Annotated in this window: 53 protein-coding genes and 1 pseudogene; 30 read left to right on the top strand and 24 right to left on the bottom strand. The window is 30.3% G+C overall.

Annotation, left to right across the window (positions count from 1 at the left end; translation table 11 throughout):
• Positions 1 to 52 precede the first annotated feature (52 nt).
• Both ACR0P1_RS00995 and ACR0P1_RS00990 read right to left on the bottom strand, forming a co-directional pair.
• Positions 53 to 1,939, bottom strand: a complete 1,887-nt coding sequence (locus ACR0P1_RS00995; RefSeq protein ID WP_432644546.1) for an MJ1255/VC2487 family glycosyltransferase — start codon at positions 1,937 to 1,939, stop codon at positions 53 to 55.
• 204 nt (positions 1,940 to 2,143) lie between these two features.
• Positions 2,144 to 3,031: a DMT family transporter gene (locus ACR0P1_RS00990; RefSeq protein WP_432644545.1), complete on the bottom strand. Its 888-nt coding sequence runs from the start codon at positions 3,029 to 3,031 to the stop codon at positions 2,144 to 2,146.
• A 100-nt stretch (positions 3,032 to 3,131) separates the two neighbouring features.
• Here ACR0P1_RS00990 and ACR0P1_RS00985 point away from each other — a divergent pair, with 100 nt between their 5' ends.
• Positions 3,132 to 4,163, top strand: coding sequence for a YeiH family protein (locus ACR0P1_RS00985; protein WP_432644544.1), 1,032 nt, complete (start codon positions 3,132 to 3,134; stop codon positions 4,161 to 4,163).
• 1 nt (position 4,164) lies between these two features.
• On the opposite strand, the gene ACR0P1_RS00980 is transcribed toward ACR0P1_RS00985, so the two are convergent.
• Complete coding sequence (locus ACR0P1_RS00980; RefSeq protein ID WP_432644543.1) at positions 4,165 to 5,223, bottom strand: hypothetical protein; 1,059 nt, start codon at positions 5,221 to 5,223, stop codon at positions 4,165 to 4,167.
• Between the two features lie 40 nt (positions 5,224 to 5,263).
• Here ACR0P1_RS00980 and ACR0P1_RS00975 point away from each other — a divergent pair, with 40 nt between their 5' ends.
• Together ACR0P1_RS00975 and ACR0P1_RS00970 are read left to right on the top strand one after the other, a co-directional pair.
• The gene (locus ACR0P1_RS00975; RefSeq protein WP_432644542.1) at positions 5,264 to 6,073 is read left to right on the top strand and encodes a sulfite exporter TauE/SafE family protein; all 810 of its coding nucleotides are present in this window, start codon (positions 5,264 to 5,266) and stop codon (positions 6,071 to 6,073) included.
• A 9-nt stretch (positions 6,074 to 6,082) separates the two neighbouring features.
• A complete protein-coding gene (locus ACR0P1_RS00970; protein WP_432644541.1) occupies positions 6,083 to 6,442 on the top strand; it encodes a tetratricopeptide repeat protein in 360 nt (119 codons plus the stop codon).
• Positions 6,443 to 6,462: 20 nt separating this feature from the next.
• On the opposite strand, the gene ACR0P1_RS00965 is transcribed toward ACR0P1_RS00970, so the two are convergent.
• The 6 genes from ACR0P1_RS00965 to pyrH all read right to left on the bottom strand — a co-directional run bounded on the left by ACR0P1_RS00965 (position 6,463) and on the right by pyrH (position 9,540).
• Positions 6,463 to 6,666, bottom strand: a complete 204-nt coding sequence (locus ACR0P1_RS00965; protein WP_432644540.1) for a DUF4870 domain-containing protein — start codon at positions 6,664 to 6,666, stop codon at positions 6,463 to 6,465.
• 11 nt (positions 6,667 to 6,677) lie between these two features.
• Complete coding sequence (locus ACR0P1_RS00960) at positions 6,678 to 7,352, bottom strand: hypothetical protein (protein ID WP_432644539.1); 675 nt, start codon at positions 7,350 to 7,352, stop codon at positions 6,678 to 6,680.
• 178 nt (positions 7,353 to 7,530) lie between these two features.
• Positions 7,531 to 7,854 (bottom strand): heavy metal-binding domain-containing protein, encoded by a 324-nt coding sequence (locus ACR0P1_RS00955; protein ID WP_432644538.1) that lies wholly within the window; start codon positions 7,852 to 7,854, stop codon positions 7,531 to 7,533.
• Between the two features lie 7 nt (positions 7,855 to 7,861).
• A complete protein-coding gene (locus tag ACR0P1_RS00950; protein WP_432644537.1) occupies positions 7,862 to 8,053 on the bottom strand; it encodes a DUF2116 family Zn-ribbon domain-containing protein in 192 nt (63 codons plus the stop codon).
• A 12-nt stretch (positions 8,054 to 8,065) separates the two neighbouring features.
• A complete protein-coding gene (locus ACR0P1_RS00945) occupies positions 8,066 to 8,854 on the bottom strand; it encodes a TatD family hydrolase (RefSeq protein ID WP_432644536.1) in 789 nt (262 codons plus the stop codon).
• 8 nt (positions 8,855 to 8,862) lie between these two features.
• A complete protein-coding gene (pyrH, locus tag ACR0P1_RS00940) occupies positions 8,863 to 9,540 on the bottom strand; it encodes a UMP kinase (RefSeq protein ID WP_432644535.1) in 678 nt (225 codons plus the stop codon).
• A 76-nt stretch (positions 9,541 to 9,616) separates the two neighbouring features.
• Between pyrH and ACR0P1_RS00935 the strand changes: the two genes are divergently transcribed.
• Positions 9,617 to 10,309, top strand: a complete 693-nt coding sequence (locus ACR0P1_RS00935) for a nitroreductase family protein (protein WP_432644534.1) — start codon at positions 9,617 to 9,619, stop codon at positions 10,307 to 10,309.
• 23 nt (positions 10,310 to 10,332) lie between these two features.
• Here the strand turns inward: ACR0P1_RS00935 and ACR0P1_RS00930 are convergent, their stop codons facing one another.
• Positions 10,333 to 11,016 (bottom strand): MIP family channel protein, encoded by a 684-nt coding sequence (locus ACR0P1_RS00930; RefSeq protein ID WP_432644533.1) that lies wholly within the window; start codon positions 11,014 to 11,016, stop codon positions 10,333 to 10,335.
• A gap of 19 nt (positions 11,017 to 11,035) precedes the next feature.
• Positions 11,036 to 12,181, bottom strand: coding sequence for an adhesin (locus tag ACR0P1_RS00925; protein WP_432644532.1), 1,146 nt, complete (start codon positions 12,179 to 12,181; stop codon positions 11,036 to 11,038).
• A gap of 461 nt (positions 12,182 to 12,642) precedes the next feature.
• On the opposite strand from ACR0P1_RS00925, the gene ACR0P1_RS00920 reads away from it, so the two are divergent.
• Together ACR0P1_RS00920 and ACR0P1_RS00915 are read left to right on the top strand one after the other, a co-directional pair.
• Positions 12,643 to 16,893, top strand: a complete 4,251-nt coding sequence (locus ACR0P1_RS00920) for a DUF11 domain-containing protein (RefSeq protein WP_432644531.1) — start codon at positions 12,643 to 12,645, stop codon at positions 16,891 to 16,893.
• 270 nt (positions 16,894 to 17,163) lie between these two features.
• The gene (locus ACR0P1_RS00915) at positions 17,164 to 17,601 is read left to right on the top strand and encodes a hypothetical protein (protein ID WP_432644530.1); all 438 of its coding nucleotides are present in this window, start codon (positions 17,164 to 17,166) and stop codon (positions 17,599 to 17,601) included.
• An 11-nt stretch (positions 17,602 to 17,612) separates the two neighbouring features.
• Here ACR0P1_RS00915 and ACR0P1_RS00910 read toward each other — a convergent pair whose 3' ends face one another.
• Together ACR0P1_RS00910 and ACR0P1_RS00905 are read right to left on the bottom strand one after the other, a co-directional pair.
• Positions 17,613 to 18,191, bottom strand: coding sequence for a ZPR1 zinc finger domain-containing protein (locus ACR0P1_RS00910; RefSeq protein ID WP_432644529.1), 579 nt, complete (start codon positions 18,189 to 18,191; stop codon positions 17,613 to 17,615).
• Complete coding sequence (locus tag ACR0P1_RS00905) at positions 18,184 to 19,128, bottom strand: 3H domain-containing protein (RefSeq protein WP_432644528.1); 945 nt, start codon at positions 19,126 to 19,128, stop codon at positions 18,184 to 18,186. Before ACR0P1_RS00905 ends, ACR0P1_RS00910 begins: the two co-directional genes overlap by 8 nt.
• A 203-nt stretch (positions 19,129 to 19,331) precedes the next feature.
• Here ACR0P1_RS00905 and ACR0P1_RS00900 point away from each other — a divergent pair, with 203 nt between their 5' ends.
• Together ACR0P1_RS00900 and ACR0P1_RS00895 are read left to right on the top strand one after the other, a co-directional pair.
• Positions 19,332 to 20,384: a DUF1611 domain-containing protein gene (locus ACR0P1_RS00900; protein ID WP_432644527.1), complete on the top strand. Its 1,053-nt coding sequence runs from the start codon at positions 19,332 to 19,334 to the stop codon at positions 20,382 to 20,384.
• A 5-nt stretch (positions 20,385 to 20,389) separates the two neighbouring features.
• Positions 20,390 to 20,914 (top strand): cell division protein SepF, encoded by a 525-nt coding sequence (locus tag ACR0P1_RS00895; RefSeq protein WP_432644526.1) that lies wholly within the window; start codon positions 20,390 to 20,392, stop codon positions 20,912 to 20,914.
• Between the two features lie 45 nt (positions 20,915 to 20,959).
• Here ACR0P1_RS00895 and ACR0P1_RS00890 read toward each other — a convergent pair whose 3' ends face one another.
• Positions 20,960 to 21,754 (bottom strand): TDT family transporter, encoded by a 795-nt coding sequence (locus ACR0P1_RS00890; RefSeq protein ID WP_432644549.1) that lies wholly within the window; start codon positions 21,752 to 21,754, stop codon positions 20,960 to 20,962.
• Here ACR0P1_RS00890 and ACR0P1_RS00885 point away from each other — a divergent pair.
• Positions 21,735 to 21,875, top strand: a complete 141-nt coding sequence (locus ACR0P1_RS00885; protein WP_432644550.1) for a hypothetical protein — start codon at positions 21,735 to 21,737, stop codon at positions 21,873 to 21,875. The genes ACR0P1_RS00890 and ACR0P1_RS00885 overlap by 20 nt on opposite strands.
• Here ACR0P1_RS00885 and ACR0P1_RS00880 read toward each other — a convergent pair.
• The gene (locus tag ACR0P1_RS00880; protein ID WP_432644525.1) at positions 21,865 to 22,620 is read right to left on the bottom strand and encodes a TatD family hydrolase; all 756 of its coding nucleotides are present in this window, start codon (positions 22,618 to 22,620) and stop codon (positions 21,865 to 21,867) included. The two genes, ACR0P1_RS00885 and ACR0P1_RS00880, sit on opposite strands and share 11 nt — an antisense overlap.
• Before the next feature lie 271 nt (positions 22,621 to 22,891).
• Here ACR0P1_RS00880 and ACR0P1_RS00875 point away from each other — a divergent pair, with 271 nt between their 5' ends.
• A complete protein-coding gene (locus ACR0P1_RS00875; protein WP_432644548.1) occupies positions 22,892 to 23,677 on the top strand; it encodes a transcriptional regulator FilR1 domain-containing protein in 786 nt (261 codons plus the stop codon).
• Between the two features lie 9 nt (positions 23,678 to 23,686).
• Here ACR0P1_RS00875 and glyS read toward each other — a convergent pair whose 3' ends face one another.
• The 6 genes from glyS to ACR0P1_RS00845 form a co-directional block, all read right to left on the bottom strand.
• Entirely contained in the window at positions 23,687 to 25,381 is a 1,695-nt protein-coding gene (glyS, locus tag ACR0P1_RS00870; protein ID WP_432644524.1) for a glycine--tRNA ligase, read from the bottom strand.
• Between the two features lie 16 nt (positions 25,382 to 25,397).
• A complete protein-coding gene (gene dcd / locus ACR0P1_RS00865; protein ID WP_432644523.1) occupies positions 25,398 to 25,982 on the bottom strand; it encodes a dCTP deaminase in 585 nt (194 codons plus the stop codon).
• 20 nt (positions 25,983 to 26,002) lie between these two features.
• On the bottom strand, positions 26,003 to 26,833 hold the full coding sequence (locus ACR0P1_RS00860) for a 4Fe-4S binding protein (protein ID WP_432644522.1): 831 nt from the start codon (positions 26,831 to 26,833) through the stop codon (positions 26,003 to 26,005).
• Positions 26,830 to 27,732: a TrmJ/YjtD family RNA methyltransferase gene (locus tag ACR0P1_RS00855; RefSeq protein WP_432644521.1), complete on the bottom strand. Its 903-nt coding sequence runs from the start codon at positions 27,730 to 27,732 to the stop codon at positions 26,830 to 26,832. Before ACR0P1_RS00855 ends, ACR0P1_RS00860 begins: the two co-directional genes overlap by 4 nt.
• Before the next feature lie 11 nt (positions 27,733 to 27,743).
• Entirely contained in the window at positions 27,744 to 29,219 is a 1,476-nt protein-coding gene (gene tfrB, locus ACR0P1_RS00850; protein WP_432644520.1) for a fumarate reductase (CoM/CoB) subunit TfrB, read from the bottom strand.
• A 128-nt stretch (positions 29,220 to 29,347) separates the two neighbouring features.
• Positions 29,348 to 30,685 carry a restriction endonuclease subunit S gene (locus ACR0P1_RS00845; protein ID WP_432644519.1) on the bottom strand — a complete coding sequence of 446 codons (1,338 nt, stop codon included), beginning with the start codon at positions 30,683 to 30,685 and terminating at the stop codon, positions 29,348 to 29,350.
• 102 nt (positions 30,686 to 30,787) lie between these two features.
• On the opposite strand from ACR0P1_RS00845, the gene ACR0P1_RS00840 reads away from it, so the two are divergent.
• The 5 genes from ACR0P1_RS00840 (at position 30,788) to ACR0P1_RS00820 (ending at position 37,317) form a co-directional block, all read left to right on the top strand.
• A complete protein-coding gene (locus ACR0P1_RS00840) occupies positions 30,788 to 32,092 on the top strand; it encodes a restriction endonuclease subunit S (protein ID WP_432644518.1) in 1,305 nt (434 codons plus the stop codon).
• A gap of 153 nt (positions 32,093 to 32,245) precedes the next feature.
• A complete protein-coding gene (locus ACR0P1_RS00835; RefSeq protein WP_432644517.1) occupies positions 32,246 to 34,330 on the top strand; it encodes a GmrSD restriction endonuclease domain-containing protein in 2,085 nt (694 codons plus the stop codon).
• Positions 34,331 to 34,503: 173 nt separating this feature from the next.
• Positions 34,504 to 36,393, top strand: a complete 1,890-nt coding sequence (gene iorA / locus ACR0P1_RS00830; RefSeq protein ID WP_432644516.1) for an indolepyruvate ferredoxin oxidoreductase subunit alpha — start codon at positions 34,504 to 34,506, stop codon at positions 36,391 to 36,393.
• Between the two features lie 4 nt (positions 36,394 to 36,397).
• The gene (locus tag ACR0P1_RS00825) at positions 36,398 to 36,982 is read left to right on the top strand and encodes an indolepyruvate oxidoreductase subunit beta (protein ID WP_432644547.1); all 585 of its coding nucleotides are present in this window, start codon (positions 36,398 to 36,400) and stop codon (positions 36,980 to 36,982) included.
• 56 nt (positions 36,983 to 37,038) lie between these two features.
• Entirely contained in the window at positions 37,039 to 37,317 is a 279-nt protein-coding gene (locus ACR0P1_RS00820; RefSeq protein WP_432644515.1) for a hypothetical protein, read from the top strand.
• Between the two features lie 99 nt (positions 37,318 to 37,416).
• Here the strand turns inward: ACR0P1_RS00820 and ACR0P1_RS00815 are convergent, their stop codons facing one another.
• Positions 37,417 to 37,869, bottom strand: coding sequence for an amino acid-binding protein (locus tag ACR0P1_RS00815; protein ID WP_432644514.1), 453 nt, complete (start codon positions 37,867 to 37,869; stop codon positions 37,417 to 37,419).
• Positions 37,870 to 37,878: 9 nt separating this feature from the next.
• Positions 37,879 to 39,183, bottom strand: a complete 1,305-nt coding sequence (locus ACR0P1_RS00810; RefSeq protein WP_432644513.1) for a phenylacetate--CoA ligase family protein — start codon at positions 39,181 to 39,183, stop codon at positions 37,879 to 37,881.
• 201 nt (positions 39,184 to 39,384) lie between these two features.
• Here ACR0P1_RS00810 and ACR0P1_RS00805 point away from each other — a divergent pair, with 201 nt between their 5' ends.
• The 8 genes and pseudogenes from ACR0P1_RS00805 to ACR0P1_RS00770 all read left to right on the top strand — a co-directional run bounded on the left by ACR0P1_RS00805 (position 39,385) and on the right by ACR0P1_RS00770 (position 47,675).
• Positions 39,385 to 40,185, top strand: a complete 801-nt coding sequence (locus ACR0P1_RS00805; RefSeq protein WP_432644512.1) for a tetratricopeptide repeat protein — start codon at positions 39,385 to 39,387, stop codon at positions 40,183 to 40,185.
• A gap of 102 nt (positions 40,186 to 40,287) precedes the next feature.
• Positions 40,288 to 41,901, top strand: coding sequence for a sodium:solute symporter family protein (locus ACR0P1_RS00800; protein ID WP_432644511.1), 1,614 nt, complete (start codon positions 40,288 to 40,290; stop codon positions 41,899 to 41,901).
• Positions 41,898 to 42,011: a symporter small accessory protein gene (locus tag ACR0P1_RS00795; RefSeq protein ID WP_432644510.1), complete on the top strand. Its 114-nt coding sequence runs from the start codon at positions 41,898 to 41,900 to the stop codon at positions 42,009 to 42,011. Before ACR0P1_RS00800 ends, ACR0P1_RS00795 begins: the two co-directional genes overlap by 4 nt.
• A gap of 204 nt (positions 42,012 to 42,215) precedes the next feature.
• Positions 42,216 to 43,121 (top strand): PHP domain-containing protein, encoded by a 906-nt coding sequence (locus ACR0P1_RS00790; RefSeq protein WP_432644509.1) that lies wholly within the window; start codon positions 42,216 to 42,218, stop codon positions 43,119 to 43,121.
• A gap of 3 nt (positions 43,122 to 43,124) precedes the next feature.
• Positions 43,125 to 45,527 carry a DNA polymerase III subunit alpha gene (gene dnaE, locus ACR0P1_RS00785; protein WP_432644508.1) on the top strand — a complete coding sequence of 801 codons (2,403 nt, stop codon included), beginning with the start codon at positions 43,125 to 43,127 and terminating at the stop codon, positions 45,525 to 45,527.
• Between the two features lie 457 nt (positions 45,528 to 45,984).
• Positions 45,985 to 46,296 (top strand): annotated as a pseudogene (locus ACR0P1_RS00780) (FecCD family ABC transporter permease); the annotation flags it as partial.
• Complete coding sequence (locus tag ACR0P1_RS00775; RefSeq protein ID WP_432644507.1) at positions 46,287 to 47,090, top strand: ABC transporter ATP-binding protein; 804 nt, start codon at positions 46,287 to 46,289, stop codon at positions 47,088 to 47,090. The pseudogene ACR0P1_RS00780 and the gene ACR0P1_RS00775, both read left to right, overlap by 10 nt.
• 9 nt (positions 47,091 to 47,099) lie before the next feature.
• Positions 47,100 to 47,675, top strand: coding sequence for an FmdE family protein (locus ACR0P1_RS00770; RefSeq protein ID WP_432644506.1), 576 nt, complete (start codon positions 47,100 to 47,102; stop codon positions 47,673 to 47,675).
• Between the two features lie 75 nt (positions 47,676 to 47,750).
• On the opposite strand, the gene ACR0P1_RS00765 is transcribed toward ACR0P1_RS00770, so the two are convergent.
• Positions 47,751 to 48,293 carry a DNA-3-methyladenine glycosylase I gene (locus tag ACR0P1_RS00765; protein ID WP_432644505.1) on the bottom strand — a complete coding sequence of 181 codons (543 nt, stop codon included), beginning with the start codon at positions 48,291 to 48,293 and terminating at the stop codon, positions 47,751 to 47,753.
• 215 nt (positions 48,294 to 48,508) lie between these two features.
• Between ACR0P1_RS00765 and ACR0P1_RS00760 the strand changes: the two genes are divergently transcribed.
• From ACR0P1_RS00760 to argJ, 7 genes are all read left to right on the top strand, one after another.
• Positions 48,509 to 49,651 (top strand): aldo/keto reductase, encoded by a 1,143-nt coding sequence (locus ACR0P1_RS00760; protein WP_432644504.1) that lies wholly within the window; start codon positions 48,509 to 48,511, stop codon positions 49,649 to 49,651.
• A 104-nt stretch (positions 49,652 to 49,755) separates the two neighbouring features.
• Positions 49,756 to 50,106 carry a nascent polypeptide-associated complex protein gene (locus ACR0P1_RS00755; RefSeq protein ID WP_432644503.1) on the top strand — a complete coding sequence of 117 codons (351 nt, stop codon included), beginning with the start codon at positions 49,756 to 49,758 and terminating at the stop codon, positions 50,104 to 50,106.
• 5 nt (positions 50,107 to 50,111) lie between these two features.
• Positions 50,112 to 50,855 (top strand): metallophosphoesterase family protein, encoded by a 744-nt coding sequence (locus tag ACR0P1_RS00750; protein WP_432644502.1) that lies wholly within the window; start codon positions 50,112 to 50,114, stop codon positions 50,853 to 50,855.
• A 64-nt stretch (positions 50,856 to 50,919) separates the two neighbouring features.
• Entirely contained in the window at positions 50,920 to 51,945 is a 1,026-nt protein-coding gene (locus tag ACR0P1_RS00745; RefSeq protein ID WP_432644501.1) for an NYN domain-containing protein, read from the top strand.
• The gene (locus ACR0P1_RS00740; RefSeq protein WP_432644500.1) at positions 51,938 to 53,140 is read left to right on the top strand and encodes a hypothetical protein; all 1,203 of its coding nucleotides are present in this window, start codon (positions 51,938 to 51,940) and stop codon (positions 53,138 to 53,140) included. The genes ACR0P1_RS00745 and ACR0P1_RS00740 overlap by 8 nt, the downstream gene beginning before the upstream one ends.
• Positions 53,141 to 53,161: 21 nt before the next feature.
• Positions 53,162 to 53,530 carry a hypothetical protein gene (locus tag ACR0P1_RS00735; RefSeq protein WP_432644499.1) on the top strand — a complete coding sequence of 123 codons (369 nt, stop codon included), beginning with the start codon at positions 53,162 to 53,164 and terminating at the stop codon, positions 53,528 to 53,530.
• An 18-nt stretch (positions 53,531 to 53,548) separates the two neighbouring features.
• Entirely contained in the window at positions 53,549 to 54,772 is a 1,224-nt protein-coding gene (gene argJ, locus ACR0P1_RS00730; protein WP_432644498.1) for a bifunctional ornithine acetyltransferase/N-acetylglutamate synthase, read from the top strand.
• Positions 54,773 to 54,819: the final 47 nt, after the last annotated feature.

The raw sequence follows: 54,819 nt of genomic DNA, 5'->3' as shown, positions 1-54,819 counted from the left end.
TATCTGTATTGATGGGTTAGAATTATCTCTTTTACTATTAGTATCGGGATGATTATTTTGAATATTTTTCAATTCTATATTTTAATTCACGTATAATTCCATCATTGTTTGTCTTTTTGACATTTTTTAGTTTTTCTTGATATTTTGGAAGTCTTGATAAGAATTTTTGAACTTTTGGAGCATTCATGATTTCATGATATTCTCCATAGCCTAATTTTTGAACGTAAAATCCATTTAATGTTTGTTCAAAGTTTCCAATTGCTGGAACTGAATAAATTGGTTTTTTGAGATATATTGCTTCTGAAATAAATGTAAATCCACCATTACAAATAACTGCTTTAGATGATGCTAAATCATCGTAGAAAACATCTTCATTAAACTCTTTATATGTTAAGTTACCGTCTGTCTCATTTTTATTAAATCCATAAACAATAAATTTTTCATTATTAAGAGATTTTAATTTACGAACGAGTTTTCCACTTTCTTTACTTGTTTGATAAACGATTACATGATCTCCTTGGGTAGGAGTTAATTTTAAAATATCTTCACGTATAATTGGAGGATAAATTATAGCATTCTTTTTAGGTCTTATTTTAGGATAAAAGAAGCTTGTAAGAATATGTACTTTTGGTTTCACAACATATGTTTTAATTACTCCTTTTGCTTTAACCATTTCAACATATTTGTCTTTTGGGTAATCAATTTTAGTTTGAGTAATCATGTGAATGTTGTCTAAACTAATTAAAGGAATATTAAGGAGTTTAGAAACCATTGTTGCATATATTTCAAAATCAGTTACAATAATATCTGGCTTAAGTTCTCTTGCTTTTTTATATAAATTGTCATACCCTGTTTTTATATTACTTGGATTTCTTTTTAAAGCATTTGCAAGGGTTTTCATATTATTTACTTTATTGTTAATGTAGACTGTGTTAAAACCACCGATTTTATAAACATTGTCAAATTTAGATTTTAAGTATTCGTAAGCTCGGTCACTTGAGAATAAATAAACATCATATTCATCTTTAATCCTATCAACGATTACTCCAGTTCTTATTGCATGACCCATTCCTTCACCGCAAACACAATAAAATACTCTTTTTTTATTTCTTTTAGGTTTTAACTGGGATTTAATTTTATTAACTTTTTCTTTTGATTCTTCATAAGTTTCTTTAATGTCGTTAATAGTTTCTATTCTTTTTTCAAGATTTGGCATTTTAGATTCACTAATTTTAGCATGGCCATGATCGAATGTATAATTTAGCTCATTAATATCAGTTCTTTTACCTAAAAAATCATTAACAGTACTTCTACCATATTGTTTAATTAATGTAGTAATTCCTTCTTCTTCAAGTCTTCTTGTTGAAACGCCAATTTTTGCTTTTCTTAAAACTTTGAATTTTTCTTTTTTAGCTAATTTTTCAATATAATCAGTATCTTCACCAAATGTTAGTGATTCATCAAATCCATTGCATTCTTCGTGTAATTTTTTTTTTGCAATGATTCCGTAACATCCAGCACCGTGGGGTTTGATGTTTTCAACACTAATCATAAAGAAATTTGCAAAATCATGGTACAATTTATCTTCAACTTTATTTGAAAGGGGTTCCATACGGGTTATAGCTATTCCAAGTCTTTCCATTTTAAATTCATAAATAACATCTCTTAGATAATCATCTGTTAATTTTAAGTCTGAATCGAGAAAGAGTAGAATATCTCCTTTTGCAACATTAGCACCACTATTTCTTCCCACACCTGGCATTCCTCCATCTACTATTGTACAACCATATTCTTCAGCTATTTCTCTTGTTCTATCAGTTGAATTTGCATCAGCTACAATAATCTCATAATCATCAAAATTTTGTTTTTTTATACTGTCTAAGAGAATTGGGAGGTACTCTTCTTCATTGTAAGTGGGTATAATAATGCTTAAAATCATATGTTAAGGTTTATTTTTTAAATTAATAAAGTTTTATTAAAAAATAAGATTTTAACTTTTAGTAAATAAATTTCATTCATTGAATGTTTGTTTCTTTTAAAGATTTTAAAAGTTATTTAATGCTTTTAAAAAGGACTACTTCACTATTTTTGAGTTTTCAATATATTAATAGGATTACAATGGGAATTATTATATTGATGAGCTTTATTCATTCTCTTCTTTTCTACTTAACATCATCATTGAAATGATGTTTAATATGAATCCACAAGACATTAAAAGTGTTGGAATTTCAGAGTAAAATATTAATCCGAATATTAGTGCGGCAATTGGTTCTACTCCAGATAACAATATTGAGACTATTCCTGAATCTACATAATCTAAACTTAGAGTTGAGAAAATGTAAGGAAGAGCAAATGATAATGTTGAGTGCATTATTAAGAATATTATAACTAAAATTGGATTTATTGAAATGAAATTTGTAATTTGTTCAAAATTTGTAAATGGGAGCAATCCTATTGAAATAAATGTAATTGAGTAAAGGAGAATTGTAAAAGTATGATTTCCTTTTTTCATTGATTTTTTGGAAGCTATTAAGTAAATTGCCCAAAAGATTCCTGAACCAATACCTGCGATGATTCCATAAACTGGAAGATTATTTAAATTTATTTCTAAAACTCCAGTCATTAATATACATCCAAAAATAGCTAATGTCATACAAATTAATTTTTTACTTGTTATTTTTTCGTTAAATGCAAAATATGCAATTATAATAACATAAATTGGAGCAAGTGATAATAATACTGCAGCTAATGAAAGTGGAATACTTCCCATAGATTCATTGTAACATAAATTAAGTCCTGCAATGCATATTCCACAAACTAAAAATAGGGGTATGTCTCTTAAATCTATTTTAAACAAATTCTTATCAGTTAACAAAATAGCTATGGTTATTGGAAGAATTGCTATTGAAAACCTTAAAAAAAGAAGTGTTGTTGAATTAATTCCATTTGCCATTAATGTTCGAACAAATACTCCACCAGATCCAAACATTATTCCAGCAAGAATTGGTAAAATAAAATAGATTTTTTTCATAAATCTTAATTGGATTTATACATATAAAACTTTATCTAAACTAAACTTTTTTATAAGATGATTTAAATAAAATTAAATATAATTAATTTTTGGTGTATTTATGTTTAATTCGATTTCTAAATATTCTTCAGGTATAGTAGTTTGTTTAATTATTGCTATTCCTTCATTATTATTGGGGAATTTATTCCCGGTTATTGGAGGTCCAATTATTGCGATTGTACTGGGAATGCTAATCGCCCTTGTATGGCATGATAAAGAAAAATTTGACGATGGAATAAGCTTCACATCGAAATATGTCTTGCAGGCAGCTGTTGTTCTTTTAGGATTTGGTTTGAACTTAAATGTAATTCTATTAACTGGAATTCAATCCCTTCCAATTATCATTGCGACAATATCTGTTGCTTTAATTGTTGCTTTCATTATGCAAAAGATTTTGGATATTGAGGAGAAATCAGCAATATTGATTGGTGTTGGTTCATCAATTTGTGGTGGATCAGCAATTGCTGCAACTGCTCCTGTAATTAATGCGAATGAAGAGGAAGTTGCACAGTCAATTTCTGTAATATTTTTCTTCAATGTTCTTGCAGCAATTATTTTTCCATTTTTAGGAAAGATTATTGGGTTTTCAACAGTTGATGCAGGGCCTTTTGCACTGTTTGCAGGAACCGCAATTAACGATACATCCTCTGTAACCGCAGCTGCTGCTACTTGGGATAATATGTGGGGGCTTGGAAGTCAAACTCTTGATAAGGCAAGTACAGTTAAATTAACACGTACATTAGCAATTATTCCAATCACTTTAGCATTATCTGTTTTAACTTCAAAAAAAGAGGAGTATAAAGGTGGAGAATTTTCATTAAAAAGAGCATTTCCAATGTTCATTTTATATTTTGTAATAGCATCAATTATTACAACAGTTGCAATAAGTTTTGGTGTAGATGCAAATGTATTTTTGCCGTTTAAAGAGTTAAGTAAATTCTTCATTATATTAGCTATGGCAGCTATTGGTTTACACACTGATATTGTTAAACTAATTAAATCTGGAACAAAACCAATAATTCTCGGTGCTACCTGTTGGATTGCAATTATTATTGTAAGTATTGTACTTCAATTTGCTTTAGGAATAATTTAAGTTATAAATAGGAATATATGTTCCATGAAACCGTGTAATACTTGCAGGAATTATTTAATGGTACTTTTAAATCATTGAGTAATTCCATTTCATTATAACTGGAATCTACATGGTATGTTTCATTGTTTATTTTTTTAATTGGAATGTTTCCAAAATCAACATTATCTGATATGTCTACTATTTCTATAGTATAATAATCCGGTTCTGCACCTGCAAAAGCCACACTAAATCTTAAAGCCACCACAATAAGGATTATCAGGAGAGGTAATAGTCTATTGAATATGTATCTTTTCTCACTTAATCCAATATTTCGATATGGAGGTTGGATTGCTTCATTTTCTTTCAATAATTTTTTGTCTTTCATGATGGTTCCTACATGTAAATTTAGGTAGTAACCGTTTCTATAAACGAGCCATAATCCTAAAATTCCTACGAGTGATGGTGTTGCCCAAAGTCCTCCATCAAATGATCCAATAATTAGGCTACTTGAAAATAGAGCAACCAAAAAGTTTGTAACCCAAGGTCTTTTTTGATTTGCTAAAACTAGGGTAATGAACAATATTGGAATTATTAAAACTATCAAAAAACTAATGCTTGGAACATATGCATATAGACCAACGCCAGTGTTAATATCACTTTGAATAAAAGGTCCAATAATTTTAGTTAAAGCTTCGCCTAAAATGGATTTTAACAAGTGAGTATGTAGGATGCTTGTGGAAGTCATTGTGTTAGACATAGAACAGAATACACTGTTAAGTTTGATTCCCATTTGTAATCTAAAAATAACTTCCAGGAGATTACCTAAAATGAGTAATATAGATCCTAGAACTATTGATATTTTTAGATATTTTGTCACATCAACTTTTTTAGGTATTATCTGTGATAAAATTAAAAATAATCCTAAAAGACCAAAGAACATAATGTCTTTTCCTTTTGATGATCCCATTAAAAATATATGAGTTATTGGTCTTATGATTGGATTTAATATATCGGATACAAATATGAATCCTCCAAGCAGTATAAATAGAAATCCAATTATGATAGTTTTATTAAGTTTCATTACCAATAATTTAATATTAATACTTTAAATAAGTGATGTTATGTTTACATTCGAATATTTCATAGGTCTAATTTTGATTGGTATATGTGCAGGTTTTGCATCAGGACTTTTGGGAGTGGGTGGTGGATTTTTAATAACTCCACTCCAATATTTCTTGTTAAAATATATTGGTGTTGCACCCGATTTAGCTATTCTCATTTCTTTTGGAACAAGCCTTGCAATCATTATTCCAACATCAATCAGTGGTGCATATAGACACACTCAATCAATGGATAATATTCTAAAGCCAGGTATCCAATTAGGTATCTTTGGAATAGTTGGTGGTTTTATAGGTGGATTTGTAGCAGCTGCACTTCCAGTAAAAGTATTAGAAATAATATTCGGTATTTTATTGTTGTTCATTACTTTTAACAATATTGTAAATATTAATAAAGAAAGACAAAACGCTAAAATTTCATTTAACTGGGTGAATATAGGTATTATTGGATTACTTGTTGGATTTTCATCTGGACTTTTAGGAGTTGGTGGAGGAATATTTTTAATAGCTATCCTAACAGCATTCCTTGGATTTTCAATGATTGAAGCAATAGGAACCTCTTCAATATTTATTAGTCTAACCGCAATTGGAGGATTCTTGTCCTACATGATTTCTGGTTGGGGAGTAAGTACATTTCCATATTCAATAGGTTATATAAGCATTATTAATTTAGTTTTAATTGGATGTTTTTCAGTACCTATGGCATCAGTCGGAGCCAAACTAGCACACAATGTTCCTCAAAAAAAGTTAAAAATAATATTTTCAGTAGTAATCTTATATATGGCATTAAAGATGTTAGGAGTCTTACCTTAGGGCGATATTATGTCAGATAAAAGAAAAGTCGGTGAAAATTTCGATGCAGGTAAAGCGGAGGATATTTTCGATAAACTGAGAAACATAGAAGGCAAGACAAGACCTAAAAAGCCGAGTAAATTTAAAAATATCTTTTATATCATGAATGAAGCTCAATATTTAGAAAACAGAGGAGAATTTGAGGAAGCTATTGGATTATATAAACAGGTTATTTTCACTTTACCTGATTCTATAAAAGTATATGAAGCAATAATCAACATTTATCAAAAGCAAGGGGATGCTGATAGCGAAAAAGAAATCTTAAAAAAAGCTATTGTTAATTGTAAAAAGAATGATAAATTTAAAAAAAGATTAAATGAAATAATTTAAAATTTATTTCATTTAACTAACTAAAATCCGCCCATTAATAAACGAACGATTAAAGTTACAACAAAAATCAAGATTGAGAAATAAATAATTAATTTACCTTGTTTTCGGTATGTTGGATTGTCCTTTTTAAAGTAAAACAAAATTGCTCCGTATACTAAACCAGCGATTGGAAGTATTAGAGCTACAATGTATCCAATAACTGATACGATCATTTCATTATCCATATTTTCACCTTTTATTTAATGTACACTCCCATTCCCATTGCACTTATTTGGTAACTGTCACCACCAAGCCCAATTAGACTGTACTGAATGTCCAAATCAATAACTCCATTTCCGCCAGCAGCTTTTATTTTCTCAGTCAAACAGATTAGACATTTGTCCTTTCCAGACTTCAATATTCTTAATTTGTGGTTTTCCCGCTCTTTTGGACTTAACTTCAATAATTCAGGTCCTTCTTTTTCCAAAATTACGGTTGACTGAAACTGACCTAGATTAATAATGTATCTATCAGGAGTATCAGTGCTGGTTATAAAAATAAAGTTTAAGCTATTAATTTTCTGATTGTTTCCAAGTTCATCGTAGGATTCGATAATCTCAGGTTTTTCTTCAAATGGTTTTTTGAGAATGTATTCATACACTATGCGCTTTATTTTGCGATATGCCTTTGTCAGTATCTGTTTAATAAATCTTAAAATGTAGAAAACTGCTCCAATTACAATAACAAGCAATATGTAATTGATCAATGTAGGAAAAGCAGCCTGTAGGATCACGGCTGTTATTCCTAATGTGAGAAAATTCGCACCAAATGTGGGATTTACCAAAATAAAGCTGTAAAATGTTGTACCTGCAAAAAGAATAAATGCACTTACTGCACCGGTATCAGTATTAATCATATGTTGCGCAAGCATTGTTTCAGCATATCCTGCAAGCAATGGCGCAAAGACTAACCCTAGATTCCAGCCGAAAACTGCTATATTCAGATATAGGAATACTACATAAACTAATGTACCTACTAAAGTACCAAAAGCTATGCATATAATCCTTTCTCGTAAGTTTTCAGGTTTCTTTGGTACTTTAAATTTCATTTTATTCACATTTTACAGCAGTACCATAGGCAGTTACAAGAATTGTATTTCCCATGGTACCTCCGAGATTATCATAAGATATTTTAAGTCCAATTATGGCATTTGCACCTAAATTTTCAGCTTTCTCTTCCATACTTTTAAAAGCAATATCTCTTGCCTTTTTTAATTCTTCTTCATATTTGGATGTTCTTCCACCTACAACATCCCGAACACCTGAAAATAAGTCTTTATAAATATTTGATCCGATGAGAGATTCACCGGTAACTAATCCTTTATATTCGACTATTTTTTTAGTGACGAGAGTATTTGAAGAGGTTAAAATCATTTTATCCCTATTTCATAAAGGTCATAATTGCCCATATTATTAAGAATATTAAAATTACCACGTATAAGATAACTCTACTTCTTTTGGTTTGTGCTAATCTTGCATCCCAGACTTTTTGACAATCTGGTGAGCATACAAGTTCATTTAATGGAATTGGGGTTCCACATATTGGACAATGTTTGTGAGGTTCTACTGCCATTTTTTCATCTCCTTATATTTTAAAAAATTTTTTAGTATTTTTACTGACTTGTTTTCCAAGTTCTTCTACATCCATTCCCATGCAAAGTGCAATTGTTTTGAGGATATGAGGTAAATATTTTGGTTCATTTCTATTTTTCTTAGGTTTAAAGTCAAAGTTTTTTGGTATTAAAAAAGGTGCATCTGTTTCAATCATCAGTTTTTCAGGAGGAATTGCACTTACTGATTCTTGAAGATCTCTTCCTCTTTTCATATCACAAATCCATCCAGTAACACCAATATAGCATCCTAAATCAATGTAATTTTGTGCTTCTTGTTTTGTTCCAGTAAAACAGTGCACCACTGATTTTTCAATAACATTATCATGTCTTTTTAATATGTTGTATAAATCTTCATGTGCTTCTCTTTCATGCATAAATAAGGGCAACTTTATCCTTTCAGCGACTTCTATTTGAGCTTCAAACCATTTTCTCTGTAAATCTTGCGGTGAGAAGTTCCTGTTATAATCAAGACCACATTCCCCAATAGCTACAACACAATCGTTTTTAGCTATTTTTTCAAGTTCAAACATTGTATGTCCGTTGCATGTTTTAGCATCATGAGGATGGACACCTGATGTTGAAAATAGAGTTTCAGGATATTTTGAAGCATATTCAGCAGCCATTTGGCTGGAATGGACGTTAGTTCCTGTGATGATGAATTGGTTAACACCTACTTTTTTTGCTTCTTCAATAATTTTAACTCTGTCTTTTTTAAATGAAGAATGCATTAAGTTTAGGCCAATATCAACAAGATCAACCACTAAATCACCTATTCGTTAATGATTCTTGTACCTACATTTTCTCCGTTAACTGCTTTGATTAAGTTTTCTGGTTCAAAACCGTTTGTGATAACAGTTTCTAAATTTGATCTTTTAATCATTTGAACAGCAGTTGTGTCGAAAAATTCATAAGTTCCAGCTTTAACATCTTTACCACTTAAAAAGTCCAATAAATCTGTTGCTGTAATTTCAGGGACAAGTTCTGCATCATCAAATTTATTAGGGTCTTTTGTATACATTCCATCAACGGAAGTTAAGTTAATGAGTTTATCTGCTTGAATGTATTCTGCTAAGATTGCAGATACTGCATCGGTACTGTGTGCAGGTTCAGTTCCACCCATTACAATGATTTTTCCACTAGCTGAGAATTCTAAAGCTTCTTGGAAGTTGTGTGGTACTCTTTGATATGCTGCATCACCAAGTGCAGATAACATTAATTTTGCATTGACTCTTGTTACTTCAATTCCAATATCGTCGCATTGTGCTTCTCCAGCACCTAAATCACGAACAACATTGATATATTCTCTAGCAGGTTTTCCACCACCTACAACAACGAACAATTCATGTTCTGTGGCTAAATCTTTTAAAATAGCACTATATTCTTTGAATTTTTCAGAGTCATATTCTTTAAGTAAAATTGATCCTCCAATTGCAATTACAATTTTCATATATTCACCTTATATATGGTATATCTTTTAGATATTATTTAAATTTTAATAAGGATTGGATAAATAACTATTGATGATGAATTTAGAAAAACAAATTTACATTAGAAAATCCTGCCGTAAATATTTAGATGAAGCTATTGATATGGATTTGATTCATAATTTTATGAAATCCGTTAAACCTATTATTAATGAAATTGATTATCATTACGAAATTTTAACACGTGATGAGATAAATGTTCGTAATCGTTGGTCTGCACCTTATTATTTAGCATTATACTCTGAGAAAAAAGAGAATTATCTAATGAACATTGGATTTATTTTTCAACAGCTTTGTTTATATCTTCAAAGTATTGATATTGGAACTTGCTGGGTTGGACTTGATACTCCAAGGAATAACACTTCTGAATTTGTAATTCCAATATCTTTTGGTCGTTCTAATGATATGACAAGAGAATTATCTGGATTCAAAAGGCATAATTTATCTGAAATATCTGATTTTGAAGATGAAAAATTGATTCCTGCACAACTTGCTCCCTCAGCTATTAATTCACAGCCATGGTATTTCAAACATACTGATGATGGTTTTGATGTTTATCAAGTAAAACAAAACATTTTTAAACGCCAAATTCTTAAAAAATTGAATTCTATTGATGTAGGAATAGTTTTGGCTCATATGTATGTAGCTAATGAGAATACTTTTGAATTTAAAATTAAAACTAGTTTTGATGATATCAGGGGTTATACTTACGTTGGAAGTATTAAAATTTAAAAAAAGAAAAAATAGTGGATGATTTAATCATCCTCTGAGGTTAATCCTTTGAAAGTTACTCCTGCAATAATTGCACCGATTACTGGTGCTACAATAAATACCCAAACTTGTTGGAGTGCTTGTCCTCCAATGAATAATGCAGGTGATATACTACGTGCTGGGTTAACAGATGTTCCAGTTAATGGGATTCCCATAATATGTACAAATGTAAGGGTTAAACCAATAATTATACCTGCAATTGTAGCATTTTCTGTTTTTTTGGTAACACCGAGGACGGTAAATACAAATACAAAGGTTAAAATTATTTCAACAATTAGTGCTCCGGTAAGTTTTAAGCCTACACTTGATGCAGTTCCAAATCCATTTTGACCAAGTCCAGTAGCAGCATATCCTCCAAGACTTGGAGCAGAGTTGATTATAATAGCTAAAAGACCAATACCGATAATTGCACCAATACATTGGAATATGATGTACATAACTAAATCCTGTGTTTCTAATCTTCCATCAATCCACATACCAATTGAAACAGCAGGATTGATGTGACATCCAGAGATATCTCCAATAACATATGCCATAGCAACGATTGACAGACCAAATGCTAGTGCAATACCTACTGTTCCTAGTACGGAACCTGCAATAGCCGCACTTCCACAACCAAATAAAACAAGAACCATTGTCCCGATTAGTTCTGATATATATTTTTTCATAAAAATCCCTCTATTTTTTTTATCTTCTGAATCTTCTAACTCTTTTTACAAGCATATATGCAAGGAACAATACAATTAATATTAATGCAAATGGGAATATATGTAGTAATATTGAATCGTTTACTTTATCGAAGTGATATTCACTTTCAAAGCCCATGTGGCTTGCGTCAGTGTGATTTTGAACTATTTTTGCAAAATTGTATGTCAAATCATAGTAACTTATATGAGCTCCTTCATATTCTATTGAATCAGGTGCTTTTCCATTAGCATCCATGTAATTTTTAACGATTCCACCCATTTTGAAATAGTCATAAACACTGTATGTGTCTTTAGTTAAAAATGAAATTCCTAATGGGTTGTCCGGTTCGTCATAACTTTTAGGAATGTCAATTCCATCACCGTTAAGATAGGCACTTGTTTGATAAAGCAATTGTGGGGTAGAATATGAACCATATGGTCCTTTCATTTCATCATCTCCACTTTCAACAAGCATTTTACTTGCATCAGCCATTCCTTTTGGCGGTAGTTTATTTTTCACAATTAACATGTCACTTAACTCTTTTGTTGAGTTATTATTGTAACTATTAACAATATTGACTACTTTCTCTGCTATATCACGGTTCATTTCATCATCGTATTTATCTAAAAGACCATTTTTGTCAACATTGTCAGGATAATCTTTAGCAAGTTGGATATATTGTATTCCTGCATTGTTAAGGAATGTTCCAGGGTCACGTAATCCTGCAAGAGATTCATTTGAATAATTGTCGTCCCATGCCCTTCTTAAGAAATTAGAATGATTATCTAAATCAAAGTCACCACTATTTATAAAAATAATCTGTTTATTTCCAGTAGCAGCTGCAGATGCAAGTTGTATGTAGTTTCCAGCATCTGATGCAGCTATGTTGATACTCACATCACTTGTTACATTTATTGATCGCCAACCTTCTCCGGGTCCTGGAGCAGCATTATCGACGATTACTTGAATTTCACCATTGCTTATTTCTTCAATATAATTCTTAATAGAATTTAGCATCTTTGTGTCAGTTTCTTCATCTATTAAATTATCTGATGTGATGAATGCGGTTTTTGATGCACACACTCCTTGCACAATTGGTGCTGCTATCAACAGAATCATTAATATTATCGCTATTTGTTTTTTCATTATTTCAGTCCTTTATTGAATAATAATTATTTATCAACTTTATCAATAAAATATTTTTTTAAGATACTTTTAAAATATTTCTTTTTAAATCCAATATTTTTTTATTATATTAAGTTTAAGCTGTTTATAAGAAAATATTTAAATAAATTGGTGGTTAATAGACTTTTTGAGGATTTAAAGAGATTATCTTTTATTTTCAGTTAAATTTTGGATTGATTTAAAAAAGGATATTTCTTTTTATTAAATTGAATAATAATTTTTGATTTCGGCATTAAATTTAATTTTAAAATTTTTTGTGTAAGGTAGCTAATTTATAGTTCACTTTAAAATCAATGTTATTTTTTTAAAATTTGGTAATGTGATTTGTTATTTTTAAATAATGACTTAAAATAAGGAGTTTAATTGCTGATTAATAGCTTTTGTTAATTAATAGTGGTAATGTCCTCGATTGAGGTTATACAATGTTAAACAAAATTCAAAAGGTAGATATTAGCAAACCTTTCCTCATTTCATTAATCTTTCTGTGTCTAATGTTCACTTCTTTTGAAGTTGGCATGGAGCATTCATATGCAGTGGATGTAAATGAAAGTTGTGATGATGGATTGGATGTAGATATTGAAAATAAATTAGAAAATTCTCGTGAAAGTAAAATAAGTTTAGATAATACTCAACAAAATCAAATATTGCAGTCAAAAGTAAGTTTGGTAAATGGGGGTATGTTTAAAGATATTCAAAATGCCATAGATAATGCAAGTGATGGAGATACAATAAATCTTGGGGGAACTTTTGTTTCAAGGGGTAATGATACTATTTCTTTGAAAAAGAATCTGACAATTACTTCAACCTCTCAAGCTACATTGGATGGTGGACAGTCAACAATAATTTTAAGAATATTTGCGGGGGCTTCCGGGTCTAAATTGTTGAATTTAAAATTTGTAAATGGATATACAGATGCTAAAGGTGGTGCTATTGTAAGTTCAGCCAAATATGTTACATTGGATAAGTGTGTTTTTGAAAATAATTATGCAAATTTAAGTTCTGGAGCGATACATACGCCGTATAATGCTATGTCTACACTAGGTATGGTAATTAAAAATTGTAATTTTACAAATAATGGTGCTGGAATAGCCGCTGGTGCTTTAGGGATATTCGGAACGGATTTTTTAATTGATAATTGTGTTTTCAATTCAAACTATGTTAAAGGAGATGGGGAATGTTTTGGAGGTGCGGTTCAGATTGGTTTAGATACTGAACCTTCTTACGGTAATGTTAAAAATTGTATATTTGTAAATAATAAAGCCATATCCTCTTCAGGATTAGGCCATGCAGGAGCAGGATGTGTTAGAAATGGTTCATCTTATTATAACTGCATATTTGTTAATAATAGTGCAGATTGGGGTGCTGCTTTAACATATCATGCATCAGGTAATTTAGATAATTGTACGTTAATTAATAATACTGCTACAAAATATGGTGGAGCTGTGGCTATTATGTTGAATTATTTGGATTATATGGATTTAAATATTACAAATAGTATTTTTAGAGGAAATAAAGCTCCATTAGGTGGTGCTGTTAAACTAGATGGGCATAATATAAAAATCGAAGAATCAATATTTGATGATAATTATGCATCTGAATATGGTGGTGCTATCAATATTAATGCGACTAATGTTAAAATAATAAATTCCAAATTTAACAGAAATATCGCAAATATTAATGGTGGTGCGATATTTATCGAAGGTAAAGATACAGAAGTTATAAATTCAAAATTTGTAGAAAATGAAGCAATACCTGATGTTAATAAATTAAATGATGGATTAGGTGGAGCTATTTATGTAAATAGTGTAAAAGTACTGGCTCGAGATAATGAATTTAAATTGAATACAGCAAGAAATGGTAGTGCAATTTACTTTGATAAGGATGGTGTTGAATTTAAATTAGTCAATAATACATTATATCAAAATCAGGCTTGGGTTTATAGTTTACCAATTTTTGCTCATGATATATACTACGGTGAGTCAGAAAACATCAAATCAGTAATTTACGGAGGAAATAATATTGCAGATTTTGATAATTTAAATGTATCAAATGCAATTTATAATGCAGCTAATAATAGTAAAATTGAAATTGATGGAGAACATCCAGTTTCAGGAGCAACCACTAGTGGTGAGCTATACCAAGATGATCGTGAATATAATGTAGGAGTATGGATGACTGTAAAACATGAAGATGGAACTGTTGTTTATGATGATTATTTAAACACAGATTATTTAGGTGCAGTATCCTGTAAATTAGATAATTTAAAACCTGGAAAGTATTATGTTATTGCAAAACATTTTGAAGATAATTGCTACAAGGCAATTACTAATACAACAGTATTTAATGTTATTCCAAAAACTGATACTAAAATCTCAAAGGAAAGTAATGTTGATTCTGTGAATTATGGAGATATGGTCATTTGGACTTTAAATATCACAAATGATGGTCCAAATGATTCAACAGGTGTTGTTGTAAATGATAGGATTCCTGAAGGATTAATTTGGTTAGGTGATGATAGTAATGGAACATATAATCCAGAAACTGGTGTTTTAACAATAGACTTTTTAAAAGTTGGTGAAAGTTTAATTGTAAATATTATGACTAAAGTTAATACAACTGGAAAAATTGTAAACGAAGCTAATGTCACTGCTAAGGAATATGATATTAATTTAGATAATAATCATGATGAAGCAGAGATTGATGTTCCTCCTGCCGTGGATTTAGCAGTAATTAAACGTGTTAATATTACTAATCCTAATTATGGTGATTTGGTTGAGTGGACTTTAATTGTTTCTAATTTTGGTCCTGATGCTGCTCATGATGTAAAAGTAATAGAAATATTTTCAAATTCATTAATTTGGAATAGTGATAATTCTAATGGAACATATAATCCAAAAACTGGAATTTGGAGTATTGGAACTTTAAATAAGGGTAAGTCAATTGAGCTTAATATTATTGTGAAAGTTAATCAAACTGGAAACATTACAAATCATGTTGTAGTGACTGCTCGTGAAAATGATATAGATTTATCCAATAATGAAGCTAATGAAACTATCATAGTTAATAAATCAGGAGATTTAGCTATTTTAAAAACAGTCAATGTAACTGAGGTTAATTATGGTGAATTAGTTAAATGGAAGTTAATAGCTTCCAATAATGGTCCTGATAAGGTAACAGGTATTATTGTTCAGGATATTCTTCCTAATGGATTAATACTTGTTAATAATACAGCAAGTAAAGGATTTTATGACAATGGGATATGGGTAGTATGTTGTCTTGAAAAAGGTGAAATTGAAACTTTAGAGTTAATCTGTAAGGTCAATAAAACAGGAACAATTACAAATCTTGCTAGGATTTCAGGAGTTGAATATGATCCTAATTTAGATAACAATGTTGATAATGAATCAATCACTGTTCCATTAGCATCCGATATTTCCGTTATAAAACAAGTTGATAATGAATATCCATATTTTGGAGATATTATAACTTGGATTATTGAAGTTACAAATAATGGTCCTGATAGAGCAACCAATGTAAGAGTAATTGATGAGTTACCTGAGGGTTTAATGTTTAAGGATTACATTTCAAGCCGTGGAATTTATCAAAATGGTGTTTGGAGTTTAGATTATTTGGATGTGGGTGACAAAGAATATCTAAATATAAGTTGTTATGTTTGTCAGTTAGGTGTTATTGTAAATAATGTATCTGCAATAGCAAACGAGTATGATACCGACAAGTCAAATAATCATGATGATGAGTTGATTGAGGTATTGCCGATTTCAGACATTTCAATTGAAAAATTTGCTAATGTTTCAACAGCTAATTATAAAGATTTAGTAAAATGGACATTAATTGTTTCAAATAACGGTCCTAATGAGGTAATGGATGTTATCGTTGAAGATATGTTGCCCAATTCTTTAAAATTTATTAGTGCAGATGGTGATTACGAAGAGGGTATTTGGTATGTTGGCAATTTAAATGTTGGTGAATCTAAAACATTGGAAATTGTCACAAAAATCATTAAAACAGGGGATATTACTAATGTAGCTACAGTATACTGTAGTGGAGAAGATCCTGATTTGTCAAATAATGAGGATAGGGATACAATTCATATTGGTCCTGCTGCTGACTTGTCAATTACTAAAACAGTTTCTAAATACACATATGGGGTTGGACAAGTAGTTACTTATATTATTAAATTAAATAACAATGGCCCTGATGATGCATTTAATGTTAAAGTTAATGAGGAAGTTCCTAACTCTTTAAGATTGAAGTCATTCAAACAGTCAGCTGGTATATTTGACACTTCAAATAATGTTTGGTCAATAGATAAACTTGCTGCAGGTGAGCAAGTTGAATTATGTATTAAATTTGAAGCATTGTGTGAAGGAATCTTTAAGAACTCTGTACATGTTGTAAGTGATACTTTTGATAACGATTTGAACAATAATCATGATTCTACTTTAGTTAAAATTATTGATGATACTTCAAATAGCATTATGGGGAATGTAACAGGTAATTTTACTAAAAATAGTATTGTCAAAGCTGAAAGTATCAAACAGCCAATTTATAGTCTTGAAAAAAATCCTACCGGAAATTTCATGGAACTGTTGGGTATTTCCATTATTGTTTCGATGATTTTAGGAGGTAGTGATATTTTTAGAAAACGCTAAATTTAAAGTAGCTTTTAAGCTACTTTTTATTATTTTTTTAAAACGATTTTTCAAATTGAAGTAAGTATTAAAATTATTAATTTTACGATTGATAATTTTATATGTTATATATATAAATGATGGTATTATGCTTCATTTTTTTAATTTAAACCAAACTTTTAAATAAGACTTATGATAAATATATTATTACATATTGATAGGATGCTATTTTTTTATAAAAAAACATTTAATGATTCAATATTTTGATAAAAAACAAAAGAGGTGTAATTTATGTCTGAAGAAGAAATGATTGAAGAAACTTCTGAAGAGTTAATTGATGATGAAGAAAAATTACCTTTCGCTAAAGCAGAAGTTGTTCGTTTAATGAAAGAAAATCTCGATGATGACAAGATGATTAGGGAAAGAGTAAAAGTAGAAATGAACAAATTTTTAGGCGATGTTTTAAAAAATGTATGTAAACAATTAAACGATTATCCATACACCACTATTGAATACGAAATGCTTAAAGAATCTACTTATCCTTACACTAATATTGAAAGGATTAATCAAGAAAAAGAAAGAATTTTATTACATTTAGAAGCTATTAAAGCAGATTGTAATGCATTAGCTATGGATGTACAAAAAACATTAAAATTAAAAGATGTTGTAGAAGAAAATGAGTTCAGCTTCTTAAAATCAGATGATGATGAAGAAGACGAAGAAGAATAATTCTTCTTTACTTATTCTTCTATATGACTAAAACCTGTTTTTAAATTGCACAATTCCTCTTCGGGAATTTCAGAAATCTCAACACTATCACTTACGATATTACTTTGACCAAACGGATCCAAAATAATCAAAGTTGCAGTTCCGTTTCCTTTTTTAAGTTCTTGAATTTCACTTAAAGTCTTTTTACCGTTTGTCTGTGATGCATCATCATCAAATAATTTTAAAGCTTTTTTTACAGCGTCTTCAAAACGAGTGAGGATACCTTCAATATTTGTTACATATCCTTCGGATTTTGGACCAGGTTCCACCTTAATGCCAACTTCAGGAATCATAACGGTTGCGGATTGTGATCTGACAACTCTTATGGATAAGTTGTTTTTATTGATTTCAATAGTATATTTTGCAGGGTCATTTTGCTCTAAAGCTATAACATCGCTATGTTTAAATCCACATTCAGGACATTGGATAGTTGTTTCTAAAACTTTTCCAAAGTGAGGTATTTCAATTTCTTTCATAATTGATTTAGCAACTCCTTCAACAGAGCAAACAGGACATTTTATAATCATTTCATTAATTTCCATTTCATTCATTTAAAACATATCCTTTATTTTGTAATTCTTGTATGATTTGATCTAATTTTTCAGGATTTGAAGTACATATTTTAAACTCTCTGTACTTGGATAATTCGTATAATTGGGATAAATATTCTCTTTTGTCTTTATTTTCAGTAATAGTTTTTATAAATTTCTTTGCAGATTGAGTGTCATGTACATTAATATTTCTTATTAATGGTTCTTTAAATCCTTTAATATTGTATGTAACTTTCTCAATAGTTCCATTATTATCATTGATTATGATATTAACAACATCTTCTAATTCATCAATTGAGTTAGTAAGATTAATATTAGTACAAGATTTATGAATTGTGGATAAAATATTGTCCAATGTTTCCTCAATTGAACCTGCATTGATGATTCTAACATTATTACTTTGGGCTTGATTTAATAAGTGATCATGAATAATCCTATTTTCTCTAAAGAAATCTAATTGTTTTCCACCTCTATGGATTTGAATGGCTCTTTTAACAAATCTTTCTTTATGGGATTCTTCATCAGAACTTAAAATAAAGAAGTGAATATTAGCATCATCTTCAAATTGTTCGGTATTTATTAATCCAGGAACCAGATGCACTCCTTCGATAACAATATTATCATAATCGGTGATTGCTCTTTGAATAATTTTTTCTATAGCAGGTATTACATAAGATGCATGGTCATCAAATCCTGCAGATACAAGTTCTTCATAATTTTCATATCTATTTTTGTTTCTAATATGTTTATAAGCATCATAAGATGAGCTATGAAGTGCGGGAGCATATTCTTTACCAATTATTCCACGAACAACTGCTCTTACAAAGTCACTTTCAATTAAATGTTTTATATTTAATGATTTTGCGACTTCAGCAGCAATAGTTGATTTTCCAATTCCTGATGCACTTCCAATCAGTATGACATAAGGTTTTCTCATTAAGATTCACCTGAAATTTATCATTATTAATTTTATTTCTATATTAATTATATTAATTAATTTTTCTAAAACATCTATATTTATTAATGTAAAAAATTATAATTATTATATAATAATATTATTTTTAAAATTATTTTGAAGAATTTTAAGATAATTTAATTTTACATGGTTGTTATAAATTATAAGTTATAGGGGTGAAATTTTTGTATTCAGTAAAATCAGTAAAAGAAATTCAAGATTTAAATCCATTTATAGTAGTTGGTTGTGGTGGTGGAGGTGAAAAATTCTCCAATCTTGAAGGTATAGAAACTGTTGGATTCATAGATGATAGTGTTAAAAAACAAGGAAAAGAATTCTGTGGTCATATTGTGGCAAGTAGCTTAGAAGAATGTCTTAATGAAAATAATGGTGCAAAATCATTAGTAATCATGCTTCCTATTGGTGCAGAAGGTGCAGCTTTAAAATATGCAGTTCAAGCTATTGACGCAGGATTAAATGTTATCACTTCATTTAGATCATTATCAATTGCAGAAAATACTTCTTTAAAAAAATTTGCTGATGCAAAAGGTGTTGTAATTAAAGAAATAGGTTCTAGATTAGATGTTGTTAAAACAATAGCGGGTGTAGCTCCTGAAAAACCATGTGAAGTATTACCTAAAATTTCATATAAAGCAAAAGCACCAGTAATTTTTGTTGGTGGAACTTCACAGGAATGTGGTAAAAGGACTACTACTAAAGCATTAGGTATTGCAAGTATGAAAAGAGGATTAACTCCTGCAATTATATCTACTGATGAAATGGGATTAGAAGAACCTACTGATTTTAACTTTAGAGCGGGAAGTTTATCTGCAATGGATGTTCCAGCAGCAGTATTATCTGCAATTAAGTATATAGAAGAAACAAAACAACCAGATATTATTTTTATTGAAGGTCAATCCAGTTTAACTGAAAAAGGAAATCCACACCCAAGAGGATTATCCGCAGCTATTTTAATTGGTGCTGCTCCTGATGCAGTTATTGTGGGACACAGACCAAATCACCCGTACAGAGAACCTAGAAGTATTGAAAATGAAATCAGAGCTATTGAAGCTGTTGAACCTACTAAAGTTGTTGGTTTATCAATCAATCTTAAAAATGCTAGCTTAGATTTATGTACTGAAGTCTTTGAATCTAAATATAATTTACCTGCTGAAGATGTTTATAATAATGGTGCTGATAAATTATTAGATGCTATTTTTGAATATTTAGGGGAGTAATTTAAATGAGCTTTATCGATAATTTAAAAAGAAGTTTAGGTTATGAGGAAACAGAAGATAGTAAGAATCAAGAAGGTGAAGGTTTTAGCTTTTCTGAATTTATAAATGATTTTTCTAAATCCATTAAAAATTCTAGAGTACAACGTAATCAGCAAAAACAAGCAAATTCTCAGCAATATGAACCGGCTCCTGAACCACAAGCTCCTAGGACAGTTCCAGTTTATGATGATTTTGAGGAGGAGTTTGTAATCACACCTGATCAATCATTTTATGAAATTGTATTAATTAGACCAAAAACTCTTGATGATATCAATTATATGGTTGACCAAATTCTTGAAGAGAAAAATCCTGTAATTGTTGATTTGTCCTTTTTAGAAAAAGAAAGTGAAGCTAATTTTAAATTAGCTGGGGATAAGATTAGACAAATGAGGACAAAGTATGGTGTTCAGGCATTATTGCTTGCACGTACTGATGATAAAGATTTAATCATCATTGCACCGGATAAAGTAAAATTAGTCAATAAAGGATAAGTAGATTTATTTCTACTTCTTTTTATTCTGTTTTTTTATAATTGCCTAAAATTTATTTTTATTTAAAAATCCATAGTATTCAAACAATACGTAAAATACTACAATTATTGCTATCATGGTTTCAATTGTCTGTATTGAAGACAATAATGTATTTGAACCTACTATTTTTGTAATGTTCTTTGTTGCAAGACCGCTTATTACAAAAGGGAATGTAAATGCTGCAAAACTTGGATAAAACTTTAAAGTTCTATATTCAACTAGTTTATAGAATGAAAACATGAAGAATACTAACGAAAGGGAGTATAATCCGATTAAAAATTCAATGGATATTGCAGGTGCTGAATTTACATATCCTACAATCAGTATGCTCATAAGTGCAGCGAAAATACATGTCGTTGGTTTATATGCATCAGGCAGGTCAGGATATTTAACATATCTATAAATCATTAACGGTAATGTAATTATCATTGAAATGAAACCTACAATCCAGAATATGAATCCTATTTCTTTAAGTCCATGAGCGGGTGAGGTTATTGCAACCATTGAAATTCCAACATACACAATCCAGTAAGTCGGATAGACTTCATTTATATTAAGATTATGTATGATAAAATGATATGTAAAGTAAATCATTAGCAGAATATGCATACCAATTCCTATTATCCATATATAATGTGAGATAATTGGCAAAAATCCTATGGTGTATGTAGATAAAAGCATCAAACTCATTGAAAAAGTTCCGGAACTGCTTGCAAGAACTATATTTTTAAAATCATTCCTGATATCTTCAGGGTAAACCAAGGCTTTTGCAATTAGTAAAATGAGTAATATAACTCCCATGATTCCAAATAAATACTTAACATTTGGAATATCCAACAAATTGCCTAATGATAACATTGAAAGAGCTAAACATGCAATTGGAATTGGAATATGTTTAATGAGCATGTTATCTAAATTTTAAAATAATCTTCAGCATTCTTATGGGATATTTTGTCTATGTTGCTTTTTTTATAACCGAGTCTGGTCAATTCACGAATGGTTTTAGCAACGGAAAGTGGATCTGATGGCTTATTGCTCATGTCACTATTTAAAAGGAAATTATCAAATCCATAATTGTCTAAAATATCAATAGCTCCGGCAACATCAAGTTTTTGTGGTTGAACGGTCAATCCAAGCATATAATCATTGTCAATAACTTCTTCAATGATATCATGATTAATATGGTCAATAACTGCTTGTGATTCATCTAAATGCTGTGGAACTATGTCTAAAATTACATTTAATACTTCCAATTTGTTTTTTCTTGGTGTATGAATAATAACTTTTGAATTGGTCTCATCTGCAATATCTAACTGTTTTTTAAATATGTCAATTTCAGTTTCGGTTAAATCTTCAAGACCAATTTCTCCAATAGCTACGATTTGGTCATTTTCAATCCATTTGTACATTTCATCAAAAATCATTTGAGGATTTTCAATGCTGTTTGTTGGATGAATTCCTAAAGCTACTTTTAAGTCTAGTCCGTATTGTGATGCTCTTTTGGTATCGTATTCTAAAATTCTGTTTAAATGGTTTAAAAGAATGTTTTCAGCATCAATCTTATACGGATAATAGCTACAGGTTATTGCACTGTCAATTCCGGATAAATACATTTTCCTAAAATCTTCACTGCTTCTTGCATCTGCATGGATATGTGTATCAATCATAAAAATCACGTTAATATTTATCTTTTTATAAGTTTATCAACCTTTCTTTAAATTATTATTTTCTCTTTTTTAAGAGAATATGTCTTATTTTTGTATAATGGGTAAATTTTAAGGTGGTAATTATTAATCGAACTTCATTAGCTGAGTAATGCCCTAAAAAAATTTTTCAATATTTAAGTCTTTGCCAATTGTTATTTTTCGCTTTTTCTCACTTCAAGAGATTTTATATTTTATAGTAATAATAATTAATGATGTAAGTAATACTCGATTGGTGATTAACTTGGAAAACAATGAAAACTATTTAAAAAGCTATGATTCGATTTCAGAAGATGTAAAATATCTTACCAATTCAATAATTAGATTAAAGATATTGGCAACATTGTACAAATGTCCTTTAAACATGAAAGATATAAACAGCACCACCTCCTTAAGTTACAGCTCAATATCAAGCAATCTGCACAATTTGGAGTTAAAGGGGATAGTGTATCGGGAGCACAATAAATATTTTTTATCAAATTCATATAGAATGGAAGTGGAACAGGTCTTAAGACTAAGTAATCTGCTTGATTTGTTAAATGATTTTTTTAATATCTTAGATAAGCATCTTGTTGATGTCATACCTAACCAGTCTGTTGTCGAGCTATACTTGATTGGAAATGCTCGTCTTATTGAATCAGACGGTGTTGACGTGTATAGAATTTATAAATTCATTGAATATGCACTGGAATCTGCAGATGAGGTCAAATGCATTTTGCCGTTTTATCATGAGACATTTAACGACAAATTAAATGAATTAGCAAAAAACAATAAAAAAGTGGAGGTTATGGTTCCGCATAGCCTTTTTAAGGTCTTTGATGAAAAGTCAGAAATTGAAAACTTGTCTTTTTTCAGTGGAGAAAAAGCCTTTTTACTAATTATTACAAATGAGTCGATGATTTTAGGTCTTTTTAAAGAAGATGGTTATTTTGATCAAAATAGATTATTAACTTCTAAAAATAGTGATTCAATAAAATGGGCTAATAATCTGTATAAAAATTTTAAAAGTAAAAATAAATGAGTTTTAAACTCATTTATAATATTCTTCTACATAATCAGCTAACTCAGCAATTGGAATTCTTTCTTGAGCTTCACTGTCTCTGTTTCTAACAGTTACTTGATTATCTTCTAATGTATCAAAGTCAACAGTAATTGCAAGAGGAATTCCTATTTCATCTGCTCTTGCATATCTTTTTCCAATAGTTCCTGTAGCATCATATTCCACTTTATATCCGTTCATCTTGAATTGTTCATTTAATTCCTGAGCAATTTCACGAGGTCCTTCTTTATTGACAAGAGGGAAAATTCCAAGTTGAACTGGAGCTACGGATTTGTTAAATTTGAAGTAATCCTTTTCTTCTGTTTGAGTAAATGAATGTAATAAAACAGCATAAGTGATACGATCAATACCAAATGACGGTTCAATAACATGAGGAATAATCTTTTCACCACTTATTTCTTCTTCTACATCTTCAAAGATAAGTAAATCTTCTGGCACTTCATATACTTTATCTAATTCTACTGTAAATTTACCTTCAGATTCAATAGCTGATTTAATATCTTCAATATCAGCATCTTCAATAGCCTGTTTTACTTTAGGAGAATCTCCTTTGAATATTGGTCCGAATTTAGATAAATTAGGTTTGACAATAGTTTTTTGAACTTTTTTAGGTTCATCATATTCTATAAATACATTTAATTCATCGTTACTGTATTTGGAGTGTGAAGATAAATCATAGTTTCCTCTGTCAGCTATTCCAATGATTTCAACCCAACCGTATTTGTCGGTTTTAACTTCAACATCCCAGCAATCAAGTGCATAGTGAGCCATTTCTCCTGCTAAATGTTGTCTGAATCTTAAAACATCTTCTGGGATTCCAATTTCAGTCAAGAATTTACGAGCTAAATATAATTGGTAGATTAACATTTCATTAGCAACAATTCCTTTATCAAGTGCTTCACGAGCAGTGATTTCCAATGGTTCCAAATCATTTTCCTGAACTTCCTGTGAGTTTAGGCGTAATACTACATCTTCGATTTGTGAAAATTTAGGATGAGTTTTTTCTTTAGGATTTACAAAGATTTCTGCTTCTGCTTGTGTGAATTCCCTGAGTCTGATAACTCCTTGTCTTGGTGAAATTTCATTTCTGTATGCTTTTCCAAGTTGAACAACTCCAAATGGAAGTTTTCCTCTAAAGAATCTTTCTAAACGTTTAAATAAAATGAAAATTCCTTGTGCGGTTTCAGGTCTCATGTAACCTACTTTATCACCTTTAGCACCAATTTCGGTTTTAAACATTAAATTATAATTCCAAATGTTTGATAAGTCCCCTTCACATTCCGGACATTTGATGTTGTTATCAATTACGATTTGGTCAAGTTCTTCATTTTCAAGACTTTCAACGTCTTTGCCTATGGCATCTTCAATGATGTGGTCTGCTCTGAAAACTTCTCCACATTTTTCACATTTACACATTGGATCGGTAAAGTTGTCAACGTGTCCTGATGCTTTCAACACTTCTTTAGGCATTACGGTTGGACCTTCAATTTCATAAAATCCTTCACCTGAAACGTATTGTTTTCTCCATTTTTGCATGATATTATTTTTTAAGCTTGCTCCAAGTGGACCGTAATCTGTAAAACCGGATACTCCTGAGTAAATTTCAAATGACGGCCATAAAAATCCTCTTTTCGCACTAATGTTTGACATTTTATCATGATTCATAAATATTATCTCCAATTTATTTTTTTAATTCGTAATCTAATTTAACTCTACTGCTTTCAGGACTGGTCTGTCCCATATATTTGCTTTGTCTATCTGGATGTCCATAAGGAACTTCTGATGGTGTGGTCATGGTTTCAAATACAATTTGACATACTCTTTGACCAGGGTATAAAGCAACTGGCATTGCACCAATATTTGATATTTCTAATGTAATTTTTCCTTCAAAACCAGGATCGATAAATCCAGCTGTAACGTGCATTGTAACACCAAGCCTACCCATACTTGAACGACCTTCAACTCTTGCAACTAAATCGTCTGGTACTTTAACATACTCTAATGTTGTAGCTAGTGCAAATTCATTAGGATGAATTATAAATGCTTCACCATCTTTAACAGTAGTTGATTCCATGTAAGATGCAATATCTTCTTCATCTTTTGGATCAATGTATGGTTTTCTAATAACCTTAAATACTTTAAATTCATCTCCCAGTCGCATATCAACAGAAGATGGTTGTATTTGTTTTTCATCTAAAAGAGGTTCAATACCAATTTTGCATTCTTTTAAATATTTTTTTATAGTCGTATCACTTAAAATAGCCATTTTATCACACAAATAAGTTTTTATAATTCTTTTATTTCAATTAAATCATTCATTCTATTAACCACATTGTCAATGGTTTTATCGGAGTAACCAATAGTAATCGCATCAAATTTACATGTATTAATACAGAGCCCACATCCTTTGCAGGTATTATAATCAATTGTTATTCTGTTATCTTTTAAACTGATAGCCTTATACATGCAAACCTCATCTAAGCATTTTTTACAAAGCCTACATTTATCTTCATGGAGTTTTACTTCAACACCTTCAAGTTTTTCTAGTTTACCACTTATGTCTTCATGTAAATTAGGATAAACTTTCCACAGGCAACAACATGGACAGCAATGGCAAATTGTCAAAAGCCCTTTTCTAGGTCTTATATTCATCCATACTGTATCAATCTTATTTCTTCCAATGATATGGGTAAGTCCGGCAGCATCTGCTTTATCGATTTGGGCAAGTGCTTCTTCTACTGTTGCCTTTTTTCCAATGTTTTTTGGAATTTTTCTAGATGTCGGACCAAGGAATATGCATCCAATATCCTGAGGATAATCCTGACAGTTATTTGAACTCCTACAAAGACAGGTATTCATAATGACAATATCATCGCAGTGTTTAACAACTTCTTTAATAACATCTGTTGGCAGGAATTCGGAACCTTCTGACTCGATTTTCTTGTTTATACTGATAGTATTTGGTATAACAACGATTTCATCATCCTTAAAAAGAAAGTTATCAATGAATTTCTTGTAAACCTTTGATTTTTTAGTTATTCCAGCTATCCAAAATCTCCAGTTGAAAATATACTTTAAAACAAATATACTGAAGTCTGCAAAGCTGATTTTTTTCATTGTTCACCCATTTTATTTTTCAGACGTCTTAATATTCCCTTGAATGTATGTGCCTCTCTTGAGGTAATGAATGCTCTTGAAATAATGTTATTGAAAGTTTTAATTCCATTTCTTTTTTTATGCTCCGGAATGTCTAAATTATTAATCAAATCCACCATATCTTTTAGCAGATAGTCCTTTTCTATGTTTGTGCTTTCATCAAGTCCTTCTGCACCAAAATCATGCTTATTTTTAAATATCTCATAAAATATTATAGCCGCTGCATGTGAAATATTTAAAATTGGATATGTTGGATCTGTTGGAATGGAAACACAGATATCACAGTCTGCGATTTCCTTATTTGTAAGTCCATTTCCTTCTCTTCCAAATAATATTGCTATTTTATTTGAAACATTCATGGATTGCCCAAGTTCTTCCGGCCTTATAGGAATTCTTGATAGATTATAACTTCCACCAGCCATTCCGGTTGACGCAACTTTAAAATCAATTCTCTGTGATTGGTAAAAATCATCTAAAGTAGGAAAAATCTTTGCATTTTCAACAATATACTTTCCATGAGTAGCCTGATAATATGCTTCCTTGGTTAATGTAGGTGGATTAATCAATACAAGATTTTTCAATCCGAAGTTTGCCATAGTCCTTGCAAGAAAACCAATATTTCCAGGAGTTTCACATTCTACAAAAACAATGTAAATATTATCCTTAAAAAGACTAACTTCCTTTTGCTCTTGGTCTTTTATATGTTTTGCTCTTGCAGTTCCTCTGGATTGATTAGTTGATTTTGCTTTTTTTGCTGAAGTTGATTTTTTATCGCTGTCTTCCTTTTCTTTTTTTGAATCTAGTGGTGCAGTTTCAACTATCTTATGCTCACTAACAGCTGTATCTCCTATATTAATCAACTCCTAATCAATTATTCATAAGCTTTATCTAACAATTCTAAAATGTGCATGCATTTAATGTCTTCTCGTCCAATTGCATCCAAACCATCTTGTATATTTAATTCACAAAATGGACATATGGTAATTACTGCATCGGCACCAGTATCTTCAATCATTTCTGCTTTTGCTTTGGATAACTCCATTGCTATTTCTGGTTTTCCGGATTTTATTCCTCCACCGGCACCGCAACATTGGGAAGGGTATGACATTTCTTTAAATTCAACACCAGGTATCTTTTTAATAATTTCCCTAGGTGCATCTGTAATGCCCTGACCTCTAGCCAAATGACAAGGGTCATGGTAGGTAACAGTCATATTGACCTCTTTTAGTTTATCCTCATCAAGTTTATCAACTAAAAACTCACTAATGTCCATAACATTAAGTTTTGAGCCAAAATCAGGATGATTATTTTTCAATGTGGAACCACAACCGGAACAGACTGTAATTACAGTATTGTAATCCTTGAAGACTTCTTTATTTTTGTCAACAAGTTCCTGAACAATGTCGGTTTGACCAGTTCTCAAAAGAGGAGAACCACAGCAAACTTGGCCTTCAGGAACATCAATGTCTATTCCGTTTTCTTTTAAGACTTTAACTAATCTATGGCCAACTTCAGGGAATTTATAGTCAACCATACAACCGGTAAAGAAAGCTATTTTTGAACCAGTTTTATTTTCAGCCTCTTTGATAAACGGTCCTTTATCAGCTTTGATGGATCGTCCTGTTTTTAAAATGTTTTCTTTAAATGCAACATGTTCAGGTAGTGGTCCAGAACCGTTTGCAACTGCAATAGCTCTCATTTTTTCTATTGCATCTCCAAAGGTGTTGATGTTTTTCGGACAAACAGATAAACATTTACCACAACTGGTACATTTATATAATCCTTCATCTAATGCCTCTTTAAGCCTATCATAATTATCCCTAGGGTCAGTATCAAACTTGTTGATATATCTCATTAGATAAGGTCCACCAAATTCCTCTGTTGCAATATTAACAACAGGACAAGTTGAATAGCAAGAATAACATTCAATACAATTTCTCACCTTTTTAGTATCTTTTGTATCCTCTTTAGTGATGCTGGTGTCTAAATGGTCACATTTATGATCACATTGAAGAGATAACTCTAAATCTTTTACTTTTGCTTCAATACTAGATTTATCAACAATCAAGTCTTTAATCACTGGGAATCTAAGAGGTTCAATAATAGCTCCGTCTTCAATTTCTTTTTGACAAGCTAATGCACCATTTCCATTAAATAAGATTCCACAGGAACCACATTGTCCTGCCCTACAAGAACTTCTAAAACTAATATCTGCATCATATTTTTCATTAATAGCATTAAGCGCGTCAAGAACCTTCATACTAGGTGCTTTATCTATTTCATAACATTCTAAATGAGGTTCTTTGTCTGTTTCGCTATCAAATCTTGAAACATAAACTTTAATCATTATTCTTCCCCAAGAAATAAATTATTATAATATAATATTTGTTTTACTAATAAATATATTAATTACTATGAAGTACAAATTGTGAAGTTTATTTTATGGTTAATGTTGATAATTTGAATAGGAATATATTAAACATTTATAGCAGTATCACTCAATCTGGAAGTTAAATTGTATGATTTGATGAATAAATGTTGAATAACTGGAAATCTTGCAGATAAATAATGACTAGTGATTATCAAATCACAATTTATCTTCGATACATCAATCTCACCAGACATTAATTTTGGAAGTAACGTGTCTCGTAATCTTTGTAATTTTTTGGTTACTTCATTCAAATTAAATTGTAATAAATTAATTTCTTCAAATTTAGCTCCAATTTTATTTAATAACTGTTTATCAGAAGGAAGTGCAACTTCTAATTGTTTTATTGTTGTTTGATTAATAGCTGGTTGAACACTTGAAGTTGTGAACTCATTTAAATAATATTGGGCTCTTGGGGTTTTAAAGAATGTTAACAATAATGCAGGAGCAATATTTTTAGATCTAATTAAACCTACATTAGGATTTAATGTTGCCTCACCATAAATTTCATAGTACATTGCAATCGGACCAATAGTTCCAGTTTTAGCAATAATTAAATCTTTATCTCTAAGCATGATTTCTGGAGATTCATCATATTTTTCACGAGTTAAATGTTTTGCAGAATTAAAATCAATAAAACCAGAAGTTATTTCTTTACCTCCAACAACCCATGGACCTTCATCAACTAAATCATTTGTTGTATATCCTCTCCAACCTATTCTACCTTTAACATCAGATAAATCCCCAATAGTTTTAATTTCCCAAGATTCAGGGATTTCACCTAAATTAGATTCTTTAAAAGGTTCAGACATATTAAAATCATTTTTTAAATCAAAATCAATAAACCATTTTCTAAATAAATTTTGAGATAATTGCTCTAAATTTTTATTTAAGTCTTTGCACACTTCTATTTTTTTATCAATATTCTTTAAAATGTTAAGGATTTTCATTTGATCTTTAAAGTCTTTTGGAAGTGTAATTTCAAATGTTTCTATATCTTTTTTATTTATAGAACCGAATACAGTTCCACTTTCTTTATTTATTAAATGGGATATATTAGCTTTAAGGAGATAATATAAAAATTCATTATTCCCTTCTTTCATTTGAATTCCACATACTCCCCGGCCAATACAAATATCTTCTTTTGCAATGTTTAAATCGCCTACTGGTGCTCTAACACTCATTAATACACTACTTTCCTTCGCAACTTTCTTAGTTGAAGTAGTATATAATTCAAATGAAGGATATTTATCCCCAAAAGTCTTATTTCCTTGTAAAAAAGGCATTCCTTCAAAAGAATCATTATAAAATTCAGATTTAGGAGATTGACCCATAGTAATATTAGTAATTGATTTTAATTCAACCGTTTTCCATTCTAAACTCAAATTTTTAGAAATTAAAAAATTGTAATAATAACTAATTCAATCAATGTTGAATTCCATAGAGTTTATTCTACAATATTCAAGATTAATAATAACTTTAAAAATTTGAGTTTTTCAGAATGGGAATATCAAAAATTAGGAAAATTATGTAGTTTTGATAAGGAAAGTATTGATCCTAAAGATAATGTCCAATATTGTCATTATAGTTTTCCTGCTTTTGACAATAATAAAGAACCTGAAGTTGAGATGGGTGAAAATATAAAAAGTTCTAAATTCAATTTCAAAAAAGGAGATATATTATTCAATAAACTAAATGTTAAATTTAAAAGGGTATGGAATATTGATTTTGATATAAAAGATAATTCTATTTGTTCTACTGAGTTCATACCTATTCAATCAAAAGATATAGACAGGGATTTTTTATATTACTGTTTAATTAATCCTAATTTTACTAATGAAATGAAATATTTGAGTACTGGAACTTCAAACAGTCATCAAAGAATAAACATAAAAGATATTCAAGATTATGATTTATTTTTACCAAAGAGCAAAGATATTCAGAGCAAAATTGGTTATATTCTGAAACTTCTTGATAAAAAAATTAAAATCAATGAGAAAATAAATAAAAATTTAGAGAATATTTTAATGTCTATTTTTAACAGTTGGTTTATTAATTATAAGAGACATGATAAGTCCAATGGAATGGAAACAGATGAAGAATATGGTGAAGTTCCTAAAGGATGGTCTGTTGAGATGATAGAAAATTATGTTGATTTTGTTACGGGGGTTGAGCCTGGAAGTAAAAATTATCATGAAAAACAAGAAAATAATGATATTCCTTTCCTTCGTGTTGGTGATTTAAGCTCAAGCAATAATATGGTTTTTATTAATAAGTCACTTTCAAAGAATAAAATTTTAAACTATGACGATATTGTATTATCTTTAGATGGTACAGTAGGTATCGTTAAAATAGGTTTAGAAGGAGCATATTCAACTGGAATGCGTAAACTTGTAATAAAAAATGATAAAATTAATAAACCTTTTTTATATTGTTTAGTGAAATCTACAAGAATCCAAAAAATTATTGAAACATTCGCTACTGGAACAACGATTTTACATGCTGGAAAATCAATAAAACACATGAATTTCGTTTTACCTGATAAACAAACAATGAATGAATTTGGTCAAAATGGAACTCCCATAATTTCAAATATTCTATTAAATCTAAAAGAAATAGAAAGATTAACTAATTTAAGAGATATTTTACTCCCAAAATTAATGTCTGGTGAAATTGATGTCTCAAAGGTAAATTGTGATTTGATAATTCATAATTATTATCTATCAGCGAGATTTTCAACTATTTTCTTACATTTATCAGTTAATCTTTTCCTGATTGATTGTAATGTTTAACGTAATCTATATTGTGGTAATTCCATATTCTTTGTATCATTTAAAAAACAATATTGTTGATTGAGAACATCGAATGCAAGAATTAGTTTGTAAATTAATATTAAAAAATAAATTTAGAAGATGTTAAATACAGTATAAATTAAAATAATTAATATGAAAGCTGGAAATACTACTTTAAACAAGTTTTTAAAAAGACCACTTAAAATGAGTATTCCAATTTATCAAAGAAAATATAATTGGTCACTTGAGGAATGTAGGCAATTATTTGAGGATATTTTATCTATCGGTGGTGATGAGGATAGAAAAAGTTATTTCATTGGGTCAGTTGTTGTTAAAACAGAAAGTGATGAATTATTAGATGATTATCTTGAACTTACTTTAATTGATGGGCAGCAAAGGATTACTACATTAACATTAATATATTGTGCAATATGTAATTATTATAAAAATATTGATGAAAGAGTATGCTATAAACTTTATAATGATTTCTTGATTAATGATGAGTTAGAAGAAACAACAATTAAACTTACATTAACAAAAGATGATGATGAATCCTTAAAATACATTATTAATTCAATTCCTACAGATAAAAAGTTTAATTTGGATCCTAAAAAATCGGTTAACATTTATAATAATTATGAATTTTTTAGAAAACAAATTACTGATGAGAATATTGAAACAGTAATGAAAGGATTGAAAAAATTAGTATTTATATCTGTTGTTTTAAATCAAAATGATAATCCTCAATTAATCTTTGAAAGTCTTAATTCAACAGGTTTGGAACTTAATAAAAGTGATTTGATTCGTAACTATGTATTAATGGGATTAGAAACTAAAGATCAGAATTTTTTATATGAAAACTATTGGTATGAAATTGAACAAGAATTTAAAAACAAGGAACTATTTTTTGATGATTTCATTAGATATTATTTATCTTTTGAAAGTGGTCGTATTCCTAAAAAAGATGATGTTTATAAAGAATTTAAAAATCATGCGAAGGGTTTTGATAAAGTTGAGGATTTAGTAAAAGAGCTACATAAATATGCACGCTATTTTGGATGTATACGTTTTGGTAAAGAAGAAGATCCAGATTTAAAAAATGCATTCAATAGTTTATATGAATTAGATTTTAATGTAACATTACCATTTTTACTTTCAGCTTATAATGATTACAAAGAATCACTTAATAATCCAGAAATAAACTTAACTAGAGAAGAATTCATTAAAATTGTCCAATATGTTGAAAGTTATTGTTTAAGAAGAGCTATCTGTGATATACCAACAAATTCAATGAATAATACATTTGCGAGATTAGCTAAAGAGATTAATAAAAAAGATTATTATAATTACTTTATTGCAGCAATGTTTGGAAAGAAAACATATAGGAGATTTCCTCAAAATGATGAAGTTAATGAAAAGCTTTTAACTCAAAATATGTATTCTAAGAAAATTCTAAAACATATACTAATCACTATAGAAAATATTGATGGTAAAGAATTTGTTAGTGGGGAGAATTCAACAATAGAACATATTATGCCGCAGAACTTAACTAAAGATTGGGAGTTAGAATTAGGATCTAATTATGAAGAAATACATAATATATATCTTCATACGTTAGGTAATTTAACATTAACACCTTACAATTCAGAATTAGGAGATAAATCTTTCCATGATAAAAAAACAGCTGAAAAAGGTTTCTGTAAATCAAAATTAACACTAAATGAAGGTTTATGTGAATTAGATAAGTGGACTGATAAAGAAATTATTAATAGAACTAAACAATTATCAAAAAAGATTATTAACATTTGGAAATACCCTACAAAAACATCAAAAGTAACTGAGATAATCAATCATGTAAATGAAACTGGTGATATTAAAGAGTACACGCTTGATGACTTTGAATATCTTAGAAACAGAACAATAACAAGACAATTGCTTGATACATTAAATATAATGATTTTGAAATTAGATTCAACTGTAATTCAAGTAATCAATAAGAAATATATATCCTACAAGAAAAACAAAAACTTCGTAGAATTAGAGCCATTAAAAACAGGCTTAAAATTGTCACTTGATATTCCATTTGATGAATTAAATGATCCTAAAGGATTATGTAATGATGTATCATATAGTGGTGGAGGAGGTACTGGATTAACACGTTTACACCTCCAAGATGAAAAAGAGGTAGAATATGTCATGGATTTAATTAAACAATCTTATGAATACAATTTTAAATAGTTATCCAATAACCATCACTTTTTAAATTTTTAGTTACTTTTTCATATTTAGTTTGATTTATACAAATTAATTTCTAGCTTATAATAACTTTTATTACTTTGTTTTTTCAAAAATTAGTGTGTTAATAACGATTGTATATACAATTGTAATATGATTATTTTGAGGAAATTATAATGAATTTAAAAGAATTAGTCACAGGAGGAGCTGGTGAAAAACAATTTTTACTGGGTAATGAAGCTGCTGTAAGGGGACTTATAGAAGCAGGTGTTTCTATTGCAGCTACTTATCCTGGAACTCCTTCATCAGAAATTGGAAATGTATTATCTGTATTAGCTAAGGATGCTAATATTTATTTTGAATTTTCTACTAATGAAAAAGTCGCAATGGAGGTTGCAGCAACTGCAGCTGTTTCTGGCCTTAGGTCATTTACATTTATGAAACATGTGGGTATGAATGTTGCAGCAGATTCATTTATGACTACTGCATATTCTGGAGTTAATGGTGGAATGGTTATTTTATCAGCTGATGATCCATCACTTTTTTCATCTCAAAACGAGCAAGATACTCGTAATTATGCAAAACTCGCAAATGTACCTATTTTAGAGCCATCTAACTGTCAGGAAGTAAAAGATATGGTTAAATATGCATTTGATTTGTCTGAACAATTTAATATTCCTGTAATTGTTAGAACAACCACTCGTGTATCTCATATGAGGGGTGTTGTTGAGTTTGGTGATGTTAGGGATAATTCATCAAATAATGATGATCATTGGAAAAGAGGTCATTTCAACAAGGATCCTTCAAAGTATGTTCCGGTACCTGCATTTGCTGGGGATATGCATGTAAAGCTTTGGGATAAGATCCATAAAATTGAAGAAATCACCAATAAAAGTGAATTTAATAATGAAATCAGTTTAGGGGATAAAAAATATGGATTAATAGCTTCAAGTAGTGCTTATAATTATGCTCATGATGTTGTAAAATTCAATAATTTGGATATCAGTGTTTTGAAGTTAGGATTTAGCTATCCGTTCCCACAGGAAAAAGTAACCGAATTTTTAAAGGATTTGGATGAAGTATTTGTAGTAGAAGAGGTTGATCCAATTATTGAAAGAGATACTTTAGCTTGCATTGGAGCATTAAACCTTAATGTTCAAGTTCATGGTAAACTGGATGGAACTTTCCCGATTTATCATGAATTTAACTCTGATATTGTATCTGATGGATTAAACAAGGTATTGAATTTCAAAAATGATGAGGCTATTGAATTTTCCAAAAGCCTTGAAAAATTAAGTGAAGATATTCCGTCTCGTGCTCCGGTTTTATGTGCAGGATGTCCTCACAGAGCAATGTATTATGGAATTAATGTAGCAATCGAAGAATTAGGATTAAAACCTTCAGATGTGATATTTGCTTCTGATATTGGATGTTACACATTAGGTATTAATCCACCTTACAATGCTGCTGATTACTTATTATCTATGGGTTCCAGTGTAGGGGACGGTTGTGGATTTTCTGTTTCATCAGATCAACAAGTAGCTAGTTTCATTGGAGATTCTACATTTTTCCACAGTGGTATTTCTCCGTTAATAAATGCAGTGCATAATAAACATAATTTTGTTTTAACTGTACTTGATAACAGGATTACTGCAATGACTGGTGGTCAACCAAACCCTGGAATTCCTGTTGATGGAATGGGTGATGAAGCTCCTGAAGTTTCCATTCGTAAATTAGCATTAGCTTGTGGAGTTGATTTTGTACGTGTAATCAATCCATTTAACTTGGAACAAGTTGTCAAAACATATAAAGAAGCATTTGAAAGAGATGATGTGGCAGTAATTATATCAAAAGCTCCATGTACTTTAATTAAAGGTTTAACTAAAAAACCTGCGGTTAAATTTGTTGAAAGTAATTGTAATAATTGTGATAAATGTGTTAGTCAATTAGCATGTCCTGCAATTTCCAAAATCAATGAAAAAATAACTATTGATGAATCTCAATGTGATGGATGTGGTGCATGTATTCAAGTATGTAAATATGGTGCTTTAGAGGATGGTAGGTGAGAAAATGGATAATCATTATAATATTTATATTTGTGGTGTTGGAGGCCAAGGAATCATTAAAACCTCAACAATTATTGGTGAAGCTGCGATGAATCAAGGTTTAGATGTAGTGATGAGTGAAATTCATGGTATGTCTCAAAGAGGAGGTTCTGTTTCTACTGAATTGAAAATAGGTGGTTACAATTCATCAATTATTCCAAATAAAGGTGCAGACATGTTACTTTCATTTGAACCTATTGAGACAATAAGAGGATTAAATAAAGTAAATGATGAGACCAAAATTGTTTATAATACTCATCCGATTATTCCATCTTCATCTGATAAACCATATCCTAGTGTTGACAGCATTACCAAAACATTAAAGGAAAACTTTAAACATGTGCTTCCAATTAACGGAACTCAATTAGCTATGGATGCAGGTAGTGTACTTGCATTGAATATGGTTCTTCTAGGTGCAGTAACAGCTGATGATAAGTTCCCATTAACAAAAGAATCTGTTATTGAGGCTATGAAAAACAATTTAAAACCTAAATTCCATGAAATGAATTTAAAAGCTATTGAAAGCGGATATAAATCCATTAAAAGTTAAAAATTTAAATACTTATTAAACTAAAGATAAAATTAGATATTGAAAGTGTGATAACTATGGCTTACAAAATTGATAATGCAATTATAAAAAAAGATAGGACTGGAAAAGTAACTTTAATTGATCCTGAAAATGTTTTTGATAATGAAGATGCATTTATTGCTGTTAAAAGTGATGATTTAATTACAATCCAACTTCTAATCAATGCTATTTTGAAAAATGATTTCAAAAACTGGAAAAAATTAGGTCCTATTCCTGAAACTGAACCAATTAAAAGCCTATTTGTCCGCTTAGGTTATTCAAAAGGGGATATAGCTAATATGTTAAAAGAATTTTAGCTATTTTTATTTCTCTTTTTTTAATTATTTTACAAACTTTTTTTATTCAGGTGATTATAGGTTGCAAATGCAATCAATGCATTTTTTTAAAAAAATAATTTAGAAGAGACCGTGAATCTCTTCTATAAATTTAATGTCGTCTTTTTTTAAGAGTTTAATATCTTCATCGTCTATTAACTCTTTAGCTCTTTCCATGTTTTCTAATCGTATAACTAGAATAGCAACATTAGGTTTGCTACTTACAAATGCATATACGTAGTCTAAATTAATTCCTTTTTCATCAAATACTGTTAATACTGTGTTTAATCCATTAGGCTTATCTGGAATTGATAAGAGAAGTACCTCGTTTTCTTTTACAATAAAACCATCTTTTTCAAGAGCAGCTATTGCTTTTTCATTGTCAGAAACAATTAATCTTAAAATTCCATATTTGGTTGTATCAGCTATTGAAAGAGCACGAATATTGATATTTGCTTCTGCTAATGTGTTCATCGCTTTTTTAATTCTTCCTTCTTTATTTTCTACGAAAATTGAAATTTGCTTTACTACCATTTTACCACCTTAATCTTCAAACTTCCTTTCATCAATTACACGTACTGCTTTACCTTCACTTCTTGGAAGTGATTCTGGTTCACAGATGGTTACATCTACTCTAAGTCCTGTCTCAGATCTAATTGATGATTGGATTTGTTTTTCAACTTTTTCCATTTCTTTCATTTTATCGAAGAATAATTCTTTTGAAGCTTCTACTTTAACTTCCACTTCATCTAGAATATCAGGTCTTGTTACATGGATTAAGTAATTAGGACTAATACCTTGGATTTTAAGTAATGCTTTTTCGATTTGTGATGGGAATACCATTACTCCTTTGATTTTCATCATATCGTCACTTCTACCTGTGATTCTTGTCATTCTAACGGTAGTTCTTCCACATTCACATTTTTCACCAATTAAAGAGGTTAAATCTTTTGTTCTGAATCTTAAAATTGGCATTCCGGTTTTAGTTAATGAAGTTAAAACAAGTTCACCCTTTTCACCATATTCTAAGGTTTCACCAGTTTCTGGGTTGATGATTTCAGGATAGAAATGATCGTCTTGAATGTGCATTCCATTTTGCTCATCACATTCTTGAGCAACACCTGGACCCATGACTTCTGTTAAACCATAAATGTTGTGAGTTTTAATTCCAAGAGATGATTCTATTCTTTTTCTCATCTCGTCAGTCCACATTTCTGCTCCATGAATTCCTGCTTTTAAATTAATATCTTCTAATGGAATTCCTGCTTTTTCACGGGATTCTCCAATATATGCTGCATAGGAAGGAGTACATGTTAAGATATCACTTTGGAAATCAACCATTGTATCAAGTTGCCTTTGGGTGTTTCCTGCAGAAATCGGGATTGTGATAGCTCCCATTTTGTTTCCTCCGTGGTGAATTCCGAATCCTCCGGTAAACAATCCGTATCCATATGCATTTTGAATGATGTAATCTTTTTTAGCACCAGCCATTTTAAGACCACGAGCAATACATTCTCCCCAGATATCTAAATCATTCTGGGTGTATGCTGTAACGGTTGGTTTTCCAGTTGTTCCGGATGATGCATGTACTTCTACAATGTCTTCACGTGGAACTGCAAGTAATCCTAAAGGGTAAGCTTCTCTTAAATCGCTTTTTGTAGTAAATGGAATTTTTTCAATGTCTTTTAATGTTTTGATGTCTTCAGGTTTTAAACCAATTTCATCGAATCTTTTTTTATAAAACTCTACATTTTCATATGCGAGCTTAACGGTTTTTTGTAATCGTTCAAGTTGTATTTCTTCCTTTTCTTCTTTACTCATACATTCGGCTTTTTCATCCCAAAACATATATATCCCTATTTTTTCATTTTTTTACACTATTTAATTATTTTTGTTCATTATTATAAATGTTTAGTTTGAACATATTTTCTTATATTCATTGAAAACATTGATTTAGGATGGTAAAATATTAAATTAACATCAATTTTTACTTTATTTTTTAAAAAAACTATTTATAATTCTTTAATTCTAAATTAAATTGGTGATATTTTGAATTTTAGATTTAATGAGTGTAAAAAGGAATTTGATGGGGGAAATTTTGATAAAGCATTGGCTATTTTAAATGAAATTGAAATTGATGATGAAGATTATACATTTGCATTGATGCTTAAGTACAATTGTCTGATGGGTCTTGGATGTTATGATGATGCTTTAGATATTATAAATCTGTTGATTAGTAATAATCCATATTTTTTGCTTTTATGGTTTGATAAGGTCAGGTGTTTGTATTTTCTTGATGATTTAACAGGTGCAGTGGATGCATTGAAACATGTTGAACGTCTTGTTGATTTAAATGATGTTGATGGTCTTGTTTGTTTTGTGAAACTTTGTAATTTGGTTGGTGAACATGAAACTGCACTTAAATACTGTGATATGGTGCTTGATATTGATGAGTATAATGTTGATGTGTTGCTTGAAAAATCCCTTGTTTCAAATATTTTCAATGACAAGAATATGATGAGTGAATGTGGTGATAAACTTTTAGATGTTTGTGAGAGTAATATGTCAATATTGATGGTTTGTTTTGCATTGAAACTATTTTCTGGAATGTATCGTGACTGTTTTGATGTTATCTTAAACATAAGTTCCATGGATTTTAAAATGGGTGAAACATTAAAGAAAATTTTTTATAATCAAATGTTGTGTGATTTTAATGTCCAAGTTTTGGTGGAAAATAGTGCTGAAATAACAATAGATGAATCAATATCTCTGCTTTTTGATTATAGATATGATGGAATTGATTTTGGGAATGTTAAAAATGTTAAGTATATAATACTCGCCAAAACATAATGTACAAATATGTACTATAATGTATGATAGTAATCTTTATATAAATAAGTATGCTATATTAATAATGTAAATGTTAATTTTTATTTTTTGAGGTAATTATTTATGGACGTAATGATTTTATCAATAGTATTTATAATTTACATCTTTGCGCTTGTTTTTGTAGGTTATTATGCATACAAAAAAACTAATTCCTCTGAAGACTTCATGATTGCTGGTAAAGATACACATCCATTCATCATGGCAATGAGTTATGGTGCTACGTTTATCTCGACAGCAGCTATTGTTGGTTTTGGAGGAGTTGCCAGTGAATATGGTATGAGTGTTTTATGGTTGGCATTCTTAAACATTATCATTGGAGTATTCATCGCTTTTGTATTTTTAGGAAAAAGAACCCGTAGAATGGGGCATGCACTAAATTCATTAACATTCCCGGAATTTTTAGGAAAACGTTTTAACAGTAAATTCATCCATTATTTTTCTGGAATGATTATTTTCTTTGCAATGCCACTATATGCAGCTGTTGTATTGATTGGAGCTGCAAGATTTTTAGAATCTTCTTTATTGATTGATTTCGGTATTGCTCTTCTTATATTGTCAATTATTATTACATTCTATGTATTGTTTGGTGGTATTCGTGGTGTAATGTATACTGATGCATTACAGGGAAGTATCATGGTTGTTGCTATGGTATTCTTGCTTGTATTTGTATATTGGTTACTCGGTGGAGTAGATACTGCAAATACAGCATTGACAAATATGGTTAACTTGTATCCTGCTGAGGCTATTGCAGCGGGTGGAACTGGATGGACGTCATTTCCAACGTTTGGAAGTCCATTTTGGTGGTCCCTTGTATCTTCAACACTCATAGGTGTAGGTATTGGAGTACTTGCTCAGCCTTCATTGATTGTAAGATTCATGACAGTTAAGTCAGATAAAGAATTAAACAGGTCTGTATTAATTGGAGGAATATTCATTGCAATCATGCCAACAACAGCATATATCGTAGGATCAATTTCCAATGTGTACTTCTATGACACACTCGGAAAAATCGCAGTAGATGTAGTTGGAGGAAACATAGACAAGGTAATTCCAACATTTATTACAATGGCAATGCCTGAATGGTTTGTATACATATTCTTGCTTTCATTAATTGCAGCAGCAATGTCAACAATATCTTCACAATTGCACACTCAAGGAACAGCATTTGGTGTAGATATCTATGGTACATTAAGAGAGAAATCCAAACAAAAACTAGACCAAGTAAGCATTTCAAGAGTAGGTATCTTAATAGCTATCATATTGGCATTAATAATGGCATTCTTACTTCCAGGAAGTGTAGTTGCACTTGGAACAAGCTTGTTCTTTGAAATTTGTGCAGCAGCATTCTTGCCAGTATTCTTAGGAGCACTTTACTGGAAAGGAATCACAAAACTCGGAGCTATTGCAGGAATCGTATCTGGAACAATAGTCAGCTTATTCTGGTTGATTTTTGTATTCCAAAAAACTGCTGTAGGACTTGGAATCTGTAAATTTATCTTTGGAGTTGAAACATTACTTCCTGCAGCACCATGGCCGTTCATTGACGTAATGTTAATTGCAGTACCGATATCTGCAATATTTACAATTGTAGTTAGCTTACTTACAAAACCTCTAGAGCAAGAGGTAATCGATAAAGCATTTGAAAACATAGACAATAAGGGAAGTGAGGCAAAATGATGGTTTTTGGAATAGAAGACCCAATGATTTGGGGAGTATATGTAGGAATCATATTATCTACACTTTTATGCATTGTTTATGGTGCTGTAAATTGGAATAAAGGGGATTAAATCTCCTTTTAACTTTTTTTCTTTTTTTATTATTTAATTACATTACTTTTTTTAAACACAAAAATTATAGTAAAAGATAAAAATGTAATTTTATTAAAATACAGAATATTAACCAAATTCTATAAATTAAAGTTCATTCTGATAATTCATAGAACTGCTATTAAAAAATTAGATGATATTTAATTTAAAACAGGAGAAAAGATAATGGATCCGTTTGTAAATCTTCATGTTCATAGCCTACATTCAATTCAAGATTCAGTAATCAAGATTGAAGACTTGGTAGATAAAGTTTTAGAGTATGGGCAGTCCAGTGTAGCTATTACAGATCATTCCAGCTGTGCAGCATGGATTAAATTCAATCAATGCGCTAAAGATAAGAATATCCATCCTATTTTTGGTAATGAATTTTATTGCTGGCAATTTGGAGAATCTAAAAATAGTGACAGGGACCATTTAGTTTTATTAGCTATGAATCAAGAGGGTATGGTTAATATTAGGCGTTTTCAAAGGTTAGCTGTTAATGATTTTTATTATAAACCTATCTTGAGGTATGAAGTTTTAGAAAATAATCCTCATGATGGTATTTATGCCACTTCAGCTTGTTTCTCTTCAACAATTTCAAAATATATTTTGTTAAATAGCTTTGACAGGGCGGCCAGCTATTGTGAATTTTTTTATAATCTCTTTGATGGTAATTTTGCCCTTGAATTGCAGTTTCACCCAGATTTTCACATGCAATCAATAGTGAATGTCGGTCTTGTAAAGCTGAGTGAAGAATTATCCATCCCATTGACTGTAAGTTCGGATGCTCATTTTATTGATGAGACTGACAGGGATTTAAGGAGAATTGTAAAGGCTATTTCTTACAATAAAGAGTATAGTGAAATTGATGAATCATTAAAAAGTAACTGTCTTGGTAATTCTGAGTTAATAACTAAGTTTGCCATGGAATCTGATTTTCCTTATATGGATTTAGTTCCAAAGGCAATTAATCAAACTCAAAAAATAGCTAAACAGTGTAAGGGATATATAGAAGAGCCTAAAAGACATATTCCCATTTTTGATAAGCATGAGGAACTTGATAAATTATTTGAATTGCAGGAATGGTAATTAATGGACAATCACCAATATTTAGTTGACAAGTCATTTCAAGGTCTTGAAAAAAGAGGATTTAAAGATAATCCACAATACATCGAAAGATTAGTCAAGGAACTTGACATCATAAAATCTGGAGATTTAGCGGATTTCTTCTTAAACACGGCTTTTATTTGTCAGAAATCTAAAAGCAATGGAATTAGATTAGGTCCTGGAAGAGGTTCTGCTGCAGGTAGTCTTGTTTGTTATTGTCTTAAAATAACGGAGATAGATCCAATTAAGCATAAACTGGTATTTGAAAGATTTTTAAATCCTACAAGAATCAGTTCTATTGGGCTAGCCGATATTGATACTGATATTGACAGTACAAAACGGCAAAAAGTCCTTGAAGAGGTTAAAAAGGATTTTGGATTAGATAAAAGTTTTCAAGTAATTAATCACTTGCAATGGACAGAAAAACTAGCTATTAAGGATCTAGCAAGGCTTGATGGAGTATCATTTAGAGAATCCAATAATGTTACAAAGGCTATGGGTAGAAGTAAGCATGCTGAAAATGTTCCAAAGGTTATGGAATTTTTAAAACGCCATCCATTCATTGAAAAGAATTACAAAAAACTTGTAGGTTTAATTAAATCCTATAGTGTCCATGCAGGAGCAGTAATAACTCTGGACAAGCCTGTAGAATATTATGATTCTCTTTTAAAAGTTAATGACTTGATATGTTTGGATAATGATGGTAAGACATGTGATGCATTAGGTTTTCTTAAAAACGATTTGCTTGGAATAAAACCATTAGCAGTATTTGAAGATGCATTGAATTTAATTGAAGAGGATGTAAAGCTTCCGCAAATCTATGATGATGAGGAAGTCTTCAAAACAATAAATAAATCACAGTTGGGATTATTCCAGTTAGGTGCAGGTGCAACAGGTAGCGTTTGCAGGATGTTGAAGCCAGAAAACTTTGAGGAATTGGCTGCTGTTGTAGCACTTTCAAGACCTGGTGCAAAAAGTGGAGGGGATCGTGAAAGATACATTGACTGTAAACACGGTAAGCGATTGGTAAGCTATGAACATCCTGATTTGGAGCCAATCTTAAAGGAAAACTATGGCGCAATAATATATCAGGAAGATGTAATGAGGATAATTACAGATTTTGCAGGACTAACACCTGCTGATGCAGACAATATCAGAAGGGGAATAAGTAAGAAAATACCTGAAATCTTTGAAGAATACTATCCAAAATTCATTAGGGGATGTGTTAGTCGTGGAATTGATGAGGAGGTAGCTATTAAAGTATGGGATAAAATAGGAAGTTCTGGTGCATATTCATTTAACAAGTCCCATTCTGTAGCCTATGCGATGATAGCATATCTTGGAGGATGGTTAAAAACATATTATCCATCAGAATTTTACATTGCTTCTCTAAATCATGCAGATGGCGAAAGTAAAAGGCAAAAAATCTTAGATGAACTTGTAAATGAAGGATATGAACTGGCAAATCCGAATATTAATATCTCTACTTGTAAATATGCAATTACGGACAATAAAGTCTATTTACCTTTAACATCAATTAAAGGAGTTGGGATTCCAGCTACTGTGGCGATAATGGAAAACAGGCCTTTCAGATCATTTAAAGATTTCATGAAACATAAAACAAGCAAAGTCAATGCAAAAATAGTCAAAGCATTAATAGAAGCAGGAGCTTTAGATGATTTCAATAAACCAAGGGATGAAATGTATTCCATAGTTTCAGGTAAAAAGGTCAAATGGGATGAAACAGAAAAGATGTCAAGGGAATTTCAAAAAATCAACATAGTAATAAATGAAAATCTCTTGGATAAATATGATTTAAAACAGATTGGAATAACTAAGGAAGTTAAAAGTCTAGCTAGTTTAAAGGAGAATTCTGAATATTCTGATTTCTACATTAAAGTAATGTGTATGAAATTTACAGAAAAGAATGGTTATGGTATAGCAAAGGTTAGTGATGGATTCAATACTTTAAATTTAACAGTTCCAAGGGAGCTTATTGAAAGATATGGGAATGATTTAAATAAAATAAGTGCGCCATTATTCTGCCATGTAAATGGGCAAGGTGACTTTTACAGGATTTTATCTTTAATTTATTTGGATGATTTAGAAAAATATGAAAAAGAGATAAGTTTCTATACTGGTGTAGCTATTAAAAAACTTGAAAAATTCCAAAAAGCTAGTGACATCAAGGTAGGATTGGTGAGGGACATACACTACTTTAAAAGTCGAAAAAACAATGACTGTGTAAGGTATAATGTCCAAATAAGTGAAAATAAGATTTTGACAGGTAAAATGAATTGTGTAAATCCTCCAAAGCTTCTTGAAGGTGATTATATTTATTATATTGATCGAGATAATGTGTTTTTGGATATTGTTAAAATCATATGATAAATTTAGTCTTTTTTAGTTTTTATTATAGATAAATATATATTCTTTTTTGACATAAATTATACATAATCAGTATTATATTGGTGTATAATTATGGGTAATTTTGATTTTCTAAAAGATGATTTTAAGAATTTATATGATATTGCATATGAAATGGAATATGAACTTCTAAATTTCAGACCAAAATCCTCAGTATGTTTTGGAAGCAGATTCTTTGAAGAATTGCTTAGGGAAATTTATAGAATAAATCCAGAATTAGGTAAATCTACTTTTATGAATCCTTATGCTATGATTAATAATTTGTATGAGAAGGGAGGAATATCAAAAGAGATTAAAAATAAATTTGATGAAGTCAGAAGATTGAGAAATCGGATTATTCATAATGACCCAACTACTGGTATGGCCTTAGAATTCAATGAGGCCAATTTTAGATTAGCAATTTGGTTTTACTCAAGAATTGAACCCAATACGAATCAGGATGTTAATTATTGCAGGATGTACTTTATTAACTTCTGCTGCAGTTTCCGTAAGTGGAATCATTGGTTGGATTGGACTTGTTATTCCACATATGGTTCGTATGATTGTTGGCCCAAATAATAAGATATTAATCCCGGCTTCACTAAGCTTTGGTGCAAGTTTCTTATTATTGGTTGATAATATTTCAAGAGCTCTAATTTCAATTGAAATTCCGATTGGCATATTGACAGCCATTATTGGAGTTCCAATATTCTTATACTTACTTAAAAGAGGGTATTCCGAATGGGCATGACGAATAATATCTATGAAGTTAAAAACATTTCATTTTCTTATGGTGGTAGTAAAATATTCTCTGACATTAGCTTTTCAATTGAAAAGGGAGATGTATTATGTATTTTAGGTCCTAATGGGACTGGAAAAACAACATTGATAAAATGTTTAAATGGGTTGCAGGATATTGACTCTGGTGAAATTCTAATTAAGAGTAAAAACATCAAAAAACTATCTTTTAAGGAAATATCTAGAAATATGGGATACATCCCTCAAAATCATGCTCCTTTATTTCCATTTAAAGTAATTGATGTTGTACTTATGGGAAGAGCACCTTATTTGAATTTGACAGATTCTCCTAAGAAAAAAGATATGGTTATTGCATTGAATTCTTTGAGAATTTTAGGAATTGAAAATCTCAAAGACAAGGAATACACTAATTTAAGTGGTGGACAAATGCAGTTAGTATTTTTGGCAAGAATATTATGTCAACAGCAGGATATTTTGATATTAGATGAACCAACTTCTCATTTGGATTTTGGAAATCAAATTAAACTTTTAGAAATTATTGAGAATCTGGCAGAATCAGGTCTTTCAATTATTATGTCCTCTCATTTTCCAGATCATACTTTCCTAAGCTCAAATAAAGTAGCTATCATGAAAGATGGAGGATTTATTGATTATGGGGAACCTAGTAATGTTGTAACTGAAGAAAATTTAAAAAAGGCATATTCTATTGATGTAAAGTTAATAGAATTAGAAAATAAAAGAAAAGTTTGTGTTCCTTTAAAAACAAACTTCAAATTGGATTTATAAGGTGACTAGATGAATGAAGAAGATTATTATGAACAATTAGCAAAAGCAGCAGAATTTCATGGACATGTATGTGGTGGAATAGCTATAGGAACTAAATTAGCAATGTATGGACTTGAATTGCTTGGAATGGAATTAAATCGAAGACATGAAAATTTAATTGTATTTTTGGAAATTGATAGGTGCATGTCCGATGCTGTTCAGTCTGTTACTGGTTGCTCTATGGGTAAAAGAACTCTTAAACAGATGTATTATGGTAAATTTGCAGCTACTTTTTATAATCAAGATACTGGGGAAGCTGTAAGGATTACTGATGCTGATGCAAATAAAAAATTTAAAGATGAAGAGACAAAAGAAGAGATGATTTCCCGTTTCAGAAGAACTCCTCCTGAAGAGTTATTTAAAGTGGATAGGGTAAAAATTGAATTAGGTCCAGGAGATATACCTGGCAAACCTTACACAACAACATTTTGTTCTATTTGTGGTGAAAAAGTATCTGATGGTTGTCATGTGCTTAGAGGTGGAAGGCCTATATGCAGGTCATGTGCTGAAGGGTCATATTATGAATTAATTGAAGATTATTTATAATCTTATTTTATTTTTTTTCTTTATATTGACAGTAAGCTATTCAAACAATGAGAGTTACAGTATTTACTAATAATTTTATTTACTAAACAAAAAACAATTTTCCTGATGATTATTTATAATTCCAATGGATTCAAGATATGAATAAATAATTACTGGTCCTACAAATTTCATTCCACGCTTTTTCAAATCTTTGGAAATAGTTTTAGATAATTCAGATTCAGTTTTAAACTCAGCTTTAATTATGTCTCTATTAGTAAATCCCCAAATATAGTTGTCAAAACTACCAAATTCTTCTTGAATTTCCATGAATATTTTTGAATTATTTATTGCAGCGGATATTTTGCCTTTATGACGAATAATATCTTTATTTTTTCTCAATTCTTCAATTTTGTATTCATCATATTTAGCTATTTTTGTATAATCGAACTCATCAAAAGCAATTCTAAAGTTTTCTCTCTTTTTAAGTATTGTAATCCAAGAAAGACCTGCTTGAAATGATTCTAAAACAAGCATTTCAAACAATTCTCGATCATCATGCTTTGGCACTCCCCATTCTTCATCATGGTATTTGATGTATATTTCTTCATCAGTTACCCAATCGCATCGTTTAATTGTCATGGTGATTATTATTAAAAAGTTTATTTAAATATATTTTCCTTGAGCAATTAATTGGGTTTTTTAAATCTGATTTGGGTGTAATCATCAATTTAGTGATGATAATATAATCCTATACTCTGTAAACTTAGTGAATAAAGGAAAAAATTTAATAAATAGTATAAAATAAATTTTATATGATTAACTATTTTTTTATTATATTTTAATGAGGTATTACAATGACAGAATTAGGATTTGGAATGATGAGACTTCCAATTTTGGATGAAAATGACTTTTCAAGTGTGGATTTTAATCAAGTTTCAAAGATGGTTGATGCATTAATGGAAGCTGGCTTTAATTGTTTTGATACAGCTTATCCTTACCATGAAGGAGTAAGTGAAGTAGCTTTAAGAAAATGTCTTGTTGAAAGATATCCGAGAGATTCTTTTAAGGTATTCGATAAATTACCTACTTTTGCAATCACCGAGGAATCACAGCTTGAACCAATTTTTTCTGAGCAACTTGAAAGGTGTGGTGTTGAATATTTTGATTATTATTTAATGCATAATGTAAGTGGATTTTCTGAAAAAGGATGGTTGGATGTTGATTCCTTTTCATTTGCAAAGAAGAAAAAAGAAGAAGGATACATCAAGCATCTAGGATTGTCCACTCATGGTAATGCTGAATTTTTAGATAATATATTAACACTCCATCCAGAAGTGGAATTCGTATTGTTACAGCTCAATTATCTTGATTGGGAAGATGAAGGAATTGAATCTAGAAAATGTTGGGAAGTTGCAAGAAAACACGATAAGCCAGTAATGGTAATGGAAGCATATAAAGGCGGTTTTTTATCTGATGTACCTGATGAGGCTGAAAAGATAATGAAAGAATGCAATCCAGACAAGTCAATCACCTCCTGGGCAATGAGGTTTGTAGCTAGTTTGGAAGGAGTTTTCTTAGTCTTAACTGGTGCAAGTAGTCTTGAACAAATTGAAGAGAACATTGCTGAGTTTAAAAATGTAACTCCGCTTAATGATAAAGAATTAGAAGTTATTAGCGAAGTTTCAGAGATCATTAATGCTAACATTACTGTGGATTGTACAAAATGTAGATATTGTGTTGATGCCTGCAGTGAAAGTATTGACATTGCAAGAATCTTTGATTTGTACAATAAAGAAAAAATCCTTGGTGAAAATGAATGGTCTCCTATAGGAAATGCTTATGTAAACTATTCAAAGGTTCCAGGTGTTGGAATTGCTTCAGACTGCACTGAATGTGAACTATGTATTGAAGAATGTCCACAGGAAATTAATATCCCTGAAGTTTTAAAAGATGTTGCAAAAACATTTGAAACTGAAGGTTATGGATTTACCAACTAATTTTTTTCTTTTTTTAATTTTTCTATTTTTTACTGTATTTTAAGCAACTTTTAATTATAATAAATAATATATTATAAACATCTAATTTTTATGAGGGTTCTATTATGATACCGGGTATGAATAAAAAACAAATGAAACAGATGGAAAGACAAATGAAAAAAATGGGTATGAAAATGGAAGAGCTTGAAGGAGTTCGTGAAGTTATTATTCGTTTTGATGAAAAAGAATTGGTTATTGATGAGCCTAGCGTAAGCTTAATGAATGTAATGGGTCAGGAAACTTATCAAATTGAAGGTAGGGCTCGTGAAGTAGAACTTGATTATGAAATTGAAATTCCAGATGAAGATATTGAAATGGTAGCTAATAGTGCAGGAGTTTCAGCAGACGAAGCAAAATCCGCACTTGAGGAATGTAAAGGTGACCTTGCAGAAGCTATCATGAAATTGAATCAATAGATAAAATGACTCTTATTGTACATATTTCAGATTTACACATTTGTGAAAATGAATTTGATGAAGCTATGTTCATGAGGGCTGTTGAAGAAATCAATAATTTACAGCCGGACATGATTATTTTAACCGGAGATATAACTAATGATGGTTATTATGCTGAGTTTCAAAAGGCAACTGAATATTTAAAGATGTTTGAAGCTCCACTATTTGCAGTTCCAGGAAATCATGATGCTAAAAATTTAGGTTATCAATCTTTCGAAGAGTTGATTGGTGAGCGTAGTTGGAAATTAACTATGGATGGCGATTTAACCGTTATTGGATTGGATAGTAGTTCTCCTGATGAAAGTAAAGGACGTATTGGTGGTCCTCAGCATATGTGGTTAGAACATCAATTAGATGAATGTGTTATTAATGAAAATTTTTCCATTGTTGCTTTACACCATCATGTAATTTCTATTCCCCAAACTGGGCGTGAACGTAATGTCTTATCCGATGCAGGGGATGTTTTAAAAACATTAACAACTCATGAAGTTGATTTAGTAGTGTCTGGACATAAGCATGTTCCAAATATATGGAAATTAAACAACACTATTGTGGTGAATGCAGGTTCTCTTTCTTCTAAAAAGCTTAGAGGTAGAATAACTAATTCTTATATGACTTATAATGTTACAGAGGATGAAATAGAAATTTTTCTCAATAATGTCGGCGGAGAAAGATTTTTATTTGGAAAATATGCGAAAAATGTGTTATAAAGTAAATTTAAATAATTGAATACAGAGATATATTAACTGAATTATATTAGTTTTAGGTGATATTATGAAAGTGGTTGTAGATGCTTCTAATGTGGCATTTAGTGTTAAAAATGAAATGGGACAACCCCAAATGTCTAATATACTTGTAGCTGTTAAAGCACTAGAGGAAGGGGAAGATGAGTTTGTAATTATAGCTGATGCATCACTTCGTCATGATATTGATGATAAAGAAACATTTTTGAAATTATTGGAAAGTGATAATGTAGAAGAAGTTCCAGCAGGTAATGATGCAGATCATTTCATTTTGGATATTGCTTCACGTGAAAACGCAAAAGTTTTATCCAATGATAAATTCAGAGATTATGCTGCCGAATTTAGGAATATTTCTTCTATGAGGATTCCATTTATAATTGAAAATGATAGACTCACATTTGGTAAACCTAAGAAAGTTAAAAAAGATAAGAATATCCTTCAGAACATATGTGATGAAATTATAAAAGAATTAAAATTTAAAAAATGGGAAATTTATACTGGTAAGGAAGGTTTGGAAATTTCTCCATTGAATATTGCTAAACAGGCTATTATTCGTATTGATAATGAGAATAACACTGAATCTAGACTTGAAAACATCTTTGCTAAAATTCCAATGTTTAATAAAATTGTGGAAATGGTTGATGATGTTGAAATAGCCGCACCTTATGTGATTTTTGTATTGGTGCATCCTAAAGATTATAAAATTGCTGTTAAGAATGCAGGGAATATTTCAGTTACTGTTGCGGATAGATTAGGTCTTGAAAAAAAACCGCTGATTGCAGTTAGAAATGATTTATTTATTAAACCAGGTACTTTTGAATTGAACATCCTGTTGGCTGATGAGGTAACTGAGTATGCACCATATAATATTTCAGTTCGTGTATGTAGCAGTGATGAAATATTTATTAAAAAGAATTCAAGGAATATTGCAAGTACAATAGCTGGAAGACTTGGATCTTGGAAATTCCCATTTGTTTCAGTAAAACCAGATATGCTTTTAGAAAAACCTGGTGATTTCGAAATAGATCTTGAGAAGGGAGGAGGTTTAGATGGTTAATTTGTTAACTAAATCTTTAATTAAGTTAACCACTAATTTAAATCCAATTTCTATTGGAACCAAATTTTTCCCAACAAATTCTCTTGAAACTGAATATGTTGAGTTATTCAATTATACTCAAACTATTCTCTTTGAACTTGATAAGGCAGAAATAACATCAGATTCCATTCTAGAAAATTTAATTCGTGATGTTGGTGGTGAAAACCTTCCAAAGGATTATAATTTTTATGAATTGACTCCTGCTGAAGACAAAATTGAGGAATATGCTTTAGTAAGTAATATTATCATGGGTAATGATCGTTATTTTTACATTGAGCTTCAAAATCCGTCTAATTTGATTAATGTTTTTGTAAAAATAATTGAAAATGAAAAAGGGGAAGTTGTAGAAAAAACTGCTACAGAATTAGTTGCTAAAATGTTAAGTAAAAATGATGCAATTCGTGTAGCTATTGAATTAATTGGTATTGGATTATCTGAAGGAATTCAAGTGATTTCTGCTGTTGGAATGACTGGTGCAGCATCTATTGAAAGAGCTATTCATTATACTCAAAATGTAGGTAGCTTTCCAGGTATTGCATTTACTAAATTAGGTGGTGAATATGCACTTGTTTTTGATTCTCCATTTTTACTTCAAGAATCAAGACCAATGAATCTGGAAAATTATTTATTCATTGATTTAATTGATTCTACTAAGTTTATAGATAAAAATGGTCGTAATAAACTCGTTGATTTGATGACTGGTATTAAAAATTTCATTGAACAAGAATGTGATGGTGAATTAGAAGGTTATCGTGAAGGAGGGGATGATTTTATTGCAAGATTCCCATCTAAAGACTTAGCGATACGTGCAGGACTTGATGCTGCATGGTTTGCACTTGATAATGGTGCTAAAATAAGGGCTGGAGTAGGTAGAAGTAGAAGAGAAGCAGGTGAAAGAGCACAACTTGTTGATGATTTAAAATCAACTTCTCCATTGTCTTTAGTAGTATTTGAATTAGCAAATGGATTATATGCATATAATATTCCATCTGAATTTACAAGAACTTTAATCAATTTAATAGAAAATGAAAAGGCAAAATTGATTGGTGTTTTTGCATTTGTGTTTATATTTACATTTTTGATGTCAATTTTGGGACTTGGGATGTTTAGTTTCGTAGGTATTATAATAGCTTTAATTTATGCATTTGTAGCTTAATAAATAGAGAAGTGAGGTAATATGAGAAGAAAAGAAGATGATAAGAGGGTTTTATTTTCTCCAAATAGTAATCGTTCAAGGAGATCAAATAAAAGAAAAAGACCTCAATTTAAACCTAGATCCCAATCACGTAAACCGCGAAAATGGGGTAATATTACTGTATTTCTTATTATTTTAGCTTTAATTGCATTTGTCTTAGGTGTAGGAAGTGGAATATCATTAACATTTGAAAATGATAATGGTCCTCAGTGGGAAAATGTCACAGAAGAAATGACCACCAATTTAAGTGATGTTGAGAACTTCACTTATGATTCTGAAGTGGATAATGTTGATTATAATAGTAATGATACTTTAACTGAACTGAATGTTACGGTTGAACCATCGTATTAATTATTTTTTGTGAGTTTTATGGAGTTTATTAAAAATTTAAATGGAGGATTTTCTGTTATAGAAAATCTTAAAGTATCTGGAGCACGTGAAGGTAAATTTGGTGTTACAATTATTTATTCACCAAACAGTACTGCATCTGCAGTTTTTACTTCTAATAAGGTAGTTGCAGCTCCAGTTAAATATACTAAAAATGTACTTAAAAAAGGAATTATTTCTGCCGTTTTTGTAAATAGTGGTAATGCTAATTGTTTTACAGGTAAAAAAGGTTTCAAAGATTGTGAAACATTAGTTGAATTAGTATCTAATGATTTAAAAGTACCTAAAGATGAAATTGCTATTTCTTCAACAGGTGTTATTGGTCGTGAAATGCCTATAGATATTATTTCTAAAGTTGCTTATGAATCATTTTCAAAATTAGGAAATCAACCTGAAAATTCTCTAGCTGCTGCAAAAGCTATAATGACAACTGATACATTCCCAAAAGAATGTGCGGTTGAAGTTACATTAACAAGTGGTGAAAAAGTTAAAATTGCAGGCATTACCAAAGGAAGTGGAATGATTGCTCCGAATATGGGAACAATGTTGTCATTTATTGTGACTGACGCAGTAATTCCATCTGATGAAATTAAAAAAGCATTAAAAAAATCTGCAGATATCAGTTTTAACATGATTGTTGTTGATGGTGACGAAAGTACCAATGACACATGTTTGATGATGGCAAATGGAGCATCTAATGTTGAAGTTGTAAAAGATAGCGAGTTAGACCCTAATTTCCAGGAAGCTTTGAATTATCTATGTATTGATTTAGCTAAAAAAATGGCTCGTGATGGTGAAGGTGCTACTAAATTCATTGAAGCTAATGTTTGCGGTGCAAAAAATGAAAATGATGCGAAATTAGCTGCAAAATCAATTATATCCTCAAGTTTATTTAAATCTGCAGTATTTGGTGGAGATCCAAACTGGGGAAGAATAGTATCTGCAATAGGTTATTCTGGATGTGATTTGAATCCGGATATTGTAACAATAGCTATTGCAAATGATGCAGATGAAGTAGATCTTGTTCGTGATGGTGAAATTTTAGCATTTGAAGATACACCAAATCTTAAAAGAGCTGAAAAGGTGATGCAGTCAGAAAATGTTAAAGTTAATATTGAGATGAATTTGGGTGATGGTGAAGCGACAGCTTGGGGTTGTGATTTAACATATGATTATGTTAAAATTAATGCTGAGTATACTACATAAAGAAAACCTTTAAATATTTTAAAAACAAATATTTTTATGTTATAGAT

Origin of the sequence: Methanobrevibacter sp. (assembly GCF_050872065.1) — an archaeon.
Classification (GTDB): domain Archaea; phylum Methanobacteriota; class Methanobacteria; order Methanobacteriales; family Methanobacteriaceae; genus Methanocatella.
This window is presented reverse-complemented; position numbering and strand designations above follow the sequence as displayed.

Excerpts from the sequence above, each read along its gene's own strand:
- ACR0P1_RS00995 (WP_432644546.1), bottom strand. The coding sequence starts at position 1,939 with ATGATTTTAAGCATTATTATACCCACTTACAATGAAGAAGAGTACCTC.
- ACR0P1_RS00990 (WP_432644545.1), bottom strand. The coding sequence starts at position 3,031 with ATGAAAAAAATCTATTTTATTTTACCAATTCTTGCTGGAATAATGTTT.
- ACR0P1_RS00985 (WP_432644544.1), top strand. The coding sequence starts at position 3,132 with ATGTTTAATTCGATTTCTAAATATTCTTCAGGTATAGTAGTTTGTTTA.
- ACR0P1_RS00980 (WP_432644543.1), bottom strand. The coding sequence starts at position 5,223 with ATGAAACTTAATAAAACTATCATAATTGGATTTCTATTTATACTGCTT.
- ACR0P1_RS00975 (WP_432644542.1), top strand. The coding sequence starts at position 5,264 with ATGTTTACATTCGAATATTTCATAGGTCTAATTTTGATTGGTATATGT.
- ACR0P1_RS00970 (WP_432644541.1), top strand. The coding sequence starts at position 6,083 with ATGTCAGATAAAAGAAAAGTCGGTGAAAATTTCGATGCAGGTAAAGCG.
- ACR0P1_RS00965 (WP_432644540.1), bottom strand. The coding sequence starts at position 6,666 with ATGGATAATGAAATGATCGTATCAGTTATTGGATACATTGTAGCTCTA.
- ACR0P1_RS00960 (WP_432644539.1), bottom strand. The coding sequence starts at position 7,352 with ATGCTTGCGCAACATATGATTAATACTGATACCGGTGCAGTAAGTGCA.
- ACR0P1_RS00955 (WP_432644538.1), bottom strand. The coding sequence starts at position 7,854 with ATGATTTTAACCTCTTCAAATACTCTCGTCACTAAAAAAATAGTCGAA.
- ACR0P1_RS00950 (WP_432644537.1), bottom strand. The coding sequence starts at position 8,053 with ATGGCAGTAGAACCTCACAAACATTGTCCAATATGTGGAACCCCAATT.
- pyrH (WP_432644535.1), bottom strand. The coding sequence starts at position 9,540 with ATGAAAATTGTAATTGCAATTGGAGGATCAATTTTACTTAAAGAATAT.
- ACR0P1_RS00935 (WP_432644534.1), top strand. The coding sequence starts at position 9,617 with ATGAATTTAGAAAAACAAATTTACATTAGAAAATCCTGCCGTAAATAT.
- ACR0P1_RS00930 (WP_432644533.1), bottom strand. The coding sequence starts at position 11,016 with ATGAAAAAATATATATCAGAACTAATCGGGACAATGGTTCTTGTTTTA.
- ACR0P1_RS00925 (WP_432644532.1), bottom strand. The coding sequence starts at position 12,181 with ATGAAAAAACAAATAGCGATAATATTAATGATTCTGTTGATAGCAGCA.
- ACR0P1_RS00920 (WP_432644531.1), top strand. The coding sequence starts at position 12,643 with ATGTTAAACAAAATTCAAAAGGTAGATATTAGCAAACCTTTCCTCATT.
- ACR0P1_RS00915 (WP_432644530.1), top strand. The coding sequence starts at position 17,164 with ATGTCTGAAGAAGAAATGATTGAAGAAACTTCTGAAGAGTTAATTGAT.
- ACR0P1_RS00910 (WP_432644529.1), bottom strand. The coding sequence starts at position 18,191 with ATGAATGAAATGGAAATTAATGAAATGATTATAAAATGTCCTGTTTGC.
- ACR0P1_RS00905 (WP_432644528.1), bottom strand. The coding sequence starts at position 19,128 with ATGAGAAAACCTTATGTCATACTGATTGGAAGTGCATCAGGAATTGGA.
- ACR0P1_RS00895 (WP_432644526.1), top strand. The coding sequence starts at position 20,390 with ATGAGCTTTATCGATAATTTAAAAAGAAGTTTAGGTTATGAGGAAACA.
- ACR0P1_RS00885 (WP_432644550.1), top strand. The coding sequence starts at position 21,735 with ATGAGTAATATAACTCCCATGATTCCAAATAAATACTTAACATTTGGA.
- ACR0P1_RS00890 (WP_432644549.1), bottom strand. The coding sequence starts at position 21,754 with ATGGGAGTTATATTACTCATTTTACTAATTGCAAAAGCCTTGGTTTAC.
- ACR0P1_RS00880 (WP_432644525.1), bottom strand. The coding sequence starts at position 22,620 with ATGATTGATACACATATCCATGCAGATGCAAGAAGCAGTGAAGATTTT.
- glyS (WP_432644524.1), bottom strand. The coding sequence starts at position 25,381 with ATGAATCATGATAAAATGTCAAACATTAGTGCGAAAAGAGGATTTTTA.
- dcd (WP_432644523.1), bottom strand. The coding sequence starts at position 25,982 with ATGGCTATTTTAAGTGATACGACTATAAAAAAATATTTAAAAGAATGC.
- ACR0P1_RS00860 (WP_432644522.1), bottom strand. The coding sequence starts at position 26,833 with ATGAAAAAAATCAGCTTTGCAGACTTCAGTATATTTGTTTTAAAGTAT.
- tfrB (WP_432644520.1), bottom strand. The coding sequence starts at position 29,219 with ATGATTAAAGTTTATGTTTCAAGATTTGATAGCGAAACAGACAAAGAA.
- ACR0P1_RS00835 (WP_432644517.1), top strand. The coding sequence starts at position 32,246 with ATGAAAGCTGGAAATACTACTTTAAACAAGTTTTTAAAAAGACCACTT.
- iorA (WP_432644516.1), top strand. The coding sequence starts at position 34,504 with ATGAATTTAAAAGAATTAGTCACAGGAGGAGCTGGTGAAAAACAATTT.
- ACR0P1_RS00825 (WP_432644547.1), top strand. The coding sequence starts at position 36,398 with ATGGATAATCATTATAATATTTATATTTGTGGTGTTGGAGGCCAAGGA.
- ACR0P1_RS00820 (WP_432644515.1), top strand. The coding sequence starts at position 37,039 with ATGGCTTACAAAATTGATAATGCAATTATAAAAAAAGATAGGACTGGA.
- ACR0P1_RS00815 (WP_432644514.1), bottom strand. The coding sequence starts at position 37,869 with ATGGTAGTAAAGCAAATTTCAATTTTCGTAGAAAATAAAGAAGGAAGA.
- ACR0P1_RS00810 (WP_432644513.1), bottom strand. The coding sequence starts at position 39,183 with ATGTTTTGGGATGAAAAAGCCGAATGTATGAGTAAAGAAGAAAAGGAA.
- ACR0P1_RS00800 (WP_432644511.1), top strand. The coding sequence starts at position 40,288 with ATGGACGTAATGATTTTATCAATAGTATTTATAATTTACATCTTTGCG.
- ACR0P1_RS00795 (WP_432644510.1), top strand. The coding sequence starts at position 41,898 with ATGATGGTTTTTGGAATAGAAGACCCAATGATTTGGGGAGTATATGTA.
- ACR0P1_RS00790 (WP_432644509.1), top strand. The coding sequence starts at position 42,216 with ATGGATCCGTTTGTAAATCTTCATGTTCATAGCCTACATTCAATTCAA.
- dnaE (WP_432644508.1), top strand. The coding sequence starts at position 43,125 with ATGGACAATCACCAATATTTAGTTGACAAGTCATTTCAAGGTCTTGAA.
- ACR0P1_RS00775 (WP_432644507.1), top strand. The coding sequence starts at position 46,287 with ATGGGCATGACGAATAATATCTATGAAGTTAAAAACATTTCATTTTCT.
- ACR0P1_RS00770 (WP_432644506.1), top strand. The coding sequence starts at position 47,100 with ATGAATGAAGAAGATTATTATGAACAATTAGCAAAAGCAGCAGAATTT.
- ACR0P1_RS00765 (WP_432644505.1), bottom strand. The coding sequence starts at position 48,293 with ATGACAATTAAACGATGCGATTGGGTAACTGATGAAGAAATATACATC.
- ACR0P1_RS00760 (WP_432644504.1), top strand. The coding sequence starts at position 48,509 with ATGACAGAATTAGGATTTGGAATGATGAGACTTCCAATTTTGGATGAA.
- ACR0P1_RS00755 (WP_432644503.1), top strand. The coding sequence starts at position 49,756 with ATGATACCGGGTATGAATAAAAAACAAATGAAACAGATGGAAAGACAA.
- ACR0P1_RS00750 (WP_432644502.1), top strand. The coding sequence starts at position 50,112 with ATGACTCTTATTGTACATATTTCAGATTTACACATTTGTGAAAATGAA.
- ACR0P1_RS00745 (WP_432644501.1), top strand. The coding sequence starts at position 50,920 with ATGAAAGTGGTTGTAGATGCTTCTAATGTGGCATTTAGTGTTAAAAAT.
- ACR0P1_RS00740 (WP_432644500.1), top strand. The coding sequence starts at position 51,938 with ATGGTTAATTTGTTAACTAAATCTTTAATTAAGTTAACCACTAATTTA.
- ACR0P1_RS00735 (WP_432644499.1), top strand. The coding sequence starts at position 53,162 with ATGAGAAGAAAAGAAGATGATAAGAGGGTTTTATTTTCTCCAAATAGT.
- argJ (WP_432644498.1), top strand. The coding sequence starts at position 53,549 with ATGGAGTTTATTAAAAATTTAAATGGAGGATTTTCTGTTATAGAAAAT.